General features: G+C 65.6%; 35 protein-coding genes, 2 tRNA genes and 1 pseudogene (1 of these 38 cut by a window edge). 22 read left to right on the top strand and 16 right to left on the bottom strand.

Features of this window, described 5'->3' with window-relative positions:
- The 4 genes from IHV25_RS04845 to IHV25_RS04830 all read left to right on the top strand — a co-directional run.
- Positions 1–575 carry the 3' end of an FIST signal transduction protein gene (locus IHV25_RS04845; RefSeq protein WP_192533969.1) on the top strand. It extends 628 nt beyond the left edge of the window, so only the last 575 of its 1,203 coding nucleotides appear in the window; its start codon lies beyond the left edge, outside the window; its stop codon occupies positions 573–575.
- A gap of 135 nt (positions 576–710) precedes the next feature.
- Positions 711–2,534, top strand: a complete 1,824-nt coding sequence (locus tag IHV25_RS10425; protein WP_192533968.1) for an ATP-binding protein — start codon at positions 711–713, stop codon at positions 2,532–2,534.
- 73 nt (positions 2,535–2,607) lie between these two features.
- Positions 2,608–2,829 carry a YnbE family lipoprotein gene (locus tag IHV25_RS04835; RefSeq protein WP_192533967.1) on the top strand — a complete coding sequence of 74 codons (222 nt, stop codon included), beginning with the start codon at positions 2,608–2,610 and terminating at the stop codon, positions 2,827–2,829.
- A 13-nt stretch (positions 2,830–2,842) separates the two neighbouring features.
- On the top strand, positions 2,843–3,190 hold the full coding sequence (locus IHV25_RS04830; RefSeq protein WP_192533966.1) for a DUF1318 domain-containing protein: 348 nt from the start codon (positions 2,843–2,845) through the stop codon (positions 3,188–3,190).
- A gap of 135 nt (positions 3,191–3,325) precedes the next feature.
- Here the strand turns inward: IHV25_RS04830 and IHV25_RS04825 are convergent, their stop codons facing one another.
- Together IHV25_RS04825 and IHV25_RS04820 are read right to left on the bottom strand one after the other, a co-directional pair.
- Positions 3,326–4,402: an HD domain-containing phosphohydrolase gene (locus IHV25_RS04825; RefSeq protein WP_192533965.1), complete on the bottom strand. Its 1,077-nt coding sequence runs from the start codon at positions 4,400–4,402 to the stop codon at positions 3,326–3,328.
- A 382-nt stretch (positions 4,403–4,784) separates the two neighbouring features.
- Complete coding sequence (locus tag IHV25_RS04820) at positions 4,785–8,687, bottom strand: ATP-binding protein (protein WP_192533964.1); 3,903 nt, start codon at positions 8,685–8,687, stop codon at positions 4,785–4,787.
- Positions 8,688–9,587: 900 nt separating this feature from the next.
- On the opposite strand from IHV25_RS04820, the gene IHV25_RS04815 reads away from it, so the two are divergent.
- On the top strand, positions 9,588–9,941 hold the full coding sequence (locus IHV25_RS04815) for a hypothetical protein (protein WP_192533963.1): 354 nt from the start codon (positions 9,588–9,590) through the stop codon (positions 9,939–9,941).
- Between the two features lie 134 nt (positions 9,942–10,075).
- Here the strand turns inward: IHV25_RS04815 and IHV25_RS04810 are convergent, their stop codons facing one another.
- Positions 10,076–12,469: a tetratricopeptide repeat protein gene (locus IHV25_RS04810; protein WP_192533962.1), complete on the bottom strand. Its 2,394-nt coding sequence runs from the start codon at positions 12,467–12,469 to the stop codon at positions 10,076–10,078.
- 1,063 nt (positions 12,470–13,532) lie between these two features.
- Between IHV25_RS04810 and IHV25_RS04805 the strand changes: the two genes are divergently transcribed.
- From IHV25_RS04805 to IHV25_RS04790, 4 genes are all read left to right on the top strand, one after another.
- On the top strand, positions 13,533–14,924 hold the full coding sequence (locus IHV25_RS04805) for a hypothetical protein (RefSeq protein WP_192533961.1): 1,392 nt from the start codon (positions 13,533–13,535) through the stop codon (positions 14,922–14,924).
- A gap of 203 nt (positions 14,925–15,127) precedes the next feature.
- Positions 15,128–16,351 carry a glycosyltransferase gene (locus IHV25_RS04800; protein ID WP_192533960.1) on the top strand — a complete coding sequence of 408 codons (1,224 nt, stop codon included), beginning with the start codon at positions 15,128–15,130 and terminating at the stop codon, positions 16,349–16,351.
- Between the two features lie 246 nt (positions 16,352–16,597).
- Entirely contained in the window at positions 16,598–17,887 is a 1,290-nt protein-coding gene (locus IHV25_RS04795) for a cellulase family glycosylhydrolase (RefSeq protein ID WP_192533959.1), read from the top strand.
- A 405-nt stretch (positions 17,888–18,292) separates the two neighbouring features.
- Entirely contained in the window at positions 18,293–19,573 is a 1,281-nt protein-coding gene (locus IHV25_RS04790; RefSeq protein ID WP_192533958.1) for a lipopolysaccharide biosynthesis protein, read from the top strand.
- A 435-nt stretch (positions 19,574–20,008) separates the two neighbouring features.
- Here the strand turns inward: IHV25_RS04790 and IHV25_RS04785 are convergent.
- The 7 genes and pseudogenes from IHV25_RS04785 to IHV25_RS04755 form a co-directional block, all read right to left on the bottom strand.
- A pseudogene (locus IHV25_RS04785) lies at positions 20,009–20,308 on the bottom strand (HU family DNA-binding protein); the annotation flags it as partial.
- A 175-nt stretch (positions 20,309–20,483) separates the two neighbouring features.
- Complete coding sequence (lon, locus tag IHV25_RS04780; protein ID WP_192533995.1) at positions 20,484–22,883, bottom strand: endopeptidase La; 2,400 nt, start codon at positions 22,881–22,883, stop codon at positions 20,484–20,486.
- A gap of 164 nt (positions 22,884–23,047) precedes the next feature.
- Complete coding sequence (gene clpX / locus IHV25_RS04775; protein ID WP_192533956.1) at positions 23,048–24,316, bottom strand: ATP-dependent Clp protease ATP-binding subunit ClpX; 1,269 nt, start codon at positions 24,314–24,316, stop codon at positions 23,048–23,050.
- Between the two features lie 287 nt (positions 24,317–24,603).
- Positions 24,604–25,254 (bottom strand): ATP-dependent Clp endopeptidase proteolytic subunit ClpP, encoded by a 651-nt coding sequence (clpP, locus tag IHV25_RS04770; protein WP_192533955.1) that lies wholly within the window; start codon positions 25,252–25,254, stop codon positions 24,604–24,606.
- Positions 25,255–25,614: 360 nt separating this feature from the next.
- Positions 25,615–25,691, bottom strand: a tRNA-Met gene (locus IHV25_RS04765).
- Between the two features lie 337 nt (positions 25,692–26,028).
- Complete coding sequence (gene mnmA, locus IHV25_RS04760) at positions 26,029–27,156, bottom strand: tRNA 2-thiouridine(34) synthase MnmA (RefSeq protein WP_192533954.1); 1,128 nt, start codon at positions 27,154–27,156, stop codon at positions 26,029–26,031.
- 16 nt (positions 27,157–27,172) lie between these two features.
- Positions 27,173–27,868, bottom strand: coding sequence for a TenA family protein (locus IHV25_RS04755; RefSeq protein WP_192533953.1), 696 nt, complete (start codon positions 27,866–27,868; stop codon positions 27,173–27,175).
- 2,138 nt (positions 27,869–30,006) lie between these two features.
- On the opposite strand from IHV25_RS04755, the gene IHV25_RS04750 reads away from it, so the two are divergent.
- The 11 genes from IHV25_RS04750 to IHV25_RS04700 all read left to right on the top strand — a co-directional run bounded on the left by IHV25_RS04750 (position 30,007) and on the right by IHV25_RS04700 (position 44,288).
- Complete coding sequence (locus IHV25_RS04750; protein ID WP_192533952.1) at positions 30,007–30,855, top strand: OB-fold protein; 849 nt, start codon at positions 30,007–30,009, stop codon at positions 30,853–30,855.
- A 450-nt stretch (positions 30,856–31,305) separates the two neighbouring features.
- Positions 31,306–31,959, top strand: a complete 654-nt coding sequence (locus tag IHV25_RS04745) for a polysaccharide biosynthesis/export family protein (RefSeq protein WP_192533951.1) — start codon at positions 31,306–31,308, stop codon at positions 31,957–31,959.
- A 163-nt stretch (positions 31,960–32,122) separates the two neighbouring features.
- The gene (locus IHV25_RS04740) at positions 32,123–33,337 is read left to right on the top strand and encodes a porin family protein (RefSeq protein WP_192533950.1); all 1,215 of its coding nucleotides are present in this window, start codon (positions 32,123–32,125) and stop codon (positions 33,335–33,337) included.
- Between the two features lie 85 nt (positions 33,338–33,422).
- Complete coding sequence (locus tag IHV25_RS04735) at positions 33,423–35,198, top strand: GumC family protein (protein ID WP_192533949.1); 1,776 nt, start codon at positions 33,423–33,425, stop codon at positions 35,196–35,198.
- 116 nt (positions 35,199–35,314) lie between these two features.
- Positions 35,315–36,157, top strand: a complete 843-nt coding sequence (locus tag IHV25_RS04730; RefSeq protein WP_192533948.1) for a CpsD/CapB family tyrosine-protein kinase — start codon at positions 35,315–35,317, stop codon at positions 36,155–36,157.
- A gap of 60 nt (positions 36,158–36,217) precedes the next feature.
- A complete protein-coding gene (locus IHV25_RS04725) occupies positions 36,218–37,513 on the top strand; it encodes an HAD-IIIA family hydrolase (RefSeq protein WP_192533947.1) in 1,296 nt (431 codons plus the stop codon).
- 184 nt (positions 37,514–37,697) lie between these two features.
- On the top strand, positions 37,698–38,918 hold the full coding sequence (locus IHV25_RS04720) for an aspartate kinase (RefSeq protein ID WP_192533946.1): 1,221 nt from the start codon (positions 37,698–37,700) through the stop codon (positions 38,916–38,918).
- Positions 38,919–38,950: 32 nt separating this feature from the next.
- Positions 38,951–40,024, top strand: coding sequence for an NAD(P)H-dependent flavin oxidoreductase (locus IHV25_RS04715; RefSeq protein WP_420825413.1), 1,074 nt, complete (start codon positions 38,951–38,953; stop codon positions 40,022–40,024).
- A 141-nt stretch (positions 40,025–40,165) separates the two neighbouring features.
- Positions 40,166–42,433: a phosphoenolpyruvate--protein phosphotransferase gene (gene ptsP, locus IHV25_RS04710; RefSeq protein ID WP_192533945.1), complete on the top strand. Its 2,268-nt coding sequence runs from the start codon at positions 40,166–40,168 to the stop codon at positions 42,431–42,433.
- 134 nt (positions 42,434–42,567) lie between these two features.
- Positions 42,568–43,095 (top strand): V4R domain-containing protein, encoded by a 528-nt coding sequence (locus tag IHV25_RS04705; RefSeq protein WP_192533944.1) that lies wholly within the window; start codon positions 42,568–42,570, stop codon positions 43,093–43,095.
- Positions 43,096–43,133: 38 nt separating this feature from the next.
- Complete coding sequence (locus tag IHV25_RS04700) at positions 43,134–44,288, top strand: diguanylate cyclase (protein WP_192533943.1); 1,155 nt, start codon at positions 43,134–43,136, stop codon at positions 44,286–44,288.
- Between the two features lie 579 nt (positions 44,289–44,867).
- On the opposite strand, the gene IHV25_RS04695 is transcribed toward IHV25_RS04700, so the two are convergent.
- Both IHV25_RS04695 and cysK read right to left on the bottom strand, forming a co-directional pair.
- On the bottom strand, positions 44,868–45,989 hold the full coding sequence (locus IHV25_RS04695; protein ID WP_192533942.1) for an AI-2E family transporter: 1,122 nt from the start codon (positions 45,987–45,989) through the stop codon (positions 44,868–44,870).
- 594 nt (positions 45,990–46,583) lie between these two features.
- Positions 46,584–47,543, bottom strand: coding sequence for a cysteine synthase A (gene cysK / locus IHV25_RS04690; protein ID WP_192533941.1), 960 nt, complete (start codon positions 47,541–47,543; stop codon positions 46,584–46,586).
- Positions 47,544–47,995: 452 nt separating this feature from the next.
- Here cysK and IHV25_RS04685 point away from each other — a divergent pair, with 452 nt between their 5' ends.
- Entirely contained in the window at positions 47,996–50,917 is a 2,922-nt protein-coding gene (locus IHV25_RS04685; protein ID WP_192533940.1) for a PAS domain-containing hybrid sensor histidine kinase/response regulator, read from the top strand.
- 418 nt (positions 50,918–51,335) lie between these two features.
- Here IHV25_RS04685 and IHV25_RS04680 read toward each other — a convergent pair whose 3' ends face one another.
- The 3 genes from IHV25_RS04680 to IHV25_RS04670 all read right to left on the bottom strand — a co-directional run bounded on the left by IHV25_RS04680 (position 51,336) and on the right by IHV25_RS04670 (position 54,498).
- Complete coding sequence (locus IHV25_RS04680; RefSeq protein WP_192533939.1) at positions 51,336–51,620, bottom strand: FeoC-like transcriptional regulator; 285 nt, start codon at positions 51,618–51,620, stop codon at positions 51,336–51,338.
- On the bottom strand, positions 51,617–54,022 hold the full coding sequence (gene feoB, locus IHV25_RS04675; RefSeq protein WP_192533938.1) for a Fe(2+) transporter permease subunit FeoB: 2,406 nt from the start codon (positions 54,020–54,022) through the stop codon (positions 51,617–51,619). Before feoB ends, IHV25_RS04680 begins: the two co-directional genes overlap by 4 nt.
- Positions 54,023–54,180: 158 nt before the next feature.
- Complete coding sequence (locus IHV25_RS04670; protein ID WP_192533937.1) at positions 54,181–54,498, bottom strand: FeoA domain-containing protein; 318 nt, start codon at positions 54,496–54,498, stop codon at positions 54,181–54,183.
- Between the two features lie 466 nt (positions 54,499–54,964).
- Between IHV25_RS04670 and IHV25_RS04665 the strand changes: the two genes are divergently transcribed.
- Complete coding sequence (locus IHV25_RS04665; protein ID WP_192533936.1) at positions 54,965–56,815, top strand: L,D-transpeptidase family protein; 1,851 nt, start codon at positions 54,965–54,967, stop codon at positions 56,813–56,815.
- A 539-nt stretch (positions 56,816–57,354) separates the two neighbouring features.
- Here IHV25_RS04665 and IHV25_RS04660 read toward each other — a convergent pair.
- Positions 57,355–57,429, bottom strand: a tRNA-Gln gene (locus IHV25_RS04660).
- Positions 57,430–57,671 lie beyond the last annotated feature (242 nt).

The following is a 57,671-nucleotide window of genomic DNA, read 5'->3' as shown; positions in this document are numbered from 1 at the left end:
AACCGCTTGTGGTCACCCGGGCCCACGGACACCGGATCTTCGAGTTCGACGGAAAACCCGCCTGGCAGGAGTACACCGCCCGGCTCGGCGTCTCCCCCGAACCCGACACCTGCTGCCACACCACCATACCCATCGGGGCCCTGGCAGAAGAGCTGCCCAAAGCAGTGGCGGACGAATACGGGAACACCCATATACTGCGCGTCATCACCCGTTATGACGGGGACGGGACCGTTTACTTCCCGGTCACCTGCGAGGCCGGGCTGAAGCTGTGGCTCACCACACGGGACGAGGCCCTGATCTTTTCCGAGCAGGAACGGTCCCTTGACTATCTCGGGAGCATGATCGGCGGGCGCAGGCCCGTGGCCGTGTTCCAGACGGACTGCCTTGCCCGCGGCCGTTTCCTGTTCAATCGCGTCGTCAAGGACGAGATCATGGGGATGATGCACAGCGCCTTCACCCGTGACGGCGAGATCCCCCCCTGGATCGGAATGTACGGATTTGGAGAATATGCCCGCCTCGACAACAGGAACACCTACCACAACTACTCCACGGCCCTTATGGTCCTGTGCCGGTAGGCCGTCTTTGGACACCTCGCGCCCCCTTTCCCTCACAGTCCGCACAAACGGGGGCGCCCTCCCCCGGCGTCACGGGACCAGTCCCGGACGATGGCGCCTGAACGGCAGAGTGCGGCCCGGACTCTGGACACACCGGTGAGCAAGGACAGACAAAAGGAAATCCGGCGCCTCCAGGCTCTGGTCAGCGACCTGCAGTCCAGGATCGTCCGTTGCGAGCGGGTGGAACAGAAAACACGGGAGGTCCAGGAGCGTCTGGACTCCCAGATCGACATGTTCCGCAAAATCTACCGGTATTCGCGCAAGGCGTTCCAGTCCGTCTCGGCGGCGGACCTGTGCGCGACCATCGCCGAGGGTGTCGTCGAGATTTTCCAGCTCGAGCAGGGGGCCGTCCTCACCCTGTCCGCCTCCGGGGACACCCTGCTGGTGGCGGGCGGCTGCAACCTGCCCCTGGACAAGGCCCGGACGGTGGCCCTGCCCCGGGGCTGGCTCAACCGCGAGGAAATCTGGAACCCGCACAAGATCAATGCCCTGCACGAATCCCCGCCCTGCAGTGGCTCCCCGTTCCAGGAACTGGGCTTTGCCCATGCGATCTACTTCCCCCTGATCAACAACAAACGGGAAATCGACGGCTTCATTGCCGGAGGCATCAGCCGCGACGCGGCGCCGTTCTACGATTTCCGGCCCGGGGATCTGGGCCCGTCCTTCACCGTGTTCGGGCAGCAGATGGCAGGAATTTACAACAACTTCCATGCCCTCGAGGAAACCCGGGCCGCCGCCTCCGCGAAAAGCGCCTTCATGGCCAATCTCAGCCACGAGATGCGCACCCCCATGAACGCCATCATCGGCATGGCCCAGATCGCAGGCCGGACCGGCAACATGCTGGCAATCCGCAAATGCCTGGGCCAGATCGAGGTCTCGTCAAAGCACCTCCTGGATCTGATCAACGACGTCCTTGACCTGTCGAAGGTGGAATCCGGAAAGCTGGAGCTGGTCCCGGAGCCGTTCTTCCTCAAACAATGCGTGGACAACGTTGTCAGCGGGATCTCCCCCGAGGCTGTCCGGAAAAAACAGATTCTTTCTGTTCATTACAATCCGCTGACCTCCTCCCATCTGGTGGGGGACGCCCTGCGGCTGTCCCAGATCCTGATCAACCTGCTGTCGAACGCGGTCAAGTTCACGCCGGAGAACGGCCGGGTCACCCTCGACATCACGGAGCGGGCCTCGGACACCCGGAAGATCCTGGTCCAGTTCTCGGTCTCGGACACGGGAATCGGGATTTCCAGGGAATTTCGTGACCGCATGTTCCGCCCCTTCGAGCAGGCGGACAGCAGCGTCTCGCGGAACTACGGGGGCACGGGCCTGGGCCTGGCCATCTCCCAGCGCATCGCCGGACTGATGAACAGCGTCATCCAGGCAGACCCGCTGCCCGCGAAGGGCGCGCGTTTTTATTTCAGCGTCTGGTTCGACCTGGCCGACACCGATGCCGCCATGGACGAGACCCTGACGGTCCCGCTGGAAACCGTGGACCTGACCGGAAAGCGGGCCCTGATTGTCGACGATGTTCCCCTGAACCGGGATGTGGCGGCGTTCTTCCTTGCGGAGGCGGGCATGCTCATCGAGGAGGCCGGCAACGGGCGTGATGCCATAACCCGTGTGGCCAACTCGCCCCCGGGACACTTCGATGTTATCCTGATGGACGTGCAGATGCCGGTGATGGACGGCTACACCGCCACCCGCGAGATCCGGGCCCTCGACCGGCCGGACGTTGAGGCCATGCCGATTTTAGCCATGACGGCCAACGTGTTCCGGGATGATATTGAGAAATGCCTTCGGGCGGGAATGACCGGACATGTGGGCAAGCCCATCGAGTCCGGGGCCCTGCTCAAGCTGGTTTCCAGGCAGATCCTGGGCGCCCGGGCCCGCCGGGGGGTGACAAAGCGGAAAACCCGGCGCGAATAGGGGCCCCACACACGCAAAAAAGCGCTAGACTGCACCGTGTGTGGGTCCACCACCTTTTTTCAGGGAATCCTCTATGGCAAGAGATCTTTTCCAGTTCCTGGCCCGGGGCCTGAGGCCCGGCCTCTGCGCCCTTGTCATCCCGGGCGCCGTGGCCTCGTGCAGCCCCACCGTCAGGGTGGAGGCCCCGGCCGAGCCCATCCGCATTGACCTCAACGTCCGGATCCAGCAGGACGTCTACATCCGTCTCGAACGGGAGGTGGAGGAACTCCACCGCTCCAACCCCGGCATTTTCTAGAGAGGACACACCAATGCAACGCACGTTTCCTCTGCTTTCCTCCGGCCGGCGGGGTCTCGACATCCGGTCTGTCCGGCTGGCGGCGGCTTGTCTTCTGGCGTCCCTGGGTCTGGCCCTGCCCGGACCGGCCTGGGCCCTGTCGCTTCAGGACGCCCGCTCGCGCGGCGCGGTCTGCGAGACCACCGACGGCCTGGTGCGCGCCACCACGCAGAGCCCGGAGGTCTCGGCCCTGGTCAGCGAGACAAACGCCCGCAGAATGCAGGCCTACAAGGCCGAGGCGGCACGCCACGGCGTTCCGGTCTCGGAGATCCAGGGCGTCAGCGCCACCCAGCTTCGCGACCGTCACGCCCCCTGCCCCTGAGCCCCTGCGCCAGAGCCTGTGGCTCCCGAGCGTCAGGGCCCCGATCATCCCGCCCCGCAGCCGGCCACTTGGCCTGCGGCGGGCGGATGACGGCGCCCGGACGCCACCGCCGGGGCTGAACCGCGGGCAGGCAGCCTAGATCAGGCGGCGGGCCACGACGGCGAACTCGTCCTGGACCTTCTCGAAAATCTCCACCAGGGCCGGATCGAAATGGGTGCCGCTGCCGTTGATGATGATCCGGGCCGCCTCCTCCGGCGGGAAGGGCTTCTTGTAGGGGCGCGTGGACACCAGGGCATCGTAGACATCCGCAATCGCCATGAGCCGCCCCTGAAGCGGAATATCCTCGGCAACCAGGCCATAGGGATAGCCGGTCCCGTCCCACTTCTCGTGATGGGATTCCGCAAACAGCCGGGCGTGGGTCAGGAAGTCATGCTCCTCGGTGAGGGACTCAATGCGCTCGACCGCCTCGGCCCCCACGGTGGTGTGGGTCTTCATGATCTCGTATTCCTCCTCGGTGAGCTTGGAGGGCTTGTTCAAGATCAGGTCACTGATGGCGATCTTGCCGATGTCATGCAACTGGGCGGACGGGATGACGAACTCCAGTTCCCAGGACAGGATCTCGTCCAGGTAGACGTTTTCCGACAGCATCTTGTGGACCAGAAGCAGAAGGTAGCGCTGGGTCCGCTCGATGTGGGCACCGGTGGCCCCGTCCCGGGCCTCGACCATCTCGGCGAGCGTGCTGATCACCGCGTTCTGGAGCCGGACAATCTTGCGGGTCTGCTCGGCGACCATCCACTGGAGATTGTCGTTGTAGTCGTGGAGCTTTTTCTGCTGGGCCACCATCAAAAGATGGTTCTCGATCCGCTTCAGCAGAAGGGCCGGCGAGAACGGCTTGGTGATGTAGTCGATGGCCCCCAGGGTGAGCCCCTCCAGCTCGGCGCCCGGATCGGTTTTCGAGGTCAGGAACATGACAGGGATGTCCCTCCAGCGGTCCTCCTCCTTCAGGATCCGGATGGCCTCGTAGCCGGTCATCTCGGGCATCTCGATATCGAGAAGGATCAGGTCCGGATACACATTTTCCAGCAGCTCGAACAGAACCCGGGCCGAGGGAACGGGAAACACCTCGTACTGGTCCTTCAGCAGGCTCTTGCCGATTTTCAGGTTTGTGCGACTGTCGTCGACGAGAATGATCTTGAGACGGTCGTCTGCCATGGTGTCCTGGTTCCCGAACGGCTGGGGATGGTTCAGCCTGCATGGAGGAGGTGCTGCAGGCCCTGGAAAGAGATCCGGCTCCCGGAGGCGCGACACCCATCGTGAGAATCCACCCCGGGTTCCCTGACCCTGAAACATGTCGGCGGGGACGGACCGCCGGACGGGGAACCCTGCCCCGCCACCGGAGAACGCCCCGCCCCTTCACGGGGATCCGTTCGCACTCCGAACCATTCCATTTTTTTACCACACAAAGACCCCGTGCTGCCATGGGGAATTGACCGGGTGCGCGTTTTGGGCGGATTCCAGGATCCGGTCCGGGGCGAACCCGGGCGGCCGCGCGCCCTGCCCCTCGCGTGCCCCCAGCCTGCTCCCAAGCGTGGGCCTAGCCTCCGAGGCGCTCGATGATGGCGCCGAAGCCCATGACATCCGCCTGCTCGCGCAGCCAGACCACCAGATCGTTGTCATTGCCATAGGTGCAGGCCTCGAGCTGCTCCATGGCCGTGTCCACACCATCCATGTCCCAGGTCCGGCACGCGGCGACCAGCGCCTCGAGGGTCCGGGGATCGGGGGCGTTCCGGAAGGGTTTCTGGATCCCGGAGTCGATCTTTCCGATAATCTGGTTCAGGGCAAAAATCAGGTCATTCGCATCGGCGGCAAAGTTGCCCGTGCTGTTTTGCACGTAGGCCGCGTCGCCCGAGCGGGCGGCCATCTCCAGAACCCTGGCCTTCTCGCCCACGTCATGGGCGCAGATCCCGAGGCTGCTGCCCTTGATGCCGTGAACGATGGTGGCGTAGGCGTCCAGGGCCTCCATGACCGGCTCGGTGGCGAGCTTCTCGAGCAGGGGCGGCGTGTTGGCGGCAAAGGACCGGAGCACCTCCAGGTAGGTGGCGGAATCCCCGCCAAAGCGCTCCAGGCCCGCGCGCAGGTCCATGCCCACGATGCTGAAGGTCAGAAGGAACGGGCGGATCCGGTCCCCGGCCGCGTCAGAGGGCACGGCCCCGCCCTCCTCCTGCGGATCCGGAATATGAAGACCGCACTCGATCTCCTTGTCCCGGTTACGAATCCAGCGATTGATGGCCGCATCCATGCGGTTGATGTCGATGGGCTTTGCCAGAAACGCCTGGAAGCCGTTCTGCAAGAACAGATCCTCGCTCCCCGCAATCGCGTTGGCGGTCAGGGCAATGATCGGGATGGTGCGGGCATAGTCCGTGTTGATGTCGTTGCGGATGATCCGCACGGCCTCGATGCCGTCCATTCCGGGCATCATGTGATCCATGAAAATGGCATCGTAGCGGATCGTCTCCTCGCGGATCAGGTCCACGGCGGCCTGGCCGCTGGTGACGCAGTCGATTTCCATGCCGTAGGGCTTCAACATGCCCCGGGCCACGTCCAGGTTCGTCTGGACGTCGTCCACGACCAGAACCCGGGCGTAGGGAAGCTGGATACGGATCAGCTTGGCACTGCGGTCACGCTTGCGCACCGCATAGGCAAAGCTCCTGAGGCTGTCGACGATCTCGGGGCCGATCCGTTTGTCGGTCGCGAACACCTGGCGAACCCGGAAGGCAAAGGTGCTGCCCCGGCCGTACTCGCTGGACACGGTGATCTCGCCCCCCATGATCTCCACCAGCTTGCGGGTGATGGACAGGCCAAGCCCCGTCCCCTCGATGGCACGGGAGCTGCCGGCATTCAGCTGGGTGTACTCCAGGAACAGGTTTTTCATGTCCTCGGGCCGGATCCCGACGCCCGTGTCCGCGATCTCGCCGCAGAGCCAGACCGTGTCCCCCTCCCGTTCGGAGAAGATTTTCAGCGTCACCGAGCCCTGGTCCGTGTACTTGAAGGCGTTGCTCAGAAGGTTGCTGAAGATCTGCTTGACCCTCAGCTCGTCCCCCACCAGGCGGGCGGGCAGATTCTCGTCCACCTCGATATTGAAGGTGATGGGCTTTGATCCCAGGCGCATGACGTTGAGGCTCAGGGTGTCGTTGACAAGGCTGGGGACATCGTACTCCTCGGAGACCACGTCGAACTTGCCGGACTCGATCTTCGAGACGTCCAGAATGTCGTTGATGATCCCCAGAAGGGTCACGCCCGAGGAATAGATCTTCTCCAGGTTCTCCGCCTGGCGCCCGCTCACGTCGCCGTTGCCCAGCATGAGCTCGCTCAGGCCGATAATGGCGTTCAGGGGAGTGCGCATCTCGTGGGACATGATGGCAAGGAAGGCGCTCTTGGCCCGGGTGCCGGCCTGGGCCTCCTCCTTGGCCTCCAGAAGGCGGGCCGCCATGGCGCGCTCCATGATGCTGGAGATAACGACCGTCGCGCAGGCCCGCACCGCCGAGAGCCCCTCCGACCCGGGCTCCCGGGCGCTGCACCCGAGCACCGCAAGGAACCCCTGGAAGCGCCCCCTCAGGTGGACCGGAACCAGCAGCAGGGACTGGAACAGCGCGGGAAGGGCGCCGGCCTCCGTGGGGTCAAGATCACCTCGGGTCAGGTCCAGAACCTCGCCACGGGCAAGGGTCGCCAGCCAGCGCCCGGGGAGCGGCCCCTCAAACGAGGCCTCCGGCAGATCCGGAAGGGCGGACCACGAAAACCGCCGCTCACACACAGCAGCCGGATCCTGGCACGCGTCGCACATCCACACGGAGCCATGATCACCGCCCACAAGTCCCGCGATCCGGGCCAGGGCGTCGGGCACCGCCTCGGCATAGTCGTTCCCGTGGAATGCCAGAAGGGCGTCGGCGACGTCCCTGACCACATCCAGTGCGTCCGTCCTGTCCTTCATGTCCCTGTCCCCCTGTGTTCCAGGTATTCCGGATGCTCCCGCTGTGCCGGCATCCCGTCCCGAAGGCCCGCCGTCCTCCGGGGCCGTGCGTGCCGGGGCCGCGCCCCGGGTCTCGTCCGAACCCACCGGTTCCGGATCTGCGCCCTGCGTATCTTCCGGGGACACGGATTCCGAAGCCGTGTCCCGCCCGTCGTCCCTGTCGTCCGGGGCAGCCGGTTCCGGATCTGCGCCATCGCCGCCGCAGGCCGCCTCCCCCGCCAACGGTCCCCCAACGGTACCGGAACCCGGCTCCGGGGCAAGCGCCCTGTCAGGCGCCGCGGGAGGCTCCGCCGGGGCTGTATCCGATGGCCCGCCCTCGGGCGGGAGCGGATGTGCCGCCACCCCGGCCGGGCCGAACACAGCCGGCACCCCGGGCTGAACGGGCGAGACCTCGCGGCGCAGGAGGAAGTCGTCCAGCGCCAGCATCCTGTCAAAGGCTGCAAGCGCGCGCCCGGCAACGGACCGGGAGCGCCAGGCCATCCGGGCCTTCCGCCAGGCATGCCGGCGCGCCCGGACCACAAGCGGCGACGGGTCGGGCGAACTCCCGGGCCCGCCATCACAGCCCTCCTCGCAGGTCATCACGTCCAGAACCCGCGGGCGCAAGGCTGGATCCGCATCGGCAAAGGCCGCAAGAAGCTCAAACGCACGGAGCCCGGTCACGCTGTCCACCCGGATGTCAGGCCCCATGAAAAACTCGAGATTTTCCGCAAGCCCCCCGGGAATGGACAGGGTACTGCCCACCCCAACCTCAAGGTGGTCGAAGCCCCGGGTGCTCTCCGGCAGCGCGATGTTCCTTTCCTCCAGGAAGCGGAGCAACGCGTTGAAGCTGATACGGTAGTCCGGCCCGTGGGGCATCTCTGCGTCCGGCGCCGGGAAATAGCACGGGGACAGAAGGGCGATCTTGCCGGTCACGCCCCGGTAGCGGCGCATGTAGACGGCCGTTGCCTCGGCCGGCGTCAGGACCGGAGACAGGAAGGCCGAGAGCTCCGGGCGACAGGACAGGCAATAGGACACGACCGGAGGACACAGGCCGGCAACAACCGCAGGCGGCTGATCGCGCTCCAGATACCGGAGCCAGGCCCAGACGCAGATGTCGCCCCCGAGGGACGCGTCATACACCAGGCGGACACCACGGGAGCGAAACCAGGCCAGCACACCGGGCCAGCCCGGGAACACGGTCCTGAGGGACGGCTCGACGATCAGGGAGACCGGCACGTTGTCCTGAAGATCGGACAGGAGGCGGACGAGATCTCCGCCCGGGCTTTTCTCAGGGGGAACCGACTGCATCGCCCCGTTGCACACGCGGCACACCCCGGACGCCTCGGCGCCTGCCGAGCGGATCACACACCCGTCGACAGCCGAGATTCCGGCACAGTCCCGGCAAAGCCCCAGACACCGGCAGCACGTGGTGCACACGGCGTCCCCGGAGCGCGGATCCAGCTGGTTCTTCCCGTGCAACGCAGTGTTCAAGCAACAGTTTCCCCGGAAAACCACCTGAAAAAAAGGCACGAAACAAGCTGGGCCGGTGTCGGGCACCCGCCCGGGAACGCGCTCCGCCCCCACATCCGAACATGGTAGCGCCTTCCCCGGCCCCTCGCAATAACAGTTAAAGGAACGGCTGCAGGATCCGGAACCTGAAGGATTTGTTCTGTGGCGGCACCCGGGCTGCACACCGCCTGTCCCCCGATCGCGGACATCGGGAGCACCCGGAGAACGAGGAGACCCGGACCGCGCGAACGGCGAAAAGGACCATGCGCCCGGACACTGCTCCTCAAGCGGGGCGGCCATGGCAGGCCGTCTGTTACCGGGACACGGCGCCGGGTGCCGGGCTTGCGCGCCGGAGCAAATCCCCATACCCTTTTCACGGGGGCCCCTTCCCCCGCTTGCCCCGAACGCGCCTCCGGAACGGACGCGGATCTTTGCAGTCCGGAGCACGGGTCTGCCGCCCGGGTTCGGAGCACGGGCGGCGCGCGGGCGGCGTGCCCCGCTGCGGCTCCGGACGCGGCTCACCCTGGCACCCCAGGCTCCCCTGCCACGGCCTGGCGCCCCCGGCGCCCTGCGACAGCCTGACCGGAGCCCCGCCGGAACCACCCGGGGACACCGGACACCTCAAGGGGCGGCAGGCCCCCCGGCGAACACACCACCGGGCCGCCCACCCGAAAAGGAGCGCGGATGACACACATGCCCCCATACCCCCGCCGTCTGGCATACCCTCGCCTTCTGGCAGCGCTTGTGCCGTTTCTTGCGGTTGGAACAGCCCTCCCCGCCGACATCCGTGCGCAGGACGCTCCGCCCATGCCGGCCGGGGCCTCGCGCCCGGCGCCAGTTCCGGCAGCACCCCCCGGTCCGGACGCAGGCCGGACGGTAACCATGAGCCGGTCCGACTGCCTTCAGCTTCTGACCCGCCACGTTCCCCGCGCTGACGTCAACGCCTCGGGCGGGCGCGATGTGCGGGGAAAGCCGGTCAAGGGCGCGGACCTGGAGGACTGGTCCCGCTGGTCCGGCGGCGTGGAGAACGGGTTCACGTTTCTGCTCTACGTGGATCCCTTTCTCTACCGGAAAGGACAGTTTCCACGGGGCGTCACCTCCACCGACATCCCCATCGGGGTCATTCACTACGATGCCCGGACGGGAGACCTGTCCCTTGACGGCGAAGTCGTGAACGACGGGGACCGGGCCCAACTGGTCCGCCAGTGTACGGAGGCCCTGGACCGCCCGCGCTGACCCGCCGGGCACCCTCCGTTCCCCGAAGACAGCCTCCCCGGATCAGCCGCCCCCAGGCCCCCCTGCAAAAAACAAAAAAGGCGCCGGGCGAGACCACCCGGCGCCTTGTGTCACGCCCGCAGGGGCGCTGGCTCCTAAAGCTCGTTGAGCATCTTGCGCGCGTCCTCGATGCCGGGATACTCGGCACCCTCGACCACGGCAGCCTCAAGCTCCTCCCTGGCCTGGTCCTTCATCCCCTTCTTGTACAGCGCCGCGCCATAGTGATAGTGCAGCTGGGGCTCGCCCGGCATGGCCGCAACCACCCGCTTCAGGTAGGTGATGGCGCGGTCCAGCTCGCCCTGGCGGTAGTAGACCCAGCCCAGGGTGTCCAGCGCGATGGGGTTCTCGGAACTCTGGAAACGCTCCGCCAGACGCCGGGCCCGCTCGAGAGCCTGGGGATCGGTGTACTGGAAGTCGGAGATCAGCGCCGCCAGGTTGTTAGCCGCCAGATCGTACTCGGGATTGACCTTCAAAATGCCGTCGTAGATCTTGATGGCTTCCGTGTAGTTCTTCTCGGAGGTCAAAATCGAGGCCAGCATCATGGGAATACGCAGATCCTGGGGATCGCTCTTGATGCCCTCGTTCAAAATACCCTTGGCCGCCTCGACATCGCCTTCCTGCGCACGGATCGAGGCCAGCGCCAGATAGGCGGCACCCGTATTCGGGGCCTCACGGGCGATGTCCTCGTACAGGGTGCGGGCCTCATCGAGCTTGCCCTGGGCAATGAGCACCTCTCCGGTCAGAAGCCGGATGCCGATGTCCTCGCTTTTCAGGGAGCGAAGGAACTCCAGAGCCTGGTCATACTGACCCGAGCCGCTCCAGGTCTGGACCAGGGTATTGAGCGCCCGGTCGCCCAGAGGCGAGGTGGGATCCGAAGAGGCCACCTTTCTCAGCAGCGGAACGGCCACATCCGGTTTCCCCTGACGGAGATCCAGAACACCCTGGAGGTAGTCCGCAAGAAGGGCCTGCCCGTCCAGGCGGCGCAACTCACCGATGGCCTTGTTCACAAGGTCATACTTCTCCTGGGCAATTCCGATGCGGGCCATGCTTTCCCAGCCGACGGGGTAGTCGGGTGTGTTCTCGGTCACCTGCTGGAGAATGTCCAGCGCCCGGGTGGCATCCTGGTGCATGTCGTAGAACTGGGCCAGACGGACCTTTGCGGCCACGTCCTCGGGCGCCGCCGTGACCAGAGCGTTCTGCTCCTCGATGGCCAGATCGACGCGCCCCTGGGCAAACAGGGCCTCGGCCAGAAGACGCATGGCGTCCACCGAGTCCGGCTGATCCCTCAGGATCGTGCGGGCGTCGGACACCACCTCCTGGAAGAGCCCCTTGTCAAACGCCAGACGCGCCCGCAGAAGAAGGGCCGCGGTGTAATCGGGCTTGTCCTTCAGGATGTCCCTGACCATCTGATCCGCCTCGGCGGTCTTGCCCCGCTCATAGGCAATCTGGGCAAGAACGGTGCGCGCGCCAAGTCGGGTATCCTCATCCCCGGAACTGGACATCTCGCGCAGCAGGCTTTCGGCGCGGTCCGCCTCCCCGCGACGCAGGAAGATGTCCGCAAGCCAGAAATCCGGGTTGGCTCCCCGGGCCTCGGACTTGATCTGGGTCTTGGCGAGCTTGACCTCGGCCTCGGCCGCGTCCAGCCCCCGGGTCTCTGCCAGGAAGTAGACAAGGGCCTGATGCAGGGCCACCGAGGACGGATCCGCCTTGATCCCCTCTCTCAGGGTGCGCTCCGCGTCATCCACCCGCCCCAGCTGGAGATATTTCTGGGCCATCTCCGAACGGCGGGCCACGTTCGCCGGATCCTTCTGGAAGATCTGGCGGTAGGCCTCCTCGAAGCGTTCGATATTGTCCTGGCGCTCCGCCACCGAGGCCTTCAGAAGCAGGAGCCCCTCGTTGTCCGGACTGGACTTCAGCCCCTCGTCAACCACCTGGTTGGCGCGCTCGGGCTCTTTCTTGGCCATATAAAGACCGGTGAGCACGGAGATGGCAATCATGTTGCCAGGCTCTTTCTCGAGGGCAAACCGGGCCTCGCGCTCCGCACCCGCATAGTCCTCCCGACGCAGGTTCAGGGCCCCCTGGACCGCATGGGCCTCCACGTTGTTGGGGTCCAGGTCCAGAACGGCTGTCAGGCGGGTCTGGGCCTCGTCATAGGCACCGCTGGCAAGGGCGAACTGCGCAATCTTCAGGCGGGCAGGCACATAGGACGGGTCTTGCATCTCGGCATGCAGGTAGTTCCCGACGGCGTTGCGGATCTGCCCCTTGGCCTCGTCAAGAACACCGAAATAGTAGTAAACTTCCGCACTGGTCGGATTGATCCGTGCCGCGTTCCGGAATTCAACCCGCGCCTTGTCATAATCGCTTTTCTCAAGGTACTGGATGCCGCGCTCCATGTACTTTGTTTCCTTGTCCTCTGCCGAATCGCAGCCAACCAGAAGAGCGGCCGCAAGCGCTGCTGACAAGGTGAGAGTTGCATATTTTCTAGCCATGCTTTTCCTGTCACCCCTTATGGACCCAAACAAAAACCGGGAAACCGCAGTCACCCGTATCAGGGGAAACTATGTCAGAAAAGCCCGCCAATATCATTAGATAATTTATAAAAGAGAGCTGTGGTTAATGAGAAGTAATCGTGATTTCACAAACGCCCCGCCCGCACCCGCTCCCCGGGTGCCCCGGGAGCCCTCCCACCCGTGTGCCCGCCGCCTTCAGGCCCCGTCCCGCCCGCTCCGAAGGGGATCCTGGCCCGGGCAGGAGATGCAGAGCGGGCCACGCGACCACGAATTGGCGTTACAGGACGGCACATCCCTGCGCGCCAGGCCTCGACGAACGCCTGTCTTCCGCTTATATGGCAAGACACGCACGTATCAGTAGGCCCCCTGGGGTGGAGCACGAAAAACACAGGGCTTTCCCTGAGGGACCGGGGTATGGTGTGGGCCCGGCGGAACGGAGCCCCCGCCCGGCCGCGCCCCGCCCGGGCCGGGCTGCACGGCGCCCCGGACTGATCCGCAAACAGCACCGCTGCAAGGAAAGGTGCCCGGCCCTGTCCCAGTACCCCGCCGGCTCCGGGGACGCCCCGAGGAACGCACGGCTTCTGGAAAACCGCCCATGAACAGCTTCACAAAGCCCGACACCCGTCTTCCGGATCCACGCCCGGACTCTGCGGACCCGACACCTTTAGCCCCCGGGCGCCAGACGACCGGCCTCCCCATGGCGCGCCCGACGGGCATTCCCGTGCCCGGGGGCCCGACAGGCGCCGGAGGCCTCCGCACGCGGCTCGCCCTGCCCCGGTTCGGGTTCGGGGGCCCTGCGGACTCCCGCCCCACGGGGGACACCGCCGGCGCGGAGACCCCGGACTCCGGAACCAGCCGGGACGGCGCTCACAGCACGGACAGCCCCCCGGGACGGACCGGACTGGGCCTTCCGGGCCGGGACGCAATCCGTGAGCGGTGGCCCGAGTACCGCAACCGCTTCCCGAGCCCTCCCCGGGCGCGCGCTGAGACAGGGGAGAACGGGACCGGCGGGCACAGCACACCCGGCCAGGGGGACACCGGGTTGGCACCGGGACGCATCGGCCTCGCCCCGACACCGGCTCAGCCCCAGACCGACCGGGAAGGCCCGGCTGCGGCACGGCCGTCCGGGCTCTGGCGTGGCGTCATCCCCCCGTCGTCCAGTCCCCGCCGAGCTCCCCCCGACCGAGGCCTCGCTGTTCCCGAGGCGGGCAACGAACGGCGCTATATCGCCATCCTTGGGGCCATGGTCCTGATCCTTCTGGCCCGTGAGGCCTGGGGAGCACCGATCCGGGCCTACATTCCCCAGATCTGGTATATTCCCGACCTCATCTTGCTCGGGGTTCTGGGGTACATCTCCTTTCACCAGAGCCGCCGGCACCAGACGGGAATCCCGATCGCCCTCTTTTTGATCCTTGCCTGGTGCCTGCTGTCGCTCCTGTCCCTGAAGGTGGCGTCAATTGTCCATGCGGCCCGGTTTTTCCTGATGTTTATCCTGGGGTTTGCCGCCGGACAGGCGGGCGCCCTGGAACACCAGCCTTTCTGGCGGCGCGTGCTCGCGCTTGTTGTCGTGGTCTGTGTCATCGGAGTGCTCTACGACGCCCGCATCGGCTTTCACTGGCCCACCAGCACCTTCGAGGGAACACTGCGCTCCTCGGCGGTCACGAAGGTCTGGAGCATCTCCGGCGTCCGAAGAATTGCCGGACTGGGGCTCGGCTCACCCAACACCGCCATTTTCCTGGGCTGTGCGTTCCTGGCCCTGTGGCCGGCCAAAGGCCAGCGCTATGCCATGGGAATCCGGCTGCTCATTGTTGTCGCCGGGCTGATGTGTTTTGAGCAAACGCGCCAGCGCGCCTTCGAGGTCTGGTTCTTCTTCTCCCTCGCCCTCATCAGTTTTGCCACCATCCACGACGGGCAGAACTACAGGCTGGCCACACGGTTCACAAAGCTGGTGACCCTTGTGGCCCTTCTGGGCGGCATGCTGGCACCGTTCATCCTCTATCAGGTGGACATCGCCGGACTGTTCGGGAAGGTGGCCACATCCCTGTGGGAGCGGACCTTCATCGTCTGGCCCAATGCAATCTCACGCCTCGTGGCGTTGCCCACGCTCTTTATTGGCGACGGGATCGGCTCGGTTGCGATCGCCGGATCCCTGACCCACTGGTCCCTGGGCGGACACCCGGACAACCTGTTCCTTGCCCTGGGCATCACCATGGGGATCAGCGCCATGGTCATCTTCTTTCTGGCGGGCCGGACGGTCTTCAGGGCCGACTTCAGCGCCAGCCGGGTTTTGACCTACGCGGTGATCCTGAACTTCATCCTCCTTGGCGGGGTCACGGACAGCGTCATGTTCTCGACGGCGTCCATGGTGTTCGGCGGCTACGCGGTCGGCTACCTGATGTCAAACGCCAGGCGCCCGTCCGTACCCGCCCGGTAGGGGCGGCCCGGACCCGACCAGCAGCCGCACCTGCCGGACCAAGGGAGCCCTGTCGGAGGGCCAGGCCAGCGCGGCCCGCACGACGGCCCCGCTCCCGACCCGCTTCATTCGCCGGCCGCCAGACGCTAAACTGGGGCCGGCCCCGGGCCCGCCGGTCCACCGGCACGTGAAGAAAGGCCGGTCCACCGGCACGTGGAGAGAGAGTGAGAGACCGCATGCGCATCCTGATCGCAAACCGAAATTTTGACCGCAAGGGCGTTGTCTGTGGCGGCGAGATGTCCGTGCGCGCCCTGGGACGGTCCCTGCGGGACATGGGGCATGAGATCGGCATCCTCTCGGTGGACGACCACACCGCAACGCGCCTGCACGAGCCCACCGGATTCATGGATTTCCGGGTCAAGACCCGAAATCTCTACCTGGACGGGGACCATCCGGCGGCCCAGCGGCTTCTCTTCCACATCAATGACCGGTTCCGCCACCTGATGGATGACGACTATGTCCGGGTTCTGGAGACCTTCCGCCCGGACGTGGTGAACACGAACACCCTCGCATCCCTGTCCCTCGGGGTCTGGCGGGCGGCCTTCCGCCTGGGGATCCCCGTTGTGCACACGGCCAACGACTACTATCCCGTCTGCACACGCTCGGGAATGATCCGCAAGGACGGAACCAACTGCGCAAACGTCTGCCGGCTGTGCCGGATCTTCGCCCGGAACCGCTCGCTGCCCCTGTCACGGAAGGTCTCGCACGCCATCTACGTCAGCGAGTACATGAAATCGGTCATTCATGACCGGGAGGGCCTGTTCCCCGACTGCGCCCAGAGCGTCGTCAGCCGCTCCTACGCCCCCCCGGACGGGCTGCCGGCGCGCAAGGGGCTGCTCGAGCCCGACCGGCTCAATATCGGCTTTATCGCCCGCCTCTCCCCCGAGAAGGGACTGGAGTCCCTCCTGGGCACGCTGCGGGAGTTTTTCCCACGATCCTGGCGTCTTCATGTGGCGGGAAACGGCAATCCCGATTACGTCGCCCACCTGAAAGCCCTCGCCCGGGATCTGCCCGTGGAGTTTCTGGGCCAGCAGAAGCCCGAGGATCTTTACGCCCGGGTGGACGTGACCGTCGCCAACGCCCTGTGGAACGAGCCTTCCGGGCGCACGGTCATGGAGAGCATCCTCAACGGTGCGGTGCCCATTGTCACCAACCGGGGAGGGCTTTTCGAGACGGCCGGAAACGGGGCATGGGGCTTCTGCTTTGAGCCGGAGCGCCCCCGGGACTTGATTCAAATCCTGAATCACATCCGACAAACCCCATCCGTTCTTGATGAAAAACGGCTCGAGACCCCCAAGGCCCGACAGCTCTTCGATCCCACGCGGATCGCGGAGCGGACCCTGTCCGCGTTTGAGGACGCCATTCAAAACAACCGCAGTCGCGTGTAATATGGTCGCGTGACACGCACGCCACCCTGTCCTGCCCCGTCCGCGTTCCCGCCGGCTCCAGGAGACCTGCCCATGCCCCGACGGCTTTTTGGAAAATTCCTCCGACGCGCTCCGGGCCCGCGCCCCGGAGCTGTTCTGCTGCTCTGCGCCGTGCTTGCGGCCGTTCTTCCGGGAGCGTCCTGCGCGGCCCCTCCGGCCCAAAACAGGGCGCCGGGCCCCGTCAAACCGCAGGAGACACGGGAGCCCATGCCCTACCTTCTGGGCGTCAACACCCATCACGGCACCAACCTCGGGGTTCGGAAGCTCTTTCGGGGAGGGCCGGGAAACGGGTACGGCTATGTCATCAAGGACACCCTGTCCTGGTTCCGGACCCTGGGCTTTGAGTCCATCCGGACCGAGATGGTGTGGTCCGAGGCCCCGGGCTATATCCTGCCGGAACGGGGGACGGCCTTCCCCTCGGGGCTCACACCGGTGAAAGACCTTCTCGACGGGCTCCCCCGGGGAACCGGGATCCTTGCGGTTGTCTTTGCCTCGAACCGGAGCGCCAACGAGGGCCAGTTTCCCACCACGCCCGAGGCCATAGGCCGTTTTGCCTCCCGGGCGGCGGCGGCGGCCCGGATGGCTGCCGCCTACAGCCCCTCGCCCTACATTGAGCTCTGGAACGAATGGGACATCGGCGGAGGCACCTTCCCCGCGGACCGGAAGAACGGCACCGCAGCCAGCTACGTGGCCCTGACCCGCGCGGCAATCCCGGCCGTTAGGGCGGCCAATCCCAACGCCAAAATCGTGGTGGGCGCCTTCAGCCTGGACAAGGGACTGGACTGGGTGAGGGAGGCCCTTGACCGTGGCGTTCTGGACGGCGCGGACGCCCTGTCCGTCCATGTCTATGCCCACTGCGCGGGGGCGCAAAAGCGCGGCGCGGCTCTCGTCATCAACAACCTCCAGGCTCTGGGCGCGCTCGTGCGCGAAAAGACCGGAGGACAGGATGTCCCGATCCTGGTCACCGAGACCGGGTGGCCGGACACGGTGGGACCGTGCGGGTTCACCGTGACCGGGCGCATCGACCACACCGCCCAGCTCCTGCTGTGGATGCCCAAGCTGGACTTCATCAGGGGGGTCTGGATTTACGAGCTGAAAGACAAGCTTCAGGACAAGCATACCCTCGAGGCGGTCTTCGGGCTCCTTGACTTCGACTACAGGCCCAAGCCCTCCCTGTGCGGGTTCACCGATGCCGCCTCCTTTCTCCGGGGGGCCACATTCGTGCGGGAAAATATCCTCCCGAACGGCATGATCGAGATGGTCTACACCCGCAGGGGAGACACGGTCTCCGCCCTGTGGAACCCGGCTCCGGAGGGGACGGAGCGGCCGCCCTACACCCTTGGATCCGGCAAGAAGGGCTACTACATCTGTGACGGTCTCAGGATCGAGCCCGGTGAAACCCGGCCCATTCTCCGGCGCCCCCTTCTGGTCATGCCCGAAAACCATCCCTGGGAGCCCCCCTCGGGCCGCCAGCAGACCGACCCGGCCTTTCACTGACCTCACCACCCGGCCGGGCGCAAAAGCCGGACGCAGGCGCCCGCCGGGACAGCCCCCGCACTCCGCAGGGAGACAGGGAGACAGGGAGACAGGGAGACAGGGAGACAGGGAGACAGGGAGACAGGGAGACAGGGCAAACCGCCAGAACTCAACATAAAAATAATAAAATCAAACTATTGCAACCCGATACCGACACGCCACCTGAGAACAGGCATTCCCCCTCCGGACACATCCTGGAAAACGATTTGATCCCCACACAGGCCGGCGGCTACACTCCGGGGTTTACCGTCCAGTTCCACCCCAGTGTTTTCCATAGCACGGACAAACCGGGTTCATGACACGCCCCACATCCCCCAGACATCTGCGTCGCCTCCCCTGTGCACCGACGATCCGGAGGCACCGGTCATGACCCCTCGCGGACTCCTGAGGGATCCCCGGCTGCTGTCCATCGCCGGTGCCAGCTTCGGCCAGATCTTTCTTCTGGGGGCCATGATTGTCGTCTCCCGGGCGTTCAGCGAGGAGCAGCTGAGCGAGTACGGAATTGTCTTTACCCTGTTCAGCATTTTTCAGGTGTGCGTGACCCTGCATCTGGACTCGGGGCTGGTCTACGAGAAAAAGCCGCACCACGCCGCCGCCCTCGCGCGAGCCGCATGGCTTGTCATCCTGCCGGTCTCGCTTGTGTGCTCCGCCGGAGCGGCCTTTTACCTTGCCCTCAACCCGATCACATCGGAGCGCGCGCTTGTCCTCACCCTGATGCTTCTGACAACGCAGGCGGCATCCGGAGGCATCCGGATCGTCTCGAGCCTCATTGCCCGGGCCGACCGCTTCCATTCCCTTGCGCTGCTCAGCTTCTTTCGACCCACGACCGTTGCGGCCACACAGATGATGGTCCTGGCGTTCGGGGTGGGCTTTGGACGCCTTCCCTTTGCGCTCGCCTGCTCCCAGCTTCTGATGCTGGGCCTGGTCTTCGGGCTGGCCTGGCGGACCGGCGCCCTGCCCGCGATCCGAACCACGTTTGCCGACGCCCGCAAGGCGTTCCGCCGGAACCGGGACTTTCCCCTGTACACCCTGCCGCAAAACCTGATTTCAATCATCAGCGAGTCCCTGATCCCCCTCTCGCTCGCCTTCCTGTTTCCCGCGGACGGCGGCGCGGTCGCCATGTTCTGGCTGGCAGCCCGTTCCATCTCGGCCCCCGCCACGGTTGTCATCGATTCCATCCGCATGATGGTCTACCGGACGGTGGCACGCCTGGGCCGCACCGCCGCCGCCTATATCCTGAAACTGAGCACCCTTCTGGGCCTTCTGGCGGTGGCCGGCACACTGGTTCTGGTGGTGGCGGGAGACGACCTGTTCGCTTTCGTCTATGGCGAACGGTGGCGCGAGGCCGGCCCCTACGCCATCATCCTGGCGCTGCGGGTCGCCCTGAGCATGTGGAGCCTCCCCATCACGGGCGTTCTCCCCGTCCTGAGGCTCCAGGGCTACAATTTCTGGAGCGAGCTCGTCGCCGCTCTTGTCCGCACGGGCACCTTGTTCCTCATCCCGTGGGAGACGCCGCTCCAGGCGCTTGCGTGGACGACCATCGCCTTCACGCTGGTCCGGGGCCTGTCCTTTCTTTACGTTCTGTACGCCGCCGTCCGGTACGGGAAACAGGTGCCGCCCTCCGGCGATTCCGCCGGGACCGCCTGAGCCCCCCGAGCCGGCCTGTCACCCGCCCCCGGGGCCGCCCCGCGCCGACCGGACACCCCCGCGCCGTGAGCGCATCCCCGGCAGACCGGATCACGGCCTGCCGTGCGTGGACCGACACGCCATTGGGCCGGCGCTCCTGCCCAGTGCCCTGAGGCCCGCCCGCGGCAAGGCCAGTGAGAGAGACACTCCCGACAGCCGACTGCCGACAGCGCTGCCCCTCCGGGCACACACAAAAAAAGGAAGGGAGCTTGACGCTTCCCTTCCTGAACGCCTTGCACCGGAGGGCCGGTCCACCATCCGATGGACCACCCGAGCCGGGCCTGTAAAAACAGCCAGCCTGCTTCAACAAAGACGAGGGGCAGACAGATACGCCCTGCCCTGTCTCGGAGGTAAGAAGCAACCGGCCAGGAGCAGGAGCCTGCTCCATTCCACTCTTTAGTTCAGGGCGTCCTTCAGAACCTTGCCGGCCTTGAACTTCGGCTGCTTGGAGGCAGCGATCTCGATCGGCTCACCCGTGCGGGGGTTGCGACCGGTCGATGCCGCACGCTCGGACACCGCGAAGGTGCCAAAGCCGATGAGACGAACCTCATCGCCAGCCTTGAGGGCATCCGTAATGGCATCAAACACCGCGTCCACCGCTTTCGTCGCGTCCGCTTTGGACAGTTCGCTGCGCTCGGCGACAGCGGCAATCAGGTCATTTTTGTTCACGAGAGAAACTCCCTTTCCATTTGGGTGATATGGTCTGCAATTTCGTCCCGAGCCGGGTACTCGGTCTTTCCTGTCCTGTCATGCCCCGTGCGGACAAGTGATCCTCTTTGGTGTACCCGACTCTCCGGCCTACCTGTTTCCGGGAGAACCTCCGGCGATGGAGGGTGGCCAGAAACAATAAAAAATCGAATTTGAGCAAAAATCAATGGGTTATGACATCACCATCGATTTTTTCCGACTTTTCGCCTGAAAGAGGCTCTTCCGGGGCCCATTCAATCGGAACAAGAGGCCGAGTCAGCGCGTGCTGGAGCACCTCGTCCACATGGGTCACCGGAATGATCTCGATTCCCGTTTTCACGTTTTCGGGAATTTCGGCCAGATCCTTCTCGTTTTCCTTCGGGATCAGGACCACCGTAATTCCGCCCCGCAAGGCCGCCAGAAGCTTCTCCTTCAGCCCGCCGATGGGCAGGACACGGCCACGAAGGGTGATCTCGCCGGTCATGGCCACGTTGCGCCGCACGGCCACACCGGTCATGGCGGACACGATGGAGGTACACATGGCGACGCCAGCCGACGGCCCGTCCTTGGGGGTCGCGCCCTCGGGGACGTGGACGTGAATGTCACGCTTCTCGAACAGGGGCGGCGCAATGCCGAAGGACACGGCGCGGGAGCGGACATAGGACCGGGCGGCCTGCACCGATTCCTTCATCACGTCGCCCAGCTGTCCGGTCAGCGTCACCGCGCCCTTGCCGGGCATCATGACCGCCTCGATGGAGAGCAACTCGCCCCCGACCTCGGTCCAGGCCAGGCCGGTGGTCACGCCCACCAGATCGTCCTGCTCCGCCTCGCCGAAGCGATACTTGCGAATGCCCGCGTAGGTCTCGAGGTTGTCGCGGTTCACCTCGATGGCCTTCTTGCCCTCGCCCTTGTGGAGAAGGATCTCCTTGGTGGCCTTGCGGGTGAGGTTTGCGATTTCCCGCTCGAGGGACCGGACACCGGCCTCCCGGGTATAGGTGCGGATCAGGTCGCGCAGGGCGTCATCCGTGATGGACCACTCCCCGTCCCGAAGTCCGGCGGCCTTCATCTGCTTGTCGATGAGGTGGCGGCGGGCGATCTCGACCTTCTCGTCCTCGGTGTAGCCGGACAGGCGGATGATCTCCATCCGGTCCAGCAGCGGCGCCGGCATGCGCATGGAGTTCGCCGTGGTGACGAACATCACGTCGGACAGGTCGTAGTCCACCTCAAGGTAATGGTCGTTGAAGCTGCCGTTCTGCTCCGGATCCAGAACCTCGAGAAGGGCCGACGAGGGGTCACCCCGCCAGTCCGCCCCCAGCTTGTCGATCTCGTCGAGCAGGAAGAACGGGTTGATGGTCTTGGCCTTTTTCATGCCCTGGATGATCTTGCCGGGCATGGAGCCAATGTAGGTGCGACGGTGCCCGCGGATTTCGGACTCGTCACGCACCCCGCCCAGGGACACGCGCACGAAGTTCCGGCCCGTGGCCCGTGCGATGGACTTGCCCAGGGAGGTCTTGCCGACGCCCGGAGGCCCGACCAGGCACAGGATGGGGCCCCTGTTCTTGCCGGTGCGCATCTGGACGGCCAGGTACTCCAGGATCCGGTCCTTGACCTTCTCCAGGCCATAGTGGTCCGCATCCAGGATGGCGCGGGCGGCCTCCAGATCCTTCTTGATCTTTGTGCGCTTGTTCCAGGGAATGGCGGTCAGCCAGTCCAGATAGTTGCGCACCACCGTGGCCTCGGCGGACATGGGGCTCATGTTGCGGAGCTTACGCAGCTCGCCCATGGCCTTCTCGTTCGCCTCCTTGGACAGGCGGGATTTCTCGATCCGCTCCTCCAGCTCCTGGAGCTCGTCACGCCCGTCCTCGCCCTCGCCCAGCTCCTTCTGAATGGCCTTGAGCTGCTCGTTCAGATAGTACTCCCGCTGGGTCTTCTCCATCTGGCGCTTGATGCGGGTGCGGATCTTCTTCTCCAGCTGAAGCTGGCCGATCTCCGCCTCCATGGCCCCGTAGACCATCTCGAGGCGCGCCGAGACGGCGGTCGATTCGAGAATCTTCTGCTTTTCCTCGATTTTCAGAACGAGGTGGGAGGCAATGGTGTCCGCGAGCTTGGCCGGATCCTCGATCTGGTTGATGGAGACCATCACTTCGGGAGGGATCTTGCGCTCGGGCCGCTGCCCGTGATCGTTGTTCAGCTTCAGGTAGGTCTCGAACAGGCTGACAACGGAGCGTGCCAGCACCTCGACCTCACGTTCCTCCCCGGCCTCGTCGGAAACCTCCTGGGTCTCAACCTCGAAGCACTCGGGGGAGTCCAGATACCTGCTGATCCGCGCACGGCGCATGCCCTCGACCAGCACCTTCACCGTGCCGTCCGGAAGGCGGAGCAACTGAAGAACCGTGGAGATGGTGCCCATCTCGTAGATGCCGTCCGGGCCGGGATCCTCGTCTCCGGCAGACTTCTGGGTGGCCAGGAACACCTGCTTGTGTTCATTCATGACCTTTTCCAGCGCGCGAACGGACTTCTCGCGCCCGACGAAAAGCGGGACGATCATATGAGGGAAAACGACAATGTCCCGAAGCGGCAGCATCGGAAGGGAGACAGGAGAGCCGGTGCCCAAAGCCTATCCTTTCATTAGATCATGAATGACATCTGTGATTGAAAACCAAACACCGCCAGGACACAAGGCCCCCTTTTTAAAAAAAGGGGGCCTTGCGAAACCCGGGACGTCTGGTTCAGGGACCGTCAAGGCACCTAACCGCCGGTTCCGTCGCCGCTTTGCGACCGGTCAGCGTAGATATAAAGGGGAGCGGCGCGCCCCTCGGCAACCTCCCGGTTCACCACGATCTCATCCACGCCCTCGAGGGAGGGGAGATCAAACATGGTGTTGAGAAGGATACCCTCCATGATGGACCGCAGGCCCCGCGCGCCGGTTTTCCGGGCAATGGCCTTCTGGGCAATGGAATGGAGCGCCTCGTCCGTGAACGTCAGGTGCGTGTCCTCCATCTCGAACAGCTTCTGGTACTGCTTCACAAGCGCGTTCTTCGGCGAGGTCAGGATGTCCACAAGCGCGGTCTCGTCCAGGTCGTCGAGCGTGGCCAGGACCGGCATGCGCCCGACGAACTCTGGGATCAGGCCGTACTTCAGAAGATCCTCGGGCTCCACCTTGCGAAGGATCTCGCCGGTGCGGCGCCGCTCGGGATCGCGCACCTCGGCTCCGAAGCCGATGGACGAGCCCTTGCCCCGGGCGGAGATGATCTTCTCCAGCCCCGAGAACGCACCCCCGCAGATAAACAGGATGTTGGTGGTGTCCACCTGCAGGAACTCCTGCTGGGGATGCTTCCGCCCGCCCTGGGGAGGAACGGAGGCCACCGTGCTTTCCATGATCTTCAGGAGAGCCTGCTGCACACCCTCGCCCGAGACATCCCGGGTGATGGAGGGGTTGTCGGACTTGCGGGAGATCTTGTCGATCTCGTCGATGTAGACGATGCCGCGCTGGGCGCGCTCCACGTTGTAGTCCGAGGCCTGGAGCAGCTTCAGGATGATGTTCTCGACGTCCTCGCCCACATAGCCGGCCTCGGTCAGGGTCGTGGCATCGGCCATGGTGAACGGCACGTCCAGGATGCGGGCCAGGGTCTGGGCAAGGAGGGTCTTGCCCGAGCCGGTGGGCCCGATCAGGAGGATGTTGCTCTTGGCCAGCTCGACGTCCGAGGACCGCCCCTGGTTGCTCAGGCGCTTGTAGTGGTTATGGACGGCAACCGAGAGCACCTTCTTCGCGTGGGACTGGCCGATAACGTAGTCATCGAGAACCTGCATGATTTCCCGCGGCGAGGGCACGCCCTCGTGGGTCTTCACCATGGAGGACTTGTTTTCCTCGCGAATGATGTCCATGCACAGCTCGACGCATTCATCGCAGATGAACACGGTGGGGCCCGCAATCAGCTTGCGGACCTCGTGCTGGCTCTTTCCGCAAAAAGAGCAGTAGAGCGTGTTTTTTGAATCTCCGCCTGTCGAACGCGGCATGTTGGATCGTCTCCTGATCGTTTCGGTGTCCGGCTTTCCTGAAGATGGCGTCTGCAACCGCGCCAGACAAGACCCGCCCTCAAAAGGCTGCGCGCCGGGGCCGCCGGAGTGTCACACATGCAACCTGTGCACATCTGCGTCCACACGGGGCCCGAGGTATCGTATCCGCTCGCGGTCCGGAAGCACAATGTAAAAGCGCCCATAAAGGGCCAAATCGTGCAAAAACGCCGGACCGTCCGCAGAAAAACCGGAAGAGGGGGATCGCCGGCCCGGGGCCGGCGCCGTCCCTACTCGTCCTTGTCGGCGGGGGCCTCGGGTTCGGCCGCGCGGCTCTCGATCACCTGATCGATCAGACCGAACGACCGGGCATCCTCCGCGGTCATGTAGTTGTCACGGTCCATGGCCTTCTCGATGTCCTCGAGAGCCTTGCCCGTGTGCTTGACGTAGATGCGGTTCAGCCTCTCGCGCAGGGCCAGGATCTCGCGGGCCTGGATCTCGATATCCGAGGCCTGTCCCTGGAACCCGCCGGAGGGCTGGTGGATCATGATCCGGGCGTTGGGGGTGGCAAAGCGCTTGCCCGCATCGCCCGCGCACAGCAGCAGCGATCCCATGGACGCCGCCTGGCCGATGCACACCGTCGAGACCTGGCAGCGGATGTATTTCATCGTGTCGTAGATCGCCAGACCCGACGTCACAACACCGCCCGGCGAGTTGATATAGAACGCAATATCCTTGCTCGGGTTCTCCGACTCGAGAAAGAGAAGCTGCGCGCAAATCAGGCTCGCCACCGAATCATGCACCTGACCGGTCAGGAAAATGATCCGCTCCTTCAGAAGGCGGGAGTAGATGTCATAGGACCGCTCGCCCCGGTTTGTCTGCTCGACGACCATGGGAATCAGGGTATTGTTAAAAACCTCAATGGGATCGCGTTCGCGCATGTGTGTCTCTCGTCGTGGACCGGGTCCAGAACCCGGCGGAACAAACTCTTTCGCCTACAGACTGCAGGGGGGTGTGGCCGGATTATACAGGCAACCTGCTACGGGAAACAACGCCTGTTGTTCAATCCGCAACGAGAATACGGAAAAGCGGGTATACCGGACCTGTCCGGAACTCCGGTTCGCGGAAATCCGCCCCGAAGGCACTCCGGGCCGGAGGGCCAGGGCCCGGTCGCACGGACAGAAACGACGCCCGAGCCTGCGCGGGCACGGTCCGGAAATGGGGCTGGGCCAAAGTCCCGCCCGCCCGATCCGGAAGAAACGCACAAAAAAAGGACGCCACCAGGGTGACGTCCTTTTCAATGGTAGCGGAGGAGGGACTCGAACCCCCGACACGCGGATTATGATTCCGCTGCTCTAACCGACTGAGCTACTCCGCCGCTGTGACCGGTTTCTCGGTATGGCCACGGCCTGTCTTTCGACCGCCTGTCCACCGCCCGGGTCCGGCCCGTTCCGGGTGCCCCCGGCTGCGTGGCGCTCTATCTACCGGAGGGAAAAACCCCTGTCAATGCCTGTTACAGCATGAATGTATTTTTTCGTGCCCCCGCTCGCCCCGGAGCGGTTTTCCGTGCCCTGTTCCGGCGCCCGCAAGCGCCCCGGAACGCCCGGCCCGGGTCCGATCCCGCCCCAGGACCAGGAGCGGAACCGGCGGAACACCGAACACCGAACACCGGTTCGTCCCAGCACCGGACACGCACACAAGCCCGCGCGACGGCCTCACTGCGGGTCCGAGGTGCGGGCAATCCAGCCGCCCCCCAGCACCCTCTGCGCCGAAACGCAATCATAGAAGACCGCGGCCTGCCCGGGCGCCACGCCCCGCAGGGGGGAGTCCATCTCGACACGGGCGCGGGTTCCGTCCGCGCTCCAGAGCACCCGGGCGGGCGCCAGGGGCGAAAGGTTGCGGATCTTCACAAACACCCGGAACGGCCCGGACGGCGGCGAAGCGCCCTCCCCCAGCCAGTTGGGCTCGAGGACATCGAACCGGAGCCGCTCCAGCTTCTCCGCCGGACCGACAAACACGCGCCCGCCGTCCTCCGGAGCCTCAAGGCGGGTCACATAGAGGGGATCGCCCCGGCCGCCCAGCCCCAGGCCCCGGCGCTGCCCCACGGTGTAGTGCAAAAGGCCCCGGTGATGCCCCACCACCTTGCCCGTGGTCTCGTCAACGATATCGCCCCCCCGGACCGCATCGGCGCGCAGGCGCATGACCAGATCCGCATGGCGCCCGCTGGCCGAAAAGCACAGATCCTGGCTGTCCGCCCGCTCGTGAACCGGGATGTTGAAGCTGCGGGCCAGTTCCCGGGTTCGGGCCTTCGAGGGAAAGTCCCCCAGAGGGAACATCACCGACGGCAGACGCTCCTTGGGCAGGGTGAACAGGAAATAGCTCTGGTCCCGGCTTTCGTCCCGGGCCCGCCACAGCCCGATATCGCCAGGCGGACCCTCCAGCTTCGCGTAGTGGCCGGTGGCCAGCCGGTCCGCGCCCAGGGCCCTCGCCTCCTCCAGAAGGCGCCCCAGCTTGACCGAGCGGTTGCACAGCGCGCACGGCAGGGGGGTGAGGCCCTGAACATAGGCCTCCGCAAAGGGGGAGATCACTTCGCGGGAGAACACATCGCGCAGGTCAATGACATGGTGCCCGATTCCCAGGACCCGGGCCACCTCGGCCGCGTCCTGCGCGATGGTTCCCGAGTCATCGAGAAGGCGCATGGTCAGGCCGAACACCTCATACCCCCGGCTCTTCAGCAGAGCCGCGGCCACAGCGGAATCAACACCCCCGGAGAGGGCAACGGCAACGGGCCCGCCCTCGGGCCGGCCCGTGTCCGCAAACGTGGAGTGAACCGGGCCCGCCATTCAGGCCCCGCCGACATCAGTGGCCATCAAGCCCGGCCTGCCAGAAATCCGCTTCCAGGAGAGTGGCCTCGCGGAACGTCCGGATCAGCCCGGGCATCCGTCCGGGACCGCCGCGCTCCTCCATCAGGCGGTCGAGGCGGGCAACCGCTTCCTTCGCCGCACCGACAAACCCGTCCGAACAGTAGGTCTCGATCCACTCACGGTAGGGGTGGTCGGGATGCACGCTGGGCTGAAGCGAGAGACCGATCTCCGCGTAGCCGATGATGCAGGGGCTCAGGGCCACGTGAAGGTCCAGGATGTCCCCGCTCACGCCCCGCTCGAGAACATAGCGCGTGTAGGCCAGGGTCGCGCGGGCCTCGGGCAGCGACTGGAGCTGCTTTTCCGTGATTCCCCAGCGCTGGCACAGCTTCACGTGCAGTTTCATCTCGTCGAGAATGACGGCCATGGCGGACGCGGAGTCGCGCATGCTGTCCAGGGTCTCGGACTTGTAGGTTGCAAGGGCATAGGCGCGGGCAAAGTGGATCAGGAACAGGTAGTCCTGCTTGAGGTACTGCTGGAAACAGCTCTCCGGCAGCACGCCCTCGCCCAGCGAGCTGACAAAAACGTGCCGGACATAGCTGTCCCACTCCGGCTTGCAGGCGGTTCTCAGACGGGCAAAAAGCGTATCGCTCCCCGAAAGGCCGGGAACGGCGTCTCCTTTGTAGCGGTGCATGGGGTTCTCTCGCCTCCGTTTACATGCGAATGAGACCAGTATCCATTTTTGGCAGCCGCCTTTCAAGAGATGTGCCGAAGTCCATGTGCAAAAACCGTACCGGGACGCGGACCGGCCCGGTGTCCGGAAAACGCCGTTAAAGCGCAGAAAAACAAGGAAAAAGGCGGCGGGCCGCTGTGCACCTCCCCAGGGGGCGCGGGACGGGGCACGGCACGGCCCGGGTTTTGTTTTCGGGCTGCCACGGGCGACACCCGTACGGCGGCCAATGCCCTGTGCGCACATCCTGCCGGCCCCGGGAACACGCATCCCGGGACGCCCCGGGTACGGACGTTCCACGCCGGCCCGGGGGCCGCTGCCCCGGCAGGATCGCCCCGAGGATCTCGAGCCGCCCAACATTCCCCGCTTCCGGGTTGTATTTTCTGTCCAATTTTGCGTCCGTTCCCGGTACAATTGGCGGGACACCCGCGGGGAACACCCGGAGCGCGAAGGCGCCCGGGAGACACGGTCGCCCGGGGGCTGCACGTCGGCTCGGAGACCCCCTCTGCCCGGCTGTGGACATGCCCCGCCTGACCGGACCGCCAGACACGCGAGAAAGGAGTGCCGGAGAACGGCGATCCATGGCACGGGTAACCTGTCCCTACTGCGCAACGGCCGTTTCCGACTCGCAGCCCCGGTGCACGGGCTGCGGGGCGTCCCTGCGTGCGTCGGGCGGCACGGTTCTTGATCGCATGACATACCGGTACGCCCTCGGGGACCAGACCCTGGCCCCTGCTCAGGATCACGCGCAGGTTCATGTGCAGACCCCGGCCCGGGCGCCGGATCAGGTGCAGGCCCGCGCCCCAGCCCGGGCGCCGGTTCAGGTGAGGGCCCAGCCGTCCGCTGCACCCACCGGTGGGCAGGACGGAGACACCTGGCAGTCACAGGCTCAGCGGAGCCCCGCACCCCGGCCTTACCCGCACCGAGCGCCACCGCGCCCGACGTCATCGCATCAGGTGTCACCGCATCAGACGTCCCGCCGCCAGCTCTCCCCCCACGAGCCCTTGCCGCGCCAGATGGCCCGGCCCCTGTCGGACCTCTACCCGGCTCCGGACCCGGAGAGAGCCCCCGCCCGCCGGGACACCCCGGGCCGCCAGCACAGCGCCCACGCACGCCCGACACCCGGTGCGGTACCGGCGGACCCCGCAGCCGGCCGGGCACCCCGGGCCGCGCGCCCCCTGTCCCCGGCCCGGCCGATGCCCCCGCCGCCACATCTGACGCCGCCCGTCCCAGAGCCCGGCTCCGACGCCGGATCCGGAGACCTGCTGGCCCGCATGATTGCGCGCCGCGCAACCCGAAGCATCTCCCGCACCCTGGAGGACCTCCCTCCCCTCCCGCCGGACCGGGCTTCCCCCACAGAACCCCGGCCTCACCGAGAGCCCACCCGCCCGGGTGCGGACCGTCGCCCCCACCCTCCGGAAACGGGCCGGACGGATTCCGCCGAAACGGCACCCCGTGCCTCCCGGGGCCGGCTCCAGGCCGGGAGGGAGCACACCCGCACCCGGCCGCCGGGACACCGCGCAGGCCCCGGCAACGACACGGAGCCCGGCCACCGTGAGACGGCAGTTGATGCGCCCCCGGCACGAACGGGCCCCACACCGGCACCACAGCACCGTGACGCGCCGTACGGCGCCGGGCACCCGCCCTATCCCCATGGCCTCGCGCAGACGTCTGCTGCGGTGGTTCCGGGTTTTCCCCCGCCTGCGGAGCCGGTCCCACTGACACCCTGGGGCACACCGGTCCTGCCGCCGACCGCGGACGCCGCCCCGGGAGACCCGACACCCGGAAGCCTGTCCGCTGTCCTGCAGTCCCTGGGAACCGCGAGAGGGGACACCCGGCTCGCCTACGAGGATGTGCGGCCCCTTCCCCTTCCCGTGGCCACCGCCCGTGCACCCTTTCCGCCTGCCGGCGGCTCCGCCGGCAGCGCCGTCACGCACGGCCCGCCCCCGGCACCGGAGGCGCTGCCCCTCTATGGCAGCGACCAGGCGCGGGCCCTCTATCGGACCGCGGGCGGAGAGCGCAGCCCGGTGTATCCGTTCATCACCCCGGTCGTGCCCCCGGGGGACCAGGGGCTCCCCGCCCTGGCCGGGATGTCGCCGGACATGGCACGGCGCCTCTTTCCGCCCGGCACAATCCTGCCCGGTTACGCCGACAGCATGACCGCACCGGCCCGGGAGCCGGCCTCGCCCGTGCCCCGCCCCGGCCTTGTGGCCAGACACCGGCGCGCCGTGTTTTTGCTCTCGCTCCTGCTGCTTGTGACCCTGGCGGTCGGCTGGCACCAGATTGCCCCCCATATCCACTTCCCCCCGGGCCGCCCGGACAGGGTCGAGGACACAGGTCTGGGCATTACCGCGAAGGTGGCCCAGTCCATCGACGGCCGTTATGTCCTTGTGGAGGTCTCGGGGGACATGACAGACCGGCCGGCCGAGTTCTACGGTGAGGCGACCACCCGTCTGCTGCCCTCCTTCCTGCGCGACGAGAGGGAGGCCCAATTCGCGTTCTACGAAACGGGCCAGGGCTACCCGGACGGCGTTCCGGTCTGCGTGGTGGAAAAGACGGCGGGCTCCCCGTCCCTGCAGATTCTTGAGGTCCGGGGGTCGATGGCTGCGGCCAACCCGGCGCTGGCCCGGTATCTGGCCTACACCGTCACCCCGTTTCAGCTGGTCCAGGAATTCGAGCGCGACGACGTCCGGGCCCGCAAGATGTACATGGAGCAACCCCTGATTGTCAGGGGCACGGTTACGGACATCGCGTTCGGAGCCAACGGCGCACCATTCGTGGTGATCGGCGCCAGCCCGGCCGGCGTCGGGGGCGTCCGGGTCTCGCTGAAAAACAGCGATCCCCTTTTGCAGGACGTCCGCAAGGGGCGCACGGCGGTGGTCCGGATCCAGCCCCGGCTCTTCCTGAACAACCGTGTCGAGGCGTCGGGCGAGATCCTGTCGCTGCGCTAGAGCCGCACCCCGGCCGCCCCCGTGCGGACCCTGCCCGGAGACTGCGCTCGCCTAGCGGGAAAACCACAGCAAGACCTGTGCAGGGCGTGCAAATCACCCCGGAACACCGCAGCCGGGCGGAATAATGGCACCCCATTCCCGGAACGATCCCAAAACAGGGGTTTCCTTTTGCAGGAAGGCATTGCAAAATTCGGTTCTGCGGAACCGTCACGGGGATCGGGAAATACCCCCGACGGGAATTGTGCATTAAGAACCGGTTAAAGGGTGGACGATATACTGAATCCAGAGTTTACCGGCGGCAGGGGCGAAGTCTCCGCACGACGGGTTCCCCCCGCACAGGACGGGGACCGGTTCCCTGCCGGAGCTGCGGCGCCCGGGCCTCTCCCACCGGCCGGCATTGTCCGCGATCAGGAAGCCTCACAGTTGTATGGAACGCAAGAGGGGACGGTTATGACGACACGAACGATAGGCGCTCTTTTCCTGGGTCTGGCCCTGGCTGCGTGCTCCTACCTGCCCTCCGCCCCGGCGCCGGCCCAGACGGACGCGGGAACCGCGGGCCGCTCCGCCCCGGTGGACAGCCACCAGCCGAGCGCTGTTCCGGGCTCCTCCTACTTCCTGGCACCCGGTGACGTGCTCCAGATCTCGGTCTGGGGCGAGGAAAAGCTGGACCTGGAAGTCCTTGTCCTGCCCAGCTCCCAGATCTCGTTTCCGCTTGTGGGCGAGCTCAGCACCCGGGGCAAGACGCCCGACACCCTGCGCGACGAGATCCGCGACCGGCTGAAGGTCTACATCCCGAACGCGGAGGTGACCGTCAGCGTCAAGGCGCCCCTCGGCCACGCGTATCACGTGGTGGGCCAGGTGAACAAACCCGGCGAAATCGTGAACAGCCGCAATATCACGGTCATGCAGGCCCTGAGCATTGCCGGCGGCGTCACACCGTTTGCCGACGAGGGTGGCATCATCGTCCTGCGTCGCACCAGCGACGGTGAGGTCTCCTTCCCGTTCCCCTACAAGGACGTGATCCGGGGCCGGTCCCTGGACCAGGACATCGTCCTGAAGCCCGGGGACGTGATCGTTGTCCCGACCGCGGGTCTCCTTTTCTAGGGGGCCGCAACGCTCTCCCGGTAGGGGGCCCGCACGCCCCACACCGGACACGGCCCGTTTTCCGACCTGAATCCCTTCGGCACCTGCCCCGCAAATGACCGGACCCGGCCCGACCACACACCCGGGCCCCGGTCAAGGAGCGGGAGACCAGTTGAGATCCATCATGATGCCTGCAGACCGTTTGAACGACACTCAGACACTCCGGGGGCGGACATCGGGCCCGCTGTGGCTCGCCGCGTGCGCGCTTTGCATCCTGATCCCCGGACCGGCCGAGGCGGCAAAACGGAACATCCGGGCCAGCGTGAGCCAGAAGTTCGAGCACGACTCGAACCTCCTCCTGCGCTACAAGAACCCGGAGTCAACGACCGGCTGGATCACAACCCCGCGCGTGGAGCTCTCGGCAGAAACCCCCACCAGCGCCCTGTCCGCGGCCCTGAAGGTATCCAACGCGATCTATAACCGGAAAGGCTACGGCTCCACCGACGCCCATGTTGACGTCAATGGACGGACGGGCAGCGAGACGTGGTCGGCGGGCATGAGTGTCCGCTATGACCACGACACAACCCGAACCAGCGAGCTCAACTCGGGTGACATTTATATCGTGAGCGGAATCCAGCACGAACTGGTGGCCCTCGCGCCGAGCTTCACCAAAATCCTGACAGAACGCGACCAACTGAGCCTGGACGGAAGCGCCCTGTTTTCGACCTACGAAAAAAAAGGTGGGTATCAGGACTACAATCAGTACTCGATCAACCTTACATGGAGCAGGATGCTTGACCAGAAGAACACGGCCACGGTCGGCTTCCAGGGCAGCCGCTACGAAACAACAAGCGGTCGCAGCTCCAGTGTCGACAACGTCGGGATGTCTTTGGGCTGGCGTCACCAGTTCTCGGAAACCCTGAGCGCGGGGATCCAGTTGGGTGGCTACCGGAAGATGCCGAAGTCGGAACTCTACTTCTGGGAGGAGCCGGTGGTGAACACCTGGGAGATGTCGTTTGACGCCTCCCTGTTCTACAAGACCCAGGACGTCATGGTGGATGCCTGGGCCCGGCGCTATCCCAACGCCACGGCATCAGGATACGAGAGTGACACAACGGATTTCGGAATGAACTCCAGCTACTACGTCAGCGAGCGCATCCGGCTGGGCCTGGACGCCCGGTACCGGCTTTACGAAACTCCGACCGCCGGAGGAACCTACAGCACGAATGTGTGGTCGCTGTCACCCCACGTGTCGTACAAGCTGTCCCGTGACTTCTCCGTTATCGGCAGCTACCGGTACTCGGAAAAGTCCACGGACCTGATCAAGGACACGGCGACGTCCAATGCATTCCTTCTGGAACTGACCTACCGCCCGTCCGAGCTGTCCATCGACTGGTAAACCGCGCCCCAGCGGTCCTGTATTTGAAACATCTTGCGGCAGCCCCCCTGGCGGGGCGGGCCGCACTCCAAGGAAAATCCCGACCATGAAAGAAATGGGGGTCAAAGACTATATCTCCATACTGACTCGGAATTGGAAATATTTTACAGTTTCCTTTTTCCTTGTGCTGATTCTGTCGTTTGTCTTCACACTGAACTATGACCGCTACAAGAGTACGGTCACCGTCCAGATCCAGAGCCCGGAAATCGCCGAGAACATTGCCTCCCTGACCTTTGACGGGGCGGCCCGCATGGCCGAGGCCCTGGCGGACCAGCGGATCAACCAGATCCAGCAGCGCGTGACCTCCACCTCCGGGCTGATCGAGGTCATCAACAAGCTGAACCTCTACCCCGAGGATCGCAAGAGAATGCCGCTGGCCGAGGTGGCTGCGGACATGCGCAAGAAAATCCAGCTCGACATGGTCAGCACGAGCCTCGCGAACCCGACCGCGGCCCAGCGGGCGTCGGCGGGACAGCTGTCGGCCATCGCCTTCAACCTGACATTTGCCTACGACGACCCGCTGAAGGCCCAGCAGACCACCGACGAGCTGATCTCACGGTTCCTTGACGAGGATTTGAAGCAGCGCCGGGTCCAGGCCACCGAGACGAATGCCTTCATTGCCTACCAGGTGACGGCCCTCGAAAAGACCCTCGAGGAGCAGGACAAGAAAATCGCGGAGTTCCGTGCCCGGAACCCGAATGCCCGGCCCGAGTCCCTGGCCTTCAACCAGCAGATGCTGGCCTCGACGGAATCAAGCCTCCGTGAGGTCAACACCCGGATTTCCTCCCTCGAGAAACAGCGCGGCGACCTGAAGGGCCAGTTGGCCCTTGTTCAGCCCTACTCCATGGCCGTGATGGACGGCCAGGTGCTGACCTCCCCGGATATCCAGCTCAAGGCCCTGCGCTCCCAGCTGGCCATTCTCAAGGGGCAGTACAGCGAACGCCACCCGGACGTGATCCGGGTCGAGAAGCAGATCCAGCTGCTGCAAAAGCAGGTCCGCCCGACCCGGCCGCGCCAGGACACCTCCAAGTTCCAGTCCCGGCTGATCGACGCCGAGACCCGGCTCAAGATCCTTGAGGAAACCCGGTCCCCCGATCATCCGGACATCCAGAACCTGAAGGGGCAGATTGCCCAGCTCAAGCAGAAGATCGCGACCAGCCGCGCCACCAGCATGACCGACGAGATGGTGCAGGACGCGGACAACCCCACCTATCTGATGATCGTCTCCCAGATCCAGGCGACCGAGGCCTCCCTTGCGCCGCTTCTGGACCAGCGCACGGAGCTGGAGCGCCAGATCCAGGAGTATCAACGCTCCATCGCGGAAATCCCCAAGGTGGAGGAGGAGTTCTCCGCCCTCACCCGGGACTACGAGAACACCATGATCGCCTACCGGGAGCTCAGAGCCCGGCAGCTCAGCGCCGAAATGAGCGAGAAGATGGAGGCCGACCACAAGGGCGAGCGCCTGGTGGTCATCAACCCGCCGGAACTGCCCACGGACACCTCGCCGGGCCGGAAAATGCTTCTTCTTGCCGGCATCTTTCTCGCCACCCTGTCGGGCATCGGGACGGTCTTCGTCATCGAGATCCTGTCGAGCGTGATCAACGGGCAGAACCACTACTACCGCCTGACAGGCACCCTGCCGCTTGTCTCCATTCCCTACCTCTACACGGAACGGGAAAGGCAGAACCGCAAGCGCCACCTCCTGTATATTGCCGGAGCCACCGTCGCCTTCATCACGGTGGTGCTGGGCAGCTTCCACCTGCTGATCATGCCGCTTGAGGTCGCCTGGACCCTGCTCCTGCGGAAGTTCGGAATTTACTAGCGATACCGGGACGAAGCGCCGCCCCCTGCCCGGGACCACGGCGCTCCGTCCCCTCGCCCCCTGCCGGACCCGGGCTCCCTCCCGCCGGCAGACAGAAACGGATTGTTTGGATTGCCATGGACAAACTGACCAGAGCTCTGGAAAAAGCACGCCAGAAGCGCCTCGCCCGGCTTTCATCCGAGCACGGGGGCGCCGGTGAGCTTCTGAAGGGCGGAACCCCGAACCCGGACGGCACGCTTCCGGTTGACGGGGACGACCCGGGAAGCCTTCCCGCGCCGGTGCGACGCAGCCGGATCTTCCACATCTCCGATACCCAGCTCGAGGCCAACCGCCTGATCTCCAGGCGCCTCCAGGACCGGAACGCGGACCTGTTCCGTGTCCTGCGCACCAAGGTCATGCAGGAAATGGGCCGCATCGGCGCCCGAACCCTGGGCGTCACCAGCCCGGTCTACGGCGACGGCAAGTCCATTATTGCCGCGAACCTGGCCCTCAGCCTTGCCCAGGACGTGAACCAGACGGTTCTTCTGGTGGACCTGGATCTTCGCGATCCCAGTGTCCAGAGGAACTTTGGGATTGACGCGGAACTGGGCCTGGGGGACTACCTGAAGGGCGACGCCCAGGTGCCGGACTGTATGGTGGGCCTTGATATCGAGCGCCTGAGGCTTCTGCCCATCACCCATCCCCTGGAGGACTCCTCCGAAGTCCTGGGGACGCCCAAGATGGCCGCCCTTGCCCGGGAGCTGAAAAACCGCTATGCGGACCGCATTGTGATCTACGACATGCCTCCCCTGCTCACCCAGGCCGACACCATTGCGTTTCTGCCCCATGTGGACGCGGTGCTCCTGGTCCTGAGGGACGGAGGCACAACGCTTGAGGACTTCGAGCGGTGCCGGGACGCGCTTGCCAACTTCCACGTGGTGGGTGCCGTCATCAACGACCGCCGGTTCAAGCTCATCTAGGCGCCACGCTTCCCCGGACCGCCGCCCGCCCGCACTCCGGTTCCCTCTTTGATACAGGCCATGCAGCAGCACACCCTCCCTCCCGCCGACACACCCCCCGTCCGCCAGTGCGTTATCGCCCTGGATGAACGCCCGGATCCGGATCTGGCTCCCGCCACCGGCACCTCCCCGGCCCCGAAAACCCCGGACCGGACGGACGGGGCGGACAGCGGGCGGCCTCTGGTGGATTTTCTCATCGCGGAGGCGGCTCGCCAGGGCTTTGATGATATCGTGCTTCTGGAGCGGGATTTGCCCGGGGCAGCGGAACAGTACGTGGCCCGCTTTGAGCCCTGCGCCCGCTTCGGCGTCAGCGTCACAGTAAACCGCACGCCGGATGCCTTCGGGCTCCAGGGGGCTCTGAGGGGCGCCCTGCCCCTCCTTGACGAAACGTTCCTGTTTCTGGACGGCCGCACCTGGCTGGACGGCAGTTGGCGGGCTCTGGCCGCCCGTCTGGCGGACTGCCCGCCCGAGGTGGCCGGTGTGCGCGCGGTCCTTCCGGCACCCGAGGGACAGGCAGGCCCGGACACGCCTCCGGCCCCCGGCTCCCGCTGTGACGGCGGGGTCTGGGTTCTGAGACGCGCCGCCGTCGAGACCCACCCGGACCTGCTCGGCCACCCGACAGGCACACCCGCCCCTACGACCTCCGTGACCACCAACCCTGCCGATACCCCCACGGCCGCAGCCACCGGCCCGGCTGACCGTCTGGTCACGGTCGCGTGCGCCGGATCGCACCTGGACGCCCGCACCGTTCGGACCTGCCCGGACCTTGTGGGCTCCCCCCATCCGGGGCGCCCCCTCAGGCCCGCCGTGTTCCTGGACCGGGACGGGGTGCTGAACGTGGACCACGGCTACCAGTACCGCACCGACACCCTCGAGTGGATGGACGGCGCCATTGATGCAGTCCGGCGTCTGAACGAGCTGGGGTACTACGTCTTTGTGGTGACCAACCAGGCCGGCGTGGCCCGGGGGTACTACGGCGAGGAGGACGTGCGCACGCTGCACCGCTTCATGAGCGAGACCCTGAACCGCCACGGGGCCTTTGTGGACGACTGGCGCTACTGCCCCTGGCATCCCGAGGCCACCCTTCCCGCCTACCGGGGGGTGCATCCCTGGCGCAAGCCCGCTCCGGGCATGCTTCTGGACCTGATGGAGTCCTGGCCCGTTCGCACGACGGGCAGCCTTCTCGTCGGGGACCGGGACACGGACATGGAGGCCGCCCGCGCCGCGGGTATTCCGGGCCTTCTCTTCACCGGGGGCAATCTGCTCGAGGCGCTGGAGACCAACGGCCTTCTGACGCCCCACAGGCTCTGTGCCTGAGGGAAAAACACCCCGTGCAGCGCAACGCACACGCTGCACGGCGGAAGAATCATCCCGGCTTGCGTTCAGGGGTGGAGTGCTTTACACAACCATCTGCCGCACGGCTCCTGTGCGCGTGGCGGCCGGACCGGCCAGGGACACACCCGCCGGGCCTGCGGTTTGAAAAACAAACGGGAAGCGAACAATGGCGCGAATCGTCATGAAATTCGGCGGCACCTCGGTGGCCGATGTCGAGCGGATCAAAAACGTCGCGCTGCGGGTCAAGAAAGCGGTGGACGCAGGCGATCAGGTCGCTGTCACGGTCTCGGCCATGGCCGGGGAGACCAACCGCCTTGTTGCCCTGTGTGATTCCGTCTCGGAACTCTATGACGCGCGCGAGTACGACACGGTCGTCTCCACCGGCGAGCAGGTCACCTCGGGCCTTCTGGCCATGGCCCTTCAGGACCTGGGCGTGGACGCCCGCTCCTGGCAGGGCTGGCAGATCCCCATCCATACGGACGACGCCCACGGAAAGGCCCGCATCCTGGGCATCGACACCGACGTCGTGAGCCAGAGGCTGGACCAGGGCCAGGTCGTGGTCTGCGCGGGCTTCCAGGGGCTGGGCTCGGACAACCGGGTCACCACGCTGGGCCGGGGCGGCTCGGACACCTCCGCCGTTGCCCTCGCGGCCGCACTGGGCGCCGAGCGCTGCGACATCTACACGGACGTGGACGGGATCTACACCACCGATCCCCGCATTGTTCCCCATGCCCGCAAGCTCTCGAAGATCACCTACGAGGAAATGCTCGAGCAGGCGTCCATGGGCACCAAGGTGCTCCAGACCCGCTCGGTCGAGATTGCCATGAAGTATCATGTCCGGGTGCAGGTTCTCTCCAGCTTCTCGGACACCCCCGGAACCCTTGTGTGCGACGAGGATGAAATCGTGGAAAAAGAAGTCGTTAGCGGTATCGCCTACTCCCGCGACGAGGCAAAGATCACCCTTCTGTCCGTCGCGGACCGTCCCGGCGTTGCGGCAGGGGTCTTTGGCGCTCTCGCGGACGCCAACATCAACGTGGACATGATCGTCCAGAACGTCTCGGCGGACGGCACCACGGCGGACATCACCTTCACCCTGCCCCGGACCGACCTGCCCCGCGCCCTCAAGGTGCTGGAGAAGGGCCAGGAGGACATCGGCTACGCCCGCCTCGAGGCGGACAAGAACGTGGTCAAGATCTCGGTCATCGGTGTGGGCATGCGCTCCCACGCGGGCGTCGCCCAGACCATGTTCCGGGCGCTGTCGGAAAAGGGGATCAACATCCTCACCATCTCGACCTCCGAGATCAAGGTGTCGGTGCTGATCGCCGAGGAGTACATGGAGCTGGCCGTGCGCGCGCTCCACTCCGCCTACGGTCTCGACGCACAGTAAAAAACCGGAACCCGGATCGGATCAGGAAGAGGATGGAAACCATGACAACGATGGATGCGGCCACACAGGCACAGGCCCGGGAAAGACTGGACGCCCTCTGGGCCCGGGGCTGTGAGTTTCTCGGATGCGAGGTCGCCATTCTTGGCGGCGCCATGTCCTGGATCTCGGAACGCAACCTTGTCAACGCCATCTCGCAGGCCGGCGGGTTCGGTGTGATCGCCGCCGGCTCCATGCCCGCCGAGATCCTGCGCACCGAAATCCGGGAGACCCGGGCCCTCATGGAGGCCTCGGGCGGACTGAAGCCCTTCGGCATCAACCTGATCACCATGCACCCGGATCTGGATGACCTCATTTCCGTGTGCCTGGAGGAGAACATCTCCCACGTGGTTCTGGCCGGGGGACTGCCCACGGGCGAGTCCATCCGCCGCCTGAAGAGCGGCGGCATCCGGGTGCTGTGCTTTGCCCCGGCCCTCGCCCTTGCCAAGAAGCTGATCCGCACCGGCGCGGACGCCCTGATCATCGAGGGCACCGAGGCCGGCGGCCACATCGGCCCCGTGGCGACCTCGATTCTGGCCCAGGAAATCCTGCCGGAAATCCGGGACGTTCCCGTGTTTATCGCCGGCGGCATCGGCCGTGGCGAGGCCATTGTCTCCTACCTGGAGATGGGCGCCTCCGGGGTCCAGCTGGGCACCCGCTTTGTCTGCGCCACCGAGTGCATTGCCCACCCGAACTTCAAGCAGGCCTTCATCCGCGGTCGCGCCCGCGATGCCATGCCCACGCTCCAGATCGACGAGCGCTTCCCGGTCATCCCGGTGCGCGCCCTGCCCAACGAGGGCACCCGCCTTTTCATGGAAAAGCAGCGGGACGTTGTGGCCCGTTTCGAGCGCGGCGAGATCGACCAGAAGGCCGGCCAGATGGAGATCGAGCATTTCTGGGCCGGGGCCCTGAAGCGTGCCGCCATCGACGGCGACGTGGAGAACGGCTCCATCATGGCGGGGCAGAGCGTGGGGCTGATCACCTGCGAGCAGCCCGCCCGCGAGATCATTGCCGAGCTGTGCGAGCAGGCCGTTCACTCGCTTGCGGCGCGCCCGGGCGTGGGCGCCTGACCTCCCGGCCAGCCAGGCGGACCCGGGCGACCGGATCCGCCACCAGACTCTTGTTTTCACGCAGTCTTTCCGGCACACTCGTGCTCCGTTCTTCCCGGACCCCTCCGGACCTAATGCGCCCGGTCAACTAGGGCGAGGCTTATGGCGTTACGCGACGAGACCTCTCGACAGCTTCTCTTCCGTCTTCGCAATGCGATGGCGGAAAGCGGAACCATCCAGGACCGTATGGACCTGACGACCCGCCTTGTGGCGGAAGGCATGGGTGCCGACGTGTGCTCGTGCTATGTGCTCCGCCACGGCGACCTCCTTGAGCTCTATGCCACCTTCGGCCTGGCCCCGGGCGCGGTCCACAAGACCCGCCTGCGTATGGGCGAGGGCCTGGTGGGGCATGTGGCCTCGTCGGCCCAGGCCCTGCGGGTCCGGGACGTGTGGTCCGACCCCCGCTTCGTCTACCGCCCGGAAACCGGCGAGGACAACATCTCGTCCTTCATCGGCGTCCCCCTGGTGCGCGGCGGCCACGTCATCGGCGTTCTGGCCGTGCAGAGCCAGGAGCCCCGCTCCTTTACGGAAATCGAGCAGGAGGTTCTGGAAACGGTCGCCATGGTGCTGGCCGAGATCCTGGCCCAGGAGGCGGAAATCGCCCGGGCCGAGACCTCACCCCTGGTGGGCAACGCCGTGCTGCCCATGCGCCAGGAGGGAACCGCCCTCATCCGCGGCATTGGCCTTGGAACGGCGGTCTACCACCAGCCGGAGGTGACCGTCACGACCCTGGTGGCGGAAAACCCGGAACACGAGATCGAGCGCCTGAAGATGGCTCTGGCCGAGATGCAGGCCAATCTCCAGACCCTGTTCGACGCCCACGCCAACCTGCCCGACGAATACCGCGACATCATGGAAACCTTCCAGATGTTCGCCGAGGACGCGGGCTGGGTCAGCCGGATCCAGGAGCACATCCACGCCGGCCTGACCGCCGAGGCCGCCGTGCGCAAGGTGGACAACGACATGCGCCTGCGGTTCTCCCGGGTTCATGATCCCTACATCCGGGAACGCCTGCACGACCTGAAGGATCTGGGCAACCGCCTGCTGCGCCACCTCACGGGGCAAAGCTCAACGGCGGCCGGGCAGAACCTCCCGGATCACGTGGTTCTGGTCTGCCGGACCCTGGGCCCGGCCGAGCTTCTGGACTATGACACAAAGCGCCTTCGCGCCGTCATCCTGGAAGAGGGAACGGTGGGCATGCACGCGGTCATCATTGCCCGCGCGCTGGACATTCCGGTCATTGCCCAGGTGCCCCACCTGTTCGAGAAAATCGCGCCGGGCGATCAGGTGATCGTGGATGCGGACCACTCCCAGATCTTCGTGCGCCCGAACGACGACGTCCGGGAGGCGATCCTGGACGGACTGCGCCAGCGCAGGGAACGGCTGGAGACCTACCGTCAGCTGCGCGCCCTGCCGGCCACCACAAAGGACGGCACCACCGTCTCCCTGATGGTCAACGCGGGCCTGATGATGGACATGGACTGTGTGCGCGAGACCGGCGCCGACGGTATCGGCCTGTTCCGCACCGAGCTCGCGTTCATGAGCGCCTCGTCCCTGCCCGATGTGGAGATGCAGCGCGGCATCTATGAGCGGGCTCTGGACCATGCCGACGGCAAGCCCGTGGTCTTCCGCACCCTGGACGTGGGGGGCGACAAGCTCCTGCCCTACTGGGACGACCTGGCGGAGGAAAACCCCGCCATGGGCTGGCGCTCCACCCGCATCACCCTCACCCGCCCCGCCATCTTGCGCCAGCAGCTTCGGGCCATGATCCGGGCCGCCCGGGGCCGCGAGCTCAATGTGCTCTTCCCCATGATCGCCACCATTCCCGAATTCCGGGCCGCCCGGCGCATCCTGGATCTGGAGCTGGAGCGCGAGGCCAGCCGGGGCGGACGCCTTCCGGAGAGCCTCCGCGTGGGCTCGATGGTGGAGGTGCCCTCCCTGCTGTGGCAGTTGCCCGAGCTTCTTTCGGAGAACATCGACTTCCTCTCGGTGGGAAGCAACGACCTGCTCCAGTTCCTGTTCGCCGCCGACCGCTGCAATCCCAAGGTGGCCGAGCGCTATGACAGCCTCTCCGCCCCCTTCCTGAGGGTTCTGCGGGATCTGGTCCTCGCGTGTGACCGGGCCGGCAAACAGCTGTCCATCTGTGGCGAGATGGCCTCCCGCCCCCTGGACGCCATCGCACTGGTGGCCCTGGGCTTCCGCTCCCTGTCCGTCACAGCCTCGAGCCTCGGGCCGGTGAAGGAGGTTCTGCGGGCCATTGACCTGGACCGGGCCCGTCCGTTCATCCAGTCCCTCGTGGACCAGCCCGGCCCCTCGCACCGGACACGTATTCAGGCCTTTGCGCACGATAACCGCTGGATTTCAGACTGAAGTCTCCCCATAAAGGTGGGGCGCGCCCGCAAATATCCCCCGTAAGGGCAGGTTTGCTGGACGCACACGTCGTTTGGGCCTATTATAAATTACATCCGTCGCTTGTCGGAACGATCTGAACAGGAGGGATCACAATGAGCGCGCCCCGGAAGTATGCTTTCAGTTGGGAACATTCTATTGGAAACCTGGAGATGGCCCGCAAGCAGCTGGGACCAACGACCCGTATCGAGATCTACCGCCTGTTCCAGTTCACCATGCGTGACATCATCGAGCAGCGCTACGGGACCGACGCCTCGGACGATATCCTCCGCTCTGCCGGATCTCTTGCAGGCGAGGAGTTTTACAGGCACTATTGCTCTGACGCCGCCGACCTGAATGACCTTGTCAGAAAGCTCCAGGGGCTGTTCAAGGAGATGGGAATCGGTATTCTCCGTCTGGAAAAAACGGACGAGACCAATCTGCGGTTCACGCTGACAGTGGACGAAGACCTTGACTGTTCGGGACTGCCCGATACCTCGGAGGTTATTTGTGTCTATGACGAGGGCTTCATCCAGGGCATTCTTCGTGGACACCACGGAACGGACTTTGTGGTACGGGAGGTCGACTGCTGGTGCACCGGCGACCGAACGTGCCGCTTCACTGCGGATCCAGTCGCAAGCTGACCTTGTAACCTGTGCGGGAGCCCCCGGAAACACAGTCTATGAGAACTGAAAAAAGCGTTATGGCGCCCCCTGACTCACCAGGGGGCGCAAATTCAATTGAAAAGAATGAAAAGGACGGTGACGCCTTTCCCCGGCTTGTAGCCCATATATACGGGCTTCTGAACAGCCCTGTTGCCCCGGCTTTTCCCTCCGACTTTGAAGAAAACGAACAGCTTGTCCAGTTTCATGCCATGATGCTGAACGTCCGCGAGCACCTTCAGGGCCTTGCGGAGGGCGACCTGTCCATCGACCTGAAATACCGCGGATTTGTCTCCGGCCTGCTGAAGCGCCACCTCGCCAACCTGCGCCACCTGACCTGGCAGGTCGAGCAGGTGGCAAAAGGCGATTTCACCCAGCGGGTGGACTTCATGGGGGACTTCTCCGATTCCTTCAACCTCATGGTGGTCAAGCTGGACGAGGCCCTGACCAACCTGCGGGAAACCAAGGAAACCCTCACCTCCCTGACAGAGTCCCTGCGCAACGAGGTGGACGTCCGCACGGCAGCCGTTGTCGCCCTCCAGGAGAGCGAGCGCAGGCTCCGCTACCTGGCGGACCATGACGTGCTGACCGGCGCCCAGAACCGGCGCTCCTTCTACCTGGTGGCCGAGGCCGGCATGCGAACCGCCCGGCAGCTTGGCAAGTACTGCTGCATCGCCATCATGGACCTGGACCACTTCAAGGATTTCAATGACCGCTATGGCCACCTCAGCGGCGACACGGCCCTGAAGCAGGTTGTCCGGATCGCTTCGGAAGCCCTGCGACAGTCCGACTCCCTCGGCCGCTACGGCGGTGAGGAGTTCATCTTCTTTTTCTCGGACGCCACCCTCGAGCAGGCGGAGAAGATCTGCAACCGTATCCGGCTGTCCATCGCCGGAACCCCCATTGATCTGGGGGCCCAGGCCGTGCCCATCACCACCAGCATGGGACTTGCGGGGGTGAACCCGGACTGGCCCGACGAGCGCAACGAAACGTTTGTCGAGAAGATCATCTCCATGGCGGACCACGCCCTCTACAGCGCGAAGGAGGGAGGCCGGAACCGGGTCTGCACCTCCAGCGAGACCCATCCCGACAAATGGTCCCCCGAGAGCGCCGTCGACAAGCCCGTGGAACTGCCGCGCCCGAGCACGACCCCCGCGCGCCAGACCAAGCGCTAGCCCGGAGCCAGCCAGACCAGGGTTCTCCAGACCAGAGTCCGGCCCGGTCCGGTTTCGCCCCACTCCAGCCTGCACCGCTGGGCCCGGGCAGCCGGCCCGCGCACCCGTGGGCGCAGCGCGTCCCGCACCCGGGCAGCAGCCCTACGCACCCGTAGGCGAGGCCCACCCCGCCACCCTGATGCAAGCGCACGCACGCCCACCGCGGTCGCACAGGGGCACGCTGGACCATCGGGGCCGTGCAGGCACGACCTGCCTCCGGGATGACCGGACCGCCAGACAAGCAATACAGAGCAAAATCCCGAGAAGGGACAAGACCGGCCCTCCGGCCCCGTTCCCGGACCGGCCCAAGACCCTATCGCCTGAGAGAACCGGCAGAACCGGACAGGGCCCCGCCACACGGAACCTGGCCCGGACCGCGGCCTGCCGCGCGGGTCCGGAGCCAGGGCGTTCGCGCACCGCGCCGGACCAGGAGCGACAGGGGTGACCCCTGTCCGTGAGGAAACGGGCCGGGAGGGGCTGTGCCGGTCCAGTCAGGTCAGGTCAGGTTGGGTCAGCACACAGCACGCAGGCAACGGGGGCCTAGACCCCCGCCGAGGGACCGGGGCCCCTTTCGCCGTCGCAGCCCATGGAGGCCCGCGCAGCGGCCGCGTACGCGGATGCGGCTCCTGCGACCGCCGCCGGCGTGCTCCCCACAATCAGCTGTCGGTAAACATAGACGGAGATGGGCACCCCCAGCAGCATGCCCCACACACCGATCAGGCTGTGGGCGATATAGAGGATGATCAGCACCATCACCGGGTTGATCCGCATCACGGCCGACATGATCCGGGGATTGAACACATAGGCCTCCACCAGGTGGATGATCACGATCAGCACCAGGGCCCAGAGAGCGAGCGGAATCCCCCCCGCATTCACCGCCATCAGCAAAATGGGGACCGACGAGATGAACACCCCCAGAACCGGGATCAGGCCACAGAAGAACACCACGGTGCACAGCAGGACGATGCCCTGAATTCCCAGGAAGTACAGCCCGACAGCCGTCAGGGCCGTGTTCAGGGACGAGATGAAGATCTGGGCCCGGAAGGCCTCGCCCACCACGCGGGCGAACAGCACAACGGACCCGGAGGTTTCCTCCACCACCGAGGCAAGACGCGTGTAGCGCAGGCGCCGGACACTGCGGGTCAGGCGCGACAGGTCCAGCATGATCAGAAAGCTGAACAGCAGCCCCAGGAAAAACCAGCTGATGTAGTGCACGCTCTTTTGCAGGAGCCCGAAGGCCGCGGACCAGCTGCTGGCAATCACCGTCGAGGGCACGAGCTGTTCCTTGACGCGCACGAACACGTCCTGGAGCATCTGGTTCCCGGAAATCTTGCTCTCGATCCAGGCCTCGACGGTTGCCATGATGGTGGGGATCTGCTCGGTGAACCCCTTCCCCTCGGAGATCAGCCGGGGCGTGATGAAGAACAGGAAGCCGACAATAATCGCAAGGAAGACAAGGTAAAGAAGAACGATCAAAACCCGCCGGGGAATATGGCAGACCCGGTGCATCCGGTGCACAAGACCATGGGCAATAAAGCACATGATGTAGGTGATGAACACCAGACCGAACATCTCGCGGAAAAGAAAGAGAAGCGAGCCAAAGGCAACCCAGATAAAGAACACCTTGTTGGTTCTGAAGAAACCGCCAATGCTGAAGGTCATGGTCGTGCCCTGATGCGTGTGTGTGCCCGACAGGGTACGGGCTCCGCACCCCCGGTTCGGAAAGAGCCCAGTATACTGCGAAGCCTCCGGTTTTTCCACGGACTTCCCGGGGGAACCGGGTTCACGTCCGGCAGCCGGCCCCGCGGGCCGGTCCCGGGGTCTGTGGGCGCCTCTCCCTCAGGGTGTCGAGCGCCCGCGTCCAGCGCCCCCGGAACCTGCGCCGACGGCGTGACCGGCCCGTGCGGCGCATCTTGCGGGCCCGGACAGCCAGTCCGCAGGGCTCGTGGCCACCGGCGGCGGGCAAGACACCGCCGCAGGCCGGGACGGCCCGTCCGCCAGCGCTGCCGCCCACCACACTGACGGTCTCCGACGCTGGTCGATGTCACCGGACGCCCCACCGGGCCTGTGGGCCAGACCGACACGACGCCATCCCGCCCCAGGGCAAAAGGAAAGGGCGCCCCCGAACCCGGATGCGCCCTGCCCTGCCTGAAGGGGGAAACGATAGATGCGCGGCCCGCGCGGCCCGCCGGACGCCACCCGGGCACACCCCGGCCCCACGTCCGCCGCGGGTCGGGACGGGGCGGCCGCGGCTCCCTAGCCCTCGATACCGTCGTAAAGAACCGAGGACAGATAGCGCTCTCCCGCATCGGGAAGGATCACCACCACGGTCTTGCCGTCGAAGGCCGGATCAGCGGCCACACGGGCCGCCGCCGCCGCCGCCGCACCGGAGGATATCCCCGCAAGGATCCCCTCCTCCCGGGCAAGACGCCGGGCATAGTCCACGGCCTCCTCGCTGGAGACCTGCTCGACCCGGTCCACGACATCCAGATCCAGAGTCCCGGGAATGAAGCCTGCGCCAATGCCCTGGATCCGGTGAGGCCCGGGAACCACAGGCTGCCCCGCGAGGGTCTGGGTGATGACCGGCGAGGTGGTCGGCTCGACCGCCACGGTCTGCACGCTGTCCTTGCGCGCCTTCAGATAACGGCCAGTACCGCTGATGGTCCCGCCCGTTCCCACGCCCGCGATCAGAACGTCAACGGCGCCTGCGGTGTCGATCCAGATCTCCGGGCCGGTGGTCCGCTCGTGAACAGCCGGATTGGCCGGGTTCTCAAACTGCTGGGGCATGAAATAGAGGTCCGGGTCGCTTTCGACGAGCTCCCGGGCCATCCTCACGCTGCCGTTCATGCCCTCCGCGCCGGGGCTCAGGATCAGGCGTGCGCCCAGCATGGCCAGCACGCGCCGGCGCTCCAGGCTCATGGTCTCGGGCATGGTCAGGGTCAGCTCGAAGCCCCTGGCCGCGGCCACCGAGGCCAGCGCAATACCGGTGTTCCCGCTGGTGGGCTCGACGATTTTCATGCCGGGGCGAAGAACTCCGCGCGCCAGGGCGTCCTCCACCAGGGCCAGGCCGATCCGGTCCTTGACCGAGCACGACGGATTGCGCGCCTCCATCTTGGCGAGCACAGTGGCACCGCCGGGCGTGACCCTGTTCAGTCGCACAAGGGGGGTCCGGCCGACGGTCGAGGCGTTGGTCTCGAAAATACTGGTGAGGCTCATCCGGTACGTCCTTTTTTTTACAGAAAATCGGTATGCACGCATCCGACTCGGTTAGTAGAAACTGGCAACCGGGACAAACAAAATCAAGTCCTCCTGTACCAAACCCGCACAGTCGCAGACGGGGAGCCGCGCGAGTCCATTCCGCACAACGAAAGCGCCCCCGGGCCGGAAACCGGGTCCGGAGCGATGAAAACCGCGTGAGTTTCCGCCAATCCCGAAGAACCGTGTCTTGCGATACCCGTCACCCGCACGACCTCCGGACACGTAATACCTGAAACCCCCAAGGACAAAGCAAGTCACGGTTTCTCCTGTATTTTACCACTTCTGGATGCGGCCAAAATACACTGGAGGAACGGGGAAAACGTCCCTATACTTTTTCCAATGCGTGCCCGCCTCCCTGAGCGGACCTGCGACCGGGTTCCCCTGACGCCCCTTCCGAGCAGCACAGAGCGATGACCGACACCACCTTGAAGCTCCCGAAAACGCTGGTCCGTGCGCTGCCTCCCCTCATTTACGAGCACGGCATCGCGCTTTGGGAGCTGGACATCGGGACACGCCGTCTCTCCATCTATGGCCAGAAGCACAACAAGCGGTATTTCGGCACCGATATCCAGCAGCTGGACCTGAGCTGGGACGAATACCTGGAAACCAGGGTCCACCCCGAGGACCGGCCGGGCGTGGTCTTCAGCCTTGACCGGGCCCTGTGCGAGAACAGCCTGTTTGCGGCAGACCGCCGGGTTCTGGACCCGGAAACCGGGACGTGGCTCTGGCACCACGTGTGCGGCCGGCTCCAGGTCCGTGAGGACGGCTCGATTGTCCTGTGCGGCTGGACCCTTGATGTCAGCGAGCAGGTTCGCCTGCAGGAAACCCACGAGGCCATTGCCGCCGCCGACCAGCAGGTCCAGGACCTTTTCGACGCCTCGCCGCTGACCTGCACGCTCTATGACCTCAACCGGGTGCCCATCGACTGCAACCTCGAGGCCGTGCGCCTGTTCGGAATGGCCAGCAAGGAGGAATACCTCCGGACGATTGTGTCCTACATGCCGGTTCTCCAGCCCGACGGCACGGACAGCCAGGAACGCTGGCGCTCGTTTTTCCGCGAGGTTCTGAAGCGGGGGCATCAGGTCATACGCTGGCAGCACCTGACCCGGGACGGCGCACCGATCATGCTGGAGCTGACGGGGCTGCGCATCCGGATCGGTGAGGACGAGCGCCTGGTCTGCTACTCCCGGGATCTGACCCCGGAGGCCAGGAACAACGAGAAACTCAACGCGGCCGAAGAGCGCACCCGGGCCATGCTGGATGCGACCCCCCTCGCCTGCACCCTCTTCGACGAGAACTGCAGCCCCATCGACTGCAACCTCGAGGCCGTGCGCATTTTCGGCCTGAGATCCCGGATCGACTACCTGCGACGCTTCAACAGCCTCTCGCCGGTCACCCAGCCCGACGGCACCGACAGCTACCAGGGCTTCCTCCTGATGATCCGCAACGCCTTCGCCAGCGGAAAGGTGGTCTTCGACTGGATGCACTGCCACGCGGACGGCACCTGGATTCCCGTCGAGGTCACCCTCGTTCGGGTCAAGTGGCGGGAGGGCTACTGCGTTGTGGGCTACACCCGCGACCTCCGGGAACTGCGCAAGACCATGGCGGAGATCGAGGCCACACAAGATGCCCTGCGCCTGGCCCGGGACGAGGCGAGAGCGAGCGCGCGGGCCAAGACCACCTTCCTTGCCAACATGAGCCACGAGATCCGCACCCCCATGAACGCCATCATGGGCATGACCGGCATTGCCCGCGAGAGCACCAGCCTGGAGCGGATCCAGTACTGCCTGGGCAAGATCGAGGACGCCGCCGGACACCTCCTGGGGGTGATCAACGACATCCTGGACATGTCCAAGATCGAGGCCGGGAAGTTCGAGGTCTCGCCCGTCGAGACGGTGCTCGATGACCTGCTGGCCCGGATCACCAACGTGGTCGGCTTCCGGGTTGAGCAGAAGCGGCAGAGCTTCATCATCCGCGTGAACCCGGACGTTCCCCGCTCCCTTGTCACGGACCCCCAGCGCCTGGCCCAGGTCATCACCAACCTGGTGACCAACGCCGTGAAGTTCACGCCGGACGAGGGGAAAATCATCCTCTTCATCCGCAAGCGCTCCCGTCAGGGCGATCTCTGCGAGCTGGAGTTCGAGGTCAGCGACACGGGAATCGGCATCTCGCCCGAGCAGCAGGAACGCCTGTTCCAGTCCTTCGAGCAGGCGGACGACAGCATCTCCCGGCGCTTTGGCGGAACCGGCCTGGGGCTCTCCATCTCGAAAAGCATCATCGAGCACATGGACGGATCCATCTGGGTTGAGTCCGAGCCCGGGAAGGGCTCCCGGTTTTTCTTCACCATCTGGGCCCGGGTGGCGGAGAACACCCGGCCGGTCGCCCTCAGCCCCGGGGCAAGCCGGAAAAAACTCAGGGTTCTCATCGTCGATGACGCCCCGGAAATCTGCGAGTACGTGGAGGAGATCCTGGGCGGCCTTGGGATTGCCTGCAAAACCGCCTGCGACGGCTATCAGGCCCTGGACATGATCCGCCACTTCGGCGCGTTCGACATCGTGTTCATCGACTGGATGATGCCGGAAATGGACGGTCTCGAACTGGCCCGGCGCATCCGCGCCCTGAGAGGCGCGGGCAGCATCGTCATCCTCATTTCCAGCGTGGACTGGGCCCAGGTCGCTGCCGAGGCCCACGCCTCGGGAATCAATGACTTCATCCCCAAGCCGATCCTGTCCTCCATGATCGTGGACTGCATCAACCGGCACGTCTGCGCCGTCGCCCCCGACCCGCGCAACGGGCCGGACCTGGCGACCGGCGGGACCGGATCCGGGACCGGAGTCGGCGAACCCAACCCGGCACCCGCCCCCTGCGGGAGCGACGCCCCGACGCCGCGCAGGAGCGCGGACCTCTTCAGGGGCCGTCGGATCCTTGTCGTCGAGGACATTGATATCAATAGGGAAATTTTGGGAATCCAGCTCCAGGAAACCGGCGTGGACATCGACTGCGCCGTCGACGGCCGCGAGGCCCTGGAGATGATCACCGCCGCGCCGGGCCGCTACGACCTGATCCTCATGGATATCCACATGCCGGAAATGGACGGCTACGAGGCCACACGGCGCATCCGGGCCCTGGGGACACCCGACGGGAACAGCCTGCCCATCATCGCCATGACCGCCAACGTGTTCCGTGAGGACGTGGAGCGGTGCCTCGCCGTCGGGATGGATGATCACGTGGGCAAGCCCATCTCGGTGGACGAGGTCATCGGCAAGATGGCGCGCTACCTGAGCGACCCGCGGCCCCGGACCTGCCCCCGCAGGCCGGGCCCCGCAGCCTAGGCGGCGTCCCCGGACACGGTTCCGCAACCCCGCCCCGGCAGGCCGGGCCCCGCGGCCCAGGCGGCATCCTCGGACACGGTCCCGCACCCCTGCCCCGGCAGGCCGGACCCCGCCTATCGCACCCGGGCACACCCGCCACCCGAAACCGCGGAGAGCTGCCGCCCCCCAGCGGCAGCCGGACAGACCGCTGCGACCAGCCGGACCCGACAACGCCAGCCAGCCGGACATGGCGACAGCGACGGCCAGCGGAGTGGCCATGTGCCTCCATCCCCCGGCACCGGGCACGCCCCCCCCCGGCACCGCGAACCTGCACATCCCCCGCCACCGCACACGCGCACGCGCACAAACTCCCAGCACCACGCACGCGCACAAAAAAACGGGCCGTTTCCGGCCCGCTCTCATGGGTGTCTGAAGGCGCTCACCCGCAGGGTGCCCGACTGTGGTGCCCGGCCCTGGCGGGCGCTTTCCCGGGCCTGGAGGCCGAGGGCTCAACCCAGACATAGACGGGATCGCGGGCATAGGAACAGCTGCAGGACTTGCCGGAACACGGGCTCTCCCGCTTCTGGATACAGCCCCGGGCAATCCAGTGGTCCAGCATGGTCTCCAACACGTCCGGAGCCGTCTCGAGGACGCGGGCAAGCTCACCGAGAGGAACCTCGCGACGCTCCCGTACAACGGCTCTCAGACGCATCAGAAGCATCATTCCGCTCCCTTCGGAGACAGGGTCCCGGCGGTGCCCACCGACAGGGCCGCGCTGGCCCGCTGGTGGCGGCCGATGAGCGACAGGCTGCCGATGGAAACCACCATCACCCCAAGGCATCCGAGGAGCCACAGCCCGCTGAACAGGGGGTGCTGGGAGAAGGTGCCGATCTGGTAGGTCGAGGTCGCGACGATGTACGCAAGCCCGGTGGTCCAGAAGGTGACGAACCCGGTCCAGCCCCAGCCCAGCTCACGCTTCACGGCGCCCAGAACGGCGGCACACGGCACGTACAGCAGGACAAACAGCAGGTAGGAGAACGCCGCCAGAGGACCGGCAAAGCCGGAGGCGAGCGGACCGGAGAACTCGCTGGCCGTGGCCAGGGCCTCCTCATCCTGCAGACCGTCGGAGATGCCCAGCGGGTCCAGGAGCATGTCGCCAAGGCTCGCGAACTTCTCGGGAATGGTCATGAACGCTTCCTGGATTCCGCCCCAGAAGTCAAACGCCTCGTCCTCGGACTCCTCCTCGCCGACGATGGCGGCGCCCTCCTGGTCCGCGTCCCCGGCCTGGTCGGCCTGGGCGGCATACAGGGTGTTCAGGGTGCCGACGACGGCTTCCTTGGCGAACAGGCCGGTCACGATACCCACCATGGCAGGCCAGTTGTCCTCGGACAGCCCCATGGGACCGAAAGCCGGGGTGGCCACCTGGGAGACCTGCGCAAGGATCGAGCTGTCCTTGCCCTCGTGATCGAACTTGCCGTCGGTGCCCATGGTCTGGAGAACCGAGATCACCATGACCACGGCGACGATCACCTTGCCCGCTCCCATGACAAACACCTTGAGGCGGGTCCAGGAGTGGATCAGAACGTCGCGCAGGCGGGGCATGCGATAGGACGGCAGCTCCAGCATGAACGGCGCCGCATCACCGGCCAGAATGGTCTTCTTCAGCGTCATGGCGGTGAAAATGGCAGCGGCAATACCGATCAGGTACAGGGCCATGACCACCATTCCACCGGTTTTCGGGAAGAAGGCCGTGGCAAACAGGGCATAGACGGCAAGCCGGGCGCCACAGGACATGAAGGGAGCCATGGTGATGGCCAGGACCCGGTCCTTGGGACGCTCCATCACGCGGGCCGCCATGACCGCCGGAACGTTGCAGCCGAAGCCCACGATCAGGGGAACGATGGCCTTGCCGGGAAGACCGATCCGGTTCATGGCCTTGTCCATGACAAACGCCGCGCGGGCCATGTAGCCGGAGTCCTCGAGGACCGTCAGGGCAAGGTACAGGGCCCCGACGATGGGCACGAAGGTCGCAACGGTGGTGATACCGCCACCGATACCCTTGGCCAGAAGAACCACCAGCCACTCAGGCGCACCGATGCTCTCCAGCAGGTGACCGAAGCCGTCCACGAAGATCGTGGCGCCGGCCACATCAAAGAAATCAATAAACGCGCCCCCGATGTGCACGGTGAACATGAACATCAGGTACATCACGAAGAAGAAAACCGGGATGCCCAGAAGGGGGTGCAGGACGACGGAGTCGATGGAATCCGTGTGGTTGACGGAGCGGGCCTTGCCGCGGACAACCGTGCTCTCCACAAGGGAGTGGGCGGCGTCAAAGCGCGCAGCCGCGATCAGGGTGTCCACATCATCGCCTGCCGCATCCTCCACAGCCCGGCGCTTCTCGGCGACGAACGCGCCAAGATCGGCGGAGTTGCGGGCCAGAAGGCTGTGATCCCCCTCCAGCATGGACAGGGCAACCCAGCGGTGCGAGCCCGGGGCATAGGCGTCGGGGCGGGTGTCCAGCTCATGGACAACCTCCGAGACCGCAGCCTCCACGCTTGCGGAGTGGGTGACAGGGGACGTGCGCGGAAGCTCGGGCAGGGCCTCGAAAAGGCGCTCCCGAAGCTCGCGAATGCCGGAGCCCGAAGCCGCCGACACCGGGAACACCGGGCAGCCCAGACGACGCGCGAGGGCGTCCACATCAATCTGGAGCCCCGCATCCTCGGCTGCATCCATCATGTTCAGGGCCACGATGCACGGAACACCGCACTCCAGAAGCTGAACGGTCAGGTAGAGCGACTGCTCGAGGCGGGTCGCGTCCGCAATATTGAGGAACAGGTCAGCCTCGCACGATCCCACATACTTGCGGGCCACCTCGTAGTCCAGACTGCTCCCGGCCTCGTTGGGCGCAATGGAATAAAGCCCCGGAAGGTCCACAACAGAGATGCACTTGCCGTCGGCACGGCACATACCCTCCATGCGTTCGACGGTGATGCCCGGGAAGTTGCCAACACGCTGGGACGCGCCCGTCAGCCGATTGAACACCGAGCTTTTGCCCGAGTTCGGAGGACCGATCAGGGCGACGGTCCGCAGGATCTTGGGGTCGGTTCGTTTCGTTGAAACCATGGAAGAGGACTTTCCAACCAGGGCAGGCGGCCAAACACAACAAGGTCGCCCGCAATGCAATTAAAACAATACCTTAACGGGACGACCTCCCTCCCCTGCGGGACACCCGTGCCAGGAGAGGAAGGTCGAGCCACCAAAGGTCTGTGAAACGCGACGGCTTACAGGGGGCACACAGGGCGCACCAGAATCTGCCGCGCAAGGGCCGAGCCGATGGCCACGGTCATTGCGGAATAGCGAACAGCAAGACCGCCACCGGGAACCCGGCGCAGGATGTTCAGGCGATGACCGGTCCGGATCCCAAGATCGCCGAGCTCGCGGGCGGTTTTCCGCCCCCCCAGCACTCCGGTAACCTGGACGGTCACGCCAATGTTCATCTCGTTGAGGAGGATATCGGGGGCCGCATCCGCGAGGGATCCGGTCATGGCTCCCGCGGCAGGGCAGCCGCAGGACGGCGCAGTTGAAAGAGCTTCAGGCACGACTCATATCCTTTTTAATCGGGAAACGGGTCCGGGGACAGTCCGGGTCAGGAAGCCGGCAAGGCCGGCACATGACCGGGGGTCTTCGGACAGCCGCTTCAGTTCACTCTCCTCGTCACCGGGAGCCCGGACAGTGGGGAACTGCCTCTCAGGAGCGGCCCGGGCCGCGTATCAGACAAAGGTAGTGATTATGATAATTACTGTCAACATCAAGGATAACGATTCTCGAGTCGCGCCGCGAAAAACAGCCCGGAATTGTTTCGATCCAAAACACTACAACCAATTGTTTGCCACCTCCGGTGATAATGGAGCAAAAAGTATAACCTGAGGTCTGAATATCCGATTCCATTACGTAGATAATTCACCGCGTGCTAGACTTCGGACGTTAGCAGGAGAACTCCCGGGCGGCGTCCCGGACCGGTCTTTCACCCGCCGCGCAGGAGCGCTGTCCCCGAGGAGGTGCCTCATGGCCTCACTTCCCCCGGATTCCCCCCCCCGTTCCGTTGACGACTCGTCTCCGGCTCGCGCCGAGCGTCATCCCATCCGTTCGTTTGTCGTTGAGACCGCCACCGGTATCGGCGTCCTTGCGCTTGTTCTCGGGATTGCGGGCGCTCCGGAAGCCGTCAGCGGGAACAGACTTGCGGATGTATCCTCTGCGCGTCCCCGCAGCCTTGCCGAGGCCGTGAACGCCCCGGAGCCCGCACTCTTCGGATCCGACGCCTTGGGGCGCTTTCTGGTTGGCGCCTTTGGCCGCTCGGACACCTGGCCGGTCTGGACAACCGACAGCGGCGCCCTTCAGCGGGCCGGCGACCTGATGTCCGCGCTGCAGGCGGCCCCGAACGAGGGGCTTGACCCGCGCATCTATGGGCTGCCCGTGATCGAGGCCGCCCTGGCAACGCGCACGCCGGAAAGCCTCCGCAAGGCCGAGGCCCTTCTGACCCGCGCGGCTCTCATGTTCTCTCTGGACCGCCTGCTGGGCCAGAGCCGCCGCAACCTTCCCTGGGACCAGAAGGTCGCGCTTCTGAAATCCGAGGAACACCTTCGCGTGGAGGATCTCCTCGCGGGTCTCGCCACCGCGGATGACCTGCGGAGCTGGCTGACCTCCCTTGCGCCCGTGAGCACCCAGTACAACGCGCTCGCCGACGCCCTTGCCCGTTACCGCAGCGTGTCGGATCCCGCATCCGGCCTGGCCCTGATCCCCGACGGCCCTGCCCTTCGGGCCGGAGACCGTGATCCCCGCATCCCGCTTGTCCGGGCCCGTCTTCTTGCCCAGCCCGCCACCGCCACCCACCCCGGCCTGGCGGCAACCGAAGGGTCTGACACGGCGCTCTATGACGAGGCCCTGGCGGACGCGGTGCGGACGTTCCAAAGTGCCGAGGGCCTGGGCACGGACGGCATCCTGGGCCCCCAGACCGTTGCCAGCCTGAACCGGGGCCTGGGGCAGAAGATCGCTCGGGTAGAGACCGCGCTGGAGCGCTGGCGCCTTCTTCCGCGGCAGCTCGGGCCGGTCCACATTCTTGTGAACATCCCCCAGTTCGAGCTCTTTCTCGAGGACGGGAACACCACGGCCCTGCGCATGAAGGTGGCGGTGGGCTCTCCCGGGCGCCACGCGACGCCGCTCTTCAGCGACACCCTGCGCTACATGGAGTTCAACCCGTACTGGAACGTGCCGCCCTCCATCGCACGGGCGGAGACCGTTCCCAAGCAGCGCAACGATCCCGACTACATGGCCAAGCGCGGCTACACCGTGACAAACGCCTCGGGCGACCGGGTGTCCCCGGACGAGGTTGACTGGAGCGATGCCGCCGATGTGGCCCGCAACTACCGGATCCGCCAGAACCCCGGACCGGGCAACGCTCTCGGCTCGGTCAAGTTCATGTTCCCGAACCGGTATTCGGTCTATCTCCACGACACCAACGCGCCGGGCGTGTTCCAAAGGGACAACCGCGCGGTCTCCCACGGCTGTATCCGGGTCTCCGAACCGAAAGCCCTGGCGGACTACCTGCTGGCCCACAACACCGCCTACTCAAGCCGCACGTTCGAGAGCTTTCTCGGCTCCTCGCCCCGGCGCGTGGACCTGGCCACGCCGGTGCCGATCCACCTGGTCTACATCACCGCCTGGGCCGAGGCCCACGGGGACGTCCGGTTCTTCCGCGACATCTACAATCAGGACACCGGGCTGATGAGCCGCATGGACGAGAACGCCCACGACTTCTCCACTCCGTGGAAAGAGGCCGCCGGCCCCGTCACGGAAGCCCGGACCGCTCTTGGAGAGCCCCTGTTTGCTCTCCTGTCCCTCAGGGAGGAAAGGCCGTAGACAGCCCCTACACCTTTTTTCCCGAACGCGCCGCCCGGAGACCCGCCCGGGCGGCGCACTCTTTCCCGCCGCCAGACCGGGACCACTCACGCTCCTGAACAGCCCACAGAAACCGCGCCTCTTGCGATCCGGTAGCCATTGGGCTGCGCATTTTCGCTGGCAGACCGGATCGCCCCCGGTCGGGAGCCTCACCATGCGCCTCCCGCGCCGGGGTAAACTCCCAATTCGCGCAGCCGGACGCCGGACCGGGCGCACCCCACTACCGGCCCGGACACCTCAGATCCCCACCCATCTTGCGAGGCGATCCCCCACGCCCGCAAACCGGTGCCACTGCCCGGGGCCCGGCATTCGCTGACCGGTGCCAGATCCGGGATTCGGCAGCCCCTGCGGAACGTCCGGCAGACCGGCTCCGGGCGGCCGGCGTGATGGGCAACGCAGGGGAGCCGGAACGCGCGCGCCAGCCCGCCAGCGGCCCTCAACCGGGACAACCGGGCGGACCTCACAGCGTTCTGTTCATTGAATTTTTGGGAAACTGGAACTGGCTGGGGCGCCAGGATTCGAACCTGGGAATGGCGGTACCAAAAACCGCTGCCTTACCGCTTGGCTACGCCCCACCAAACGCAGCGGAACATAGGGGATAGGGTCGGAAGATGCAAGCGCGGACTTGCGACCCCGGGTGCCCCCGCATCCCATTTGCGCCGCCGCTCCGGTGCCTCCAGCCGGCCGCCCTCCGGAGAATAAACCCGGCGGCCGTTCCCGGCCACACGCAAGCCCCCCACCCTGCCCCGACGGGCCATTTGTGGGAAGACGCCCCCTCGGAGGCCGTTCCCGGCCACACGCACGCCCCCCGCCCCGG

It is taken from the genome of Phaeovibrio sulfidiphilus (assembly GCF_014861485.1).
GTDB lineage: Bacteria > Pseudomonadota > Alphaproteobacteria > Rhodospirillales > Rhodospirillaceae > Phaeovibrio > Phaeovibrio sulfidiphilus.
This window is presented reverse-complemented; position numbering and strand designations above follow the sequence as displayed.

Bases quoted from the DNA above. Each gene is read 5' to 3' on its own strand.
- IHV25_RS04835 (WP_192533967.1), top strand. From the start codon at position 2,608: ATGGCAAGAGATCTTTTCCAGTTCCTGGCCCGGGGCCTGAGGCCCGGC.
- IHV25_RS04830 (WP_192533966.1), top strand. From the start codon at position 2,843: ATGCAACGCACGTTTCCTCTGCTTTCCTCCGGCCGGCGGGGTCTCGAC.
- IHV25_RS04825 (WP_192533965.1), bottom strand. From the start codon at position 4,402: ATGGCAGACGACCGTCTCAAGATCATTCTCGTCGACGACAGTCGCACA.
- IHV25_RS04815 (WP_192533963.1), top strand. From the start codon at position 9,588: ATGAGCCGGTCCGACTGCCTTCAGCTTCTGACCCGCCACGTTCCCCGC.
- IHV25_RS04810 (WP_192533962.1), bottom strand. From the start codon at position 12,469: ATGGCTAGAAAATATGCAACTCTCACCTTGTCAGCAGCGCTTGCGGCC.
- IHV25_RS04795 (WP_192533959.1), top strand. From the start codon at position 16,598: ATGCCCTACCTTCTGGGCGTCAACACCCATCACGGCACCAACCTCGGG.
- IHV25_RS04790 (WP_192533958.1), top strand. From the start codon at position 18,293: ATGACCCCTCGCGGACTCCTGAGGGATCCCCGGCTGCTGTCCATCGCC.
- lon (WP_192533995.1), bottom strand. From the start codon at position 22,883: ATGCTGCCGCTTCGGGACATTGTCGTTTTCCCTCATATGATCGTCCCG.
- clpX (WP_192533956.1), bottom strand. From the start codon at position 24,316: ATGCCGCGTTCGACAGGCGGAGATTCAAAAAACACGCTCTACTGCTCT.
- clpP (WP_192533955.1), bottom strand. From the start codon at position 25,254: ATGCGCGAACGCGATCCCATTGAGGTTTTTAACAATACCCTGATTCCC.
- mnmA (WP_192533954.1), bottom strand. From the start codon at position 27,156: ATGGCGGGCCCGGTTCACTCCACGTTTGCGGACACGGGCCGGCCCGAG.
- IHV25_RS04755 (WP_192533953.1), bottom strand. From the start codon at position 27,868: ATGCACCGCTACAAAGGAGACGCCGTTCCCGGCCTTTCGGGGAGCGAT.
- IHV25_RS04750 (WP_192533952.1), top strand. From the start codon at position 30,007: ATGGCACGGCGCCTCTTTCCGCCCGGCACAATCCTGCCCGGTTACGCC.
- IHV25_RS04745 (WP_192533951.1), top strand. From the start codon at position 31,306: ATGACGACACGAACGATAGGCGCTCTTTTCCTGGGTCTGGCCCTGGCT.
- IHV25_RS04740 (WP_192533950.1), top strand. From the start codon at position 32,123: ATGATGCCTGCAGACCGTTTGAACGACACTCAGACACTCCGGGGGCGG.
- IHV25_RS04735 (WP_192533949.1), top strand. From the start codon at position 33,423: ATGAAAGAAATGGGGGTCAAAGACTATATCTCCATACTGACTCGGAAT.
- IHV25_RS04730 (WP_192533948.1), top strand. From the start codon at position 35,315: ATGGACAAACTGACCAGAGCTCTGGAAAAAGCACGCCAGAAGCGCCTC.
- IHV25_RS04725 (WP_192533947.1), top strand. From the start codon at position 36,218: ATGCAGCAGCACACCCTCCCTCCCGCCGACACACCCCCCGTCCGCCAG.
- IHV25_RS04720 (WP_192533946.1), top strand. From the start codon at position 37,698: ATGGCGCGAATCGTCATGAAATTCGGCGGCACCTCGGTGGCCGATGTC.
- IHV25_RS04715 (WP_420825413.1), top strand. From the start codon at position 38,951: ATGGAAACCATGACAACGATGGATGCGGCCACACAGGCACAGGCCCGG.
- ptsP (WP_192533945.1), top strand. From the start codon at position 40,166: ATGGCGTTACGCGACGAGACCTCTCGACAGCTTCTCTTCCGTCTTCGC.
- IHV25_RS04705 (WP_192533944.1), top strand. From the start codon at position 42,568: ATGAGCGCGCCCCGGAAGTATGCTTTCAGTTGGGAACATTCTATTGGA.
- IHV25_RS04700 (WP_192533943.1), top strand. From the start codon at position 43,134: ATGAGAACTGAAAAAAGCGTTATGGCGCCCCCTGACTCACCAGGGGGC.
- IHV25_RS04695 (WP_192533942.1), bottom strand. From the start codon at position 45,989: ATGACCTTCAGCATTGGCGGTTTCTTCAGAACCAACAAGGTGTTCTTT.
- cysK (WP_192533941.1), bottom strand. From the start codon at position 47,543: ATGAGCCTCACCAGTATTTTCGAGACCAACGCCTCGACCGTCGGCCGG.
- IHV25_RS04685 (WP_192533940.1), top strand. From the start codon at position 47,996: ATGACCGACACCACCTTGAAGCTCCCGAAAACGCTGGTCCGTGCGCTG.
- IHV25_RS04680 (WP_192533939.1), bottom strand. From the start codon at position 51,620: ATGATGCTTCTGATGCGTCTGAGAGCCGTTGTACGGGAGCGTCGCGAG.
- feoB (WP_192533938.1), bottom strand. From the start codon at position 54,022: ATGGTTTCAACGAAACGAACCGACCCCAAGATCCTGCGGACCGTCGCC.
- IHV25_RS04665 (WP_192533936.1), top strand. From the start codon at position 54,965: ATGGCCTCACTTCCCCCGGATTCCCCCCCCCGTTCCGTTGACGACTCG.